The sequence below is a fragment of the Nocardia sp. IBHARD005 genome (genome assembly GCF_052814245.1).
The window spans coordinates 5,262,923-5,320,104 of sequence record NZ_CP199935.1 but is presented as its reverse complement, the minus strand read 5'-3'; the positions used below and the strand labels follow the sequence as shown (position 1 = coordinate 5,320,104).

General features: G+C 68.3%; 56 protein-coding genes and 1 pseudogene (2 of these 57 running past the window's edge). 39 read left to right on the top strand and 18 right to left on the bottom strand.

Annotation, left to right across the window (positions count from 1 at the left end; all coding sequences use genetic code 11):
* Together ACTWPB_RS25055 and ACTWPB_RS25050 are read right to left on the bottom strand one after the other, a co-directional pair.
* Nucleotides 1-270, bottom strand: partial view of a YciI family protein gene (locus ACTWPB_RS25055; protein WP_446222977.1) — the 5' portion only. Its footprint begins 84 nt before the window's first position; 270 of the gene's 354 nt are visible here — the first part of the coding sequence; it begins with the start codon at nt 268-270; its stop codon lies beyond the left edge, outside the window.
* Between the two features lie 133 nt (nt 271-403).
* Entirely contained in the window at nt 404-2,068 is a 1,665-nt protein-coding gene (locus ACTWPB_RS25050) for an alkaline phosphatase D family protein (RefSeq protein ID WP_446222976.1), read from the bottom strand.
* 164 nt (nt 2,069-2,232) lie between these two features.
* Between ACTWPB_RS25050 and ACTWPB_RS25045 the strand changes: the two genes are divergently transcribed.
* The 6 genes from ACTWPB_RS25045 (at nt 2,233) to ACTWPB_RS25020 (ending at nt 9,719) form a co-directional block, all read left to right on the top strand.
* Nucleotides 2,233-3,579: a replication-associated recombination protein A gene (locus ACTWPB_RS25045; RefSeq protein ID WP_446222975.1), complete on the top strand. Its 1,347-nt coding sequence runs from the start codon at nt 2,233-2,235 to the stop codon at nt 3,577-3,579.
* A 74-nt stretch (nt 3,580-3,653) separates the two neighbouring features.
* A complete protein-coding gene (gene alaS / locus ACTWPB_RS25040) occupies nt 3,654-6,317 on the top strand; it encodes an alanine--tRNA ligase (RefSeq protein WP_446222974.1) in 2,664 nt (887 codons plus the stop codon).
* The gene (gene ruvX / locus ACTWPB_RS25035; protein WP_446222973.1) at nt 6,317-6,868 is read left to right on the top strand and encodes a Holliday junction resolvase RuvX; all 552 of its coding nucleotides are present in this window, start codon (nt 6,317-6,319) and stop codon (nt 6,866-6,868) included. The genes alaS and ruvX overlap by 1 nt, the downstream gene beginning before the upstream one ends.
* Nucleotides 6,865-8,394: an endolytic transglycosylase MltG gene (mltG, locus tag ACTWPB_RS25030; RefSeq protein ID WP_446222972.1), complete on the top strand. Its 1,530-nt coding sequence runs from the start codon at nt 6,865-6,867 to the stop codon at nt 8,392-8,394. The genes ruvX and mltG overlap by 4 nt, the downstream gene beginning before the upstream one ends.
* Nucleotides 8,387-9,199 carry a shikimate dehydrogenase gene (locus ACTWPB_RS25025; RefSeq protein ID WP_446222971.1) on the top strand — a complete coding sequence of 271 codons (813 nt, stop codon included), beginning with the start codon at nt 8,387-8,389 and terminating at the stop codon, nt 9,197-9,199. The genes mltG and ACTWPB_RS25025 overlap by 8 nt, the downstream gene beginning before the upstream one ends.
* 76 nt (nt 9,200-9,275) lie before the next feature.
* Nucleotides 9,276-9,719, top strand: a complete 444-nt coding sequence (locus ACTWPB_RS25020; RefSeq protein ID WP_446222970.1) for a B-4DMT family transporter — start codon at nt 9,276-9,278, stop codon at nt 9,717-9,719.
* A gap of 66 nt (nt 9,720-9,785) precedes the next feature.
* Here the strand turns inward: ACTWPB_RS25020 and aroB are convergent, their stop codons facing one another.
* The 4 genes and pseudogenes from aroB to ACTWPB_RS25000 all read right to left on the bottom strand — a co-directional run bounded on the left by aroB (nt 9,786) and on the right by ACTWPB_RS25000 (nt 14,222).
* Nucleotides 9,786-10,904 carry a 3-dehydroquinate synthase gene (gene aroB, locus ACTWPB_RS25015; RefSeq protein WP_446222969.1) on the bottom strand — a complete coding sequence of 373 codons (1,119 nt, stop codon included), beginning with the start codon at nt 10,902-10,904 and terminating at the stop codon, nt 9,786-9,788.
* A gap of 851 nt (nt 10,905-11,755) precedes the next feature.
* Nucleotides 11,756-12,259: pseudogene (locus ACTWPB_RS25010) on the bottom strand (shikimate kinase); the annotation flags it as partial.
* 98 nt (nt 12,260-12,357) lie between these two features.
* A complete protein-coding gene (gene aroC, locus ACTWPB_RS25005; protein ID WP_446222968.1) occupies nt 12,358-13,566 on the bottom strand; it encodes a chorismate synthase in 1,209 nt (402 codons plus the stop codon).
* A 182-nt stretch (nt 13,567-13,748) separates the two neighbouring features.
* On the bottom strand, nt 13,749-14,222 hold the full coding sequence (locus ACTWPB_RS25000) for a prepilin peptidase (protein ID WP_446222967.1): 474 nt from the start codon (nt 14,220-14,222) through the stop codon (nt 13,749-13,751).
* Nucleotides 14,223-14,382: 160 nt separating this feature from the next.
* Here ACTWPB_RS25000 and ACTWPB_RS24995 point away from each other — a divergent pair, with 160 nt between their 5' ends.
* From ACTWPB_RS24995 to ACTWPB_RS24980, 4 genes are all read left to right on the top strand, one after another.
* On the top strand, nt 14,383-15,504 hold the full coding sequence (locus ACTWPB_RS24995) for a M24 family metallopeptidase (protein ID WP_446222966.1): 1,122 nt from the start codon (nt 14,383-14,385) through the stop codon (nt 15,502-15,504).
* Nucleotides 15,505-15,568: 64 nt separating this feature from the next.
* Nucleotides 15,569-16,132, top strand: a complete 564-nt coding sequence (gene efp / locus ACTWPB_RS24990) for an elongation factor P (protein ID WP_446222965.1) — start codon at nt 15,569-15,571, stop codon at nt 16,130-16,132.
* 2 nt (nt 16,133-16,134) lie between these two features.
* Complete coding sequence (nusB, locus tag ACTWPB_RS24985; RefSeq protein WP_378626982.1) at nt 16,135-16,653, top strand: transcription antitermination factor NusB; 519 nt, start codon at nt 16,135-16,137, stop codon at nt 16,651-16,653.
* Nucleotides 16,654-16,655: 2 nt separating this feature from the next.
* The gene (locus ACTWPB_RS24980; protein ID WP_446222964.1) at nt 16,656-16,922 is read left to right on the top strand and encodes a YciI family protein; all 267 of its coding nucleotides are present in this window, start codon (nt 16,656-16,658) and stop codon (nt 16,920-16,922) included.
* A gap of 295 nt (nt 16,923-17,217) precedes the next feature.
* Here the strand turns inward: ACTWPB_RS24980 and ACTWPB_RS24975 are convergent, their stop codons facing one another.
* From ACTWPB_RS24975 to ACTWPB_RS24960, 4 genes are all read right to left on the bottom strand, one after another.
* Nucleotides 17,218-19,374 carry an NERD domain-containing protein gene (locus ACTWPB_RS24975; protein ID WP_446222963.1) on the bottom strand — a complete coding sequence of 719 codons (2,157 nt, stop codon included), beginning with the start codon at nt 19,372-19,374 and terminating at the stop codon, nt 17,218-17,220.
* Nucleotides 19,375-19,485: 111 nt separating this feature from the next.
* Nucleotides 19,486-20,676 carry a serpin family protein gene (locus ACTWPB_RS24970; protein ID WP_446222962.1) on the bottom strand — a complete coding sequence of 397 codons (1,191 nt, stop codon included), beginning with the start codon at nt 20,674-20,676 and terminating at the stop codon, nt 19,486-19,488.
* Nucleotides 20,677-20,754: 78 nt separating this feature from the next.
* The gene (locus ACTWPB_RS24965) at nt 20,755-21,378 is read right to left on the bottom strand and encodes an alpha-ketoglutarate-dependent dioxygenase AlkB (protein WP_446222961.1); all 624 of its coding nucleotides are present in this window, start codon (nt 21,376-21,378) and stop codon (nt 20,755-20,757) included.
* 432 nt (nt 21,379-21,810) lie between these two features.
* Nucleotides 21,811-22,776: a quinone oxidoreductase family protein gene (locus ACTWPB_RS24960; protein WP_446222960.1), complete on the bottom strand. Its 966-nt coding sequence runs from the start codon at nt 22,774-22,776 to the stop codon at nt 21,811-21,813.
* Between the two features lie 99 nt (nt 22,777-22,875).
* Between ACTWPB_RS24960 and ACTWPB_RS24955 the strand changes: the two genes are divergently transcribed.
* From ACTWPB_RS24955 to ACTWPB_RS24940, 4 genes are all read left to right on the top strand, one after another.
* Nucleotides 22,876-23,451 (top strand): TetR/AcrR family transcriptional regulator, encoded by a 576-nt coding sequence (locus tag ACTWPB_RS24955; RefSeq protein WP_446222959.1) that lies wholly within the window; start codon nt 22,876-22,878, stop codon nt 23,449-23,451.
* A gap of 59 nt (nt 23,452-23,510) precedes the next feature.
* Entirely contained in the window at nt 23,511-24,146 is a 636-nt protein-coding gene (locus tag ACTWPB_RS24950) for a LysE family translocator (RefSeq protein WP_446222958.1), read from the top strand.
* Between the two features lie 91 nt (nt 24,147-24,237).
* Nucleotides 24,238-25,803: an FAD-dependent monooxygenase gene (locus ACTWPB_RS24945; protein WP_446222957.1), complete on the top strand. Its 1,566-nt coding sequence runs from the start codon at nt 24,238-24,240 to the stop codon at nt 25,801-25,803.
* 384 nt (nt 25,804-26,187) lie between these two features.
* Nucleotides 26,188-26,577, top strand: coding sequence for a hypothetical protein (locus ACTWPB_RS24940; RefSeq protein WP_446222956.1), 390 nt, complete (start codon nt 26,188-26,190; stop codon nt 26,575-26,577).
* 46 nt (nt 26,578-26,623) lie between these two features.
* Here the strand turns inward: ACTWPB_RS24940 and ACTWPB_RS24935 are convergent, their stop codons facing one another.
* The 3 genes from ACTWPB_RS24935 to ACTWPB_RS24925 all read right to left on the bottom strand — a co-directional run bounded on the left by ACTWPB_RS24935 (nt 26,624) and on the right by ACTWPB_RS24925 (nt 28,185).
* Nucleotides 26,624-26,788 (bottom strand): hypothetical protein, encoded by a 165-nt coding sequence (locus ACTWPB_RS24935; RefSeq protein WP_446222955.1) that lies wholly within the window; start codon nt 26,786-26,788, stop codon nt 26,624-26,626.
* A gap of 313 nt (nt 26,789-27,101) precedes the next feature.
* Nucleotides 27,102-27,392, bottom strand: coding sequence for a hypothetical protein (locus ACTWPB_RS24930; RefSeq protein WP_446222954.1), 291 nt, complete (start codon nt 27,390-27,392; stop codon nt 27,102-27,104).
* Between the two features lie 196 nt (nt 27,393-27,588).
* Nucleotides 27,589-28,185 (bottom strand): GNAT family N-acetyltransferase, encoded by a 597-nt coding sequence (locus tag ACTWPB_RS24925; RefSeq protein WP_446222953.1) that lies wholly within the window; start codon nt 28,183-28,185, stop codon nt 27,589-27,591.
* Nucleotides 28,186-28,596: 411 nt separating this feature from the next.
* On the opposite strand from ACTWPB_RS24925, the gene pyrR reads away from it, so the two are divergent.
* The 7 genes from pyrR (at nt 28,597) to pyrF (ending at nt 37,367) form a co-directional block, all read left to right on the top strand.
* Nucleotides 28,597-29,232 (top strand): bifunctional pyr operon transcriptional regulator/uracil phosphoribosyltransferase PyrR, encoded by a 636-nt coding sequence (gene pyrR, locus ACTWPB_RS24920; RefSeq protein WP_378627016.1) that lies wholly within the window; start codon nt 28,597-28,599, stop codon nt 29,230-29,232.
* Nucleotides 29,233-29,296: 64 nt separating this feature from the next.
* The gene (locus ACTWPB_RS24915) at nt 29,297-30,250 is read left to right on the top strand and encodes an aspartate carbamoyltransferase catalytic subunit (RefSeq protein WP_446222952.1); all 954 of its coding nucleotides are present in this window, start codon (nt 29,297-29,299) and stop codon (nt 30,248-30,250) included.
* The gene (locus ACTWPB_RS24910; protein ID WP_446222951.1) at nt 30,247-31,545 is read left to right on the top strand and encodes a dihydroorotase; all 1,299 of its coding nucleotides are present in this window, start codon (nt 30,247-30,249) and stop codon (nt 31,543-31,545) included. Before ACTWPB_RS24915 ends, ACTWPB_RS24910 begins: the two co-directional genes overlap by 4 nt.
* 12 nt (nt 31,546-31,557) lie before the next feature.
* Nucleotides 31,558-32,073 carry a PH-like domain-containing protein gene (locus ACTWPB_RS24905; RefSeq protein WP_446222950.1) on the top strand — a complete coding sequence of 172 codons (516 nt, stop codon included), beginning with the start codon at nt 31,558-31,560 and terminating at the stop codon, nt 32,071-32,073.
* A complete protein-coding gene (gene carA, locus ACTWPB_RS24900) occupies nt 32,070-33,182 on the top strand; it encodes a glutamine-hydrolyzing carbamoyl-phosphate synthase small subunit (RefSeq protein ID WP_446222949.1) in 1,113 nt (370 codons plus the stop codon). The genes ACTWPB_RS24905 and carA overlap by 4 nt, the downstream gene beginning before the upstream one ends.
* Complete coding sequence (carB, locus tag ACTWPB_RS24895; RefSeq protein WP_446222948.1) at nt 33,182-36,544, top strand: carbamoyl-phosphate synthase large subunit; 3,363 nt, start codon at nt 33,182-33,184, stop codon at nt 36,542-36,544. The genes carA and carB overlap by 1 nt, the downstream gene beginning before the upstream one ends.
* 1 nt (nt 36,545) lies before the next feature.
* Nucleotides 36,546-37,367 carry an orotidine-5'-phosphate decarboxylase gene (pyrF, locus tag ACTWPB_RS24890; RefSeq protein ID WP_446226472.1) on the top strand — a complete coding sequence of 274 codons (822 nt, stop codon included), beginning with the start codon at nt 36,546-36,548 and terminating at the stop codon, nt 37,365-37,367.
* Between the two features lie 250 nt (nt 37,368-37,617).
* Here the strand turns inward: pyrF and ACTWPB_RS24885 are convergent, their stop codons facing one another.
* Complete coding sequence (locus ACTWPB_RS24885; protein ID WP_446222947.1) at nt 37,618-37,965, bottom strand: DUF6463 family protein; 348 nt, start codon at nt 37,963-37,965, stop codon at nt 37,618-37,620.
* 30 nt (nt 37,966-37,995) lie between these two features.
* Between ACTWPB_RS24885 and ACTWPB_RS24880 the strand changes: the two genes are divergently transcribed.
* From ACTWPB_RS24880 to ACTWPB_RS24850, 7 genes are all read left to right on the top strand, one after another.
* Nucleotides 37,996-38,586, top strand: coding sequence for a TetR/AcrR family transcriptional regulator (locus tag ACTWPB_RS24880; RefSeq protein WP_446222946.1), 591 nt, complete (start codon nt 37,996-37,998; stop codon nt 38,584-38,586).
* A 348-nt stretch (nt 38,587-38,934) separates the two neighbouring features.
* The gene (gene mihF, locus ACTWPB_RS24875; RefSeq protein ID WP_056815410.1) at nt 38,935-39,255 is read left to right on the top strand and encodes an integration host factor, actinobacterial type; all 321 of its coding nucleotides are present in this window, start codon (nt 38,935-38,937) and stop codon (nt 39,253-39,255) included.
* A gap of 6 nt (nt 39,256-39,261) precedes the next feature.
* Nucleotides 39,262-39,846 (top strand): guanylate kinase, encoded by a 585-nt coding sequence (gene gmk / locus ACTWPB_RS24870; protein WP_056810544.1) that lies wholly within the window; start codon nt 39,262-39,264, stop codon nt 39,844-39,846.
* 27 nt (nt 39,847-39,873) lie between these two features.
* Nucleotides 39,874-40,152, top strand: a complete 279-nt coding sequence (gene rpoZ, locus ACTWPB_RS24865; RefSeq protein WP_056810542.1) for a DNA-directed RNA polymerase subunit omega — start codon at nt 39,874-39,876, stop codon at nt 40,150-40,152.
* 29 nt (nt 40,153-40,181) lie between these two features.
* The gene (coaBC, locus tag ACTWPB_RS24860) at nt 40,182-41,399 is read left to right on the top strand and encodes a bifunctional phosphopantothenoylcysteine decarboxylase/phosphopantothenate--cysteine ligase CoaBC (protein WP_446222945.1); all 1,218 of its coding nucleotides are present in this window, start codon (nt 40,182-40,184) and stop codon (nt 41,397-41,399) included.
* Between the two features lie 215 nt (nt 41,400-41,614).
* Complete coding sequence (gene metK, locus ACTWPB_RS24855; protein WP_446222944.1) at nt 41,615-42,826, top strand: methionine adenosyltransferase; 1,212 nt, start codon at nt 41,615-41,617, stop codon at nt 42,824-42,826.
* A gap of 14 nt (nt 42,827-42,840) precedes the next feature.
* Nucleotides 42,841-45,123 carry a primosomal protein N' gene (locus tag ACTWPB_RS24850; protein ID WP_446222943.1) on the top strand — a complete coding sequence of 761 codons (2,283 nt, stop codon included), beginning with the start codon at nt 42,841-42,843 and terminating at the stop codon, nt 45,121-45,123.
* 21 nt (nt 45,124-45,144) lie between these two features.
* Here the strand turns inward: ACTWPB_RS24850 and ACTWPB_RS24845 are convergent, their stop codons facing one another.
* Nucleotides 45,145-45,297: a hypothetical protein gene (locus ACTWPB_RS24845; RefSeq protein ID WP_446222942.1), complete on the bottom strand. Its 153-nt coding sequence runs from the start codon at nt 45,295-45,297 to the stop codon at nt 45,145-45,147.
* Here ACTWPB_RS24845 and ACTWPB_RS24840 point away from each other — a divergent pair.
* The 7 genes from ACTWPB_RS24840 to ACTWPB_RS24810 all read left to right on the top strand — a co-directional run bounded on the left by ACTWPB_RS24840 (nt 45,274) and on the right by ACTWPB_RS24810 (nt 51,506).
* Nucleotides 45,274-45,492, top strand: a complete 219-nt coding sequence (locus ACTWPB_RS24840; protein ID WP_446222941.1) for a hypothetical protein — start codon at nt 45,274-45,276, stop codon at nt 45,490-45,492. The two genes, ACTWPB_RS24845 and ACTWPB_RS24840, sit on opposite strands and share 24 nt — an antisense overlap.
* Nucleotides 45,493-45,527: 35 nt before the next feature.
* Complete coding sequence (locus ACTWPB_RS24835; RefSeq protein ID WP_446222940.1) at nt 45,528-46,226, top strand: PadR family transcriptional regulator; 699 nt, start codon at nt 45,528-45,530, stop codon at nt 46,224-46,226.
* A 62-nt stretch (nt 46,227-46,288) separates the two neighbouring features.
* Nucleotides 46,289-47,308, top strand: coding sequence for an esterase/lipase family protein (locus ACTWPB_RS24830; RefSeq protein ID WP_446222939.1), 1,020 nt, complete (start codon nt 46,289-46,291; stop codon nt 47,306-47,308).
* A 76-nt stretch (nt 47,309-47,384) separates the two neighbouring features.
* Nucleotides 47,385-47,924, top strand: a complete 540-nt coding sequence (gene def, locus ACTWPB_RS24825; RefSeq protein ID WP_446222938.1) for a peptide deformylase — start codon at nt 47,385-47,387, stop codon at nt 47,922-47,924.
* Nucleotides 47,924-48,847, top strand: coding sequence for a methionyl-tRNA formyltransferase (fmt, locus tag ACTWPB_RS24820; protein WP_446222937.1), 924 nt, complete (start codon nt 47,924-47,926; stop codon nt 48,845-48,847). Before def ends, fmt begins: the two co-directional genes overlap by 1 nt.
* Nucleotides 48,848-49,740: 893 nt before the next feature.
* Complete coding sequence (locus ACTWPB_RS24815; protein WP_446226471.1) at nt 49,741-51,066, top strand: RsmB/NOP family class I SAM-dependent RNA methyltransferase; 1,326 nt, start codon at nt 49,741-49,743, stop codon at nt 51,064-51,066.
* Nucleotides 51,067-51,161: 95 nt separating this feature from the next.
* The gene (locus ACTWPB_RS24810; RefSeq protein ID WP_446222936.1) at nt 51,162-51,506 is read left to right on the top strand and encodes an MmcQ/YjbR family DNA-binding protein; all 345 of its coding nucleotides are present in this window, start codon (nt 51,162-51,164) and stop codon (nt 51,504-51,506) included.
* A 23-nt stretch (nt 51,507-51,529) separates the two neighbouring features.
* Here the strand turns inward: ACTWPB_RS24810 and ACTWPB_RS24805 are convergent, their stop codons facing one another.
* Nucleotides 51,530-52,438, bottom strand: a complete 909-nt coding sequence (locus ACTWPB_RS24805; RefSeq protein WP_446222935.1) for an RNA polymerase sigma factor SigF — start codon at nt 52,436-52,438, stop codon at nt 51,530-51,532.
* Nucleotides 52,438-52,860 (bottom strand): ATP-binding protein, encoded by a 423-nt coding sequence (locus tag ACTWPB_RS24800; protein ID WP_446222934.1) that lies wholly within the window; start codon nt 52,858-52,860, stop codon nt 52,438-52,440. Before ACTWPB_RS24800 ends, ACTWPB_RS24805 begins: the two co-directional genes overlap by 1 nt.
* 99 nt (nt 52,861-52,959) lie before the next feature.
* Between ACTWPB_RS24800 and rpe the strand changes: the two genes are divergently transcribed.
* A complete protein-coding gene (gene rpe, locus ACTWPB_RS24795; RefSeq protein WP_446226470.1) occupies nt 52,960-53,616 on the top strand; it encodes a ribulose-phosphate 3-epimerase in 657 nt (218 codons plus the stop codon).
* Here rpe and ACTWPB_RS24790 read toward each other — a convergent pair whose 3' ends face one another.
* Nucleotides 53,617-54,087: a hypothetical protein gene (locus tag ACTWPB_RS24790; RefSeq protein WP_446222933.1), complete on the bottom strand. Its 471-nt coding sequence runs from the start codon at nt 54,085-54,087 to the stop codon at nt 53,617-53,619.
* A 597-nt stretch (nt 54,088-54,684) separates the two neighbouring features.
* Here ACTWPB_RS24790 and ACTWPB_RS24785 point away from each other — a divergent pair.
* From ACTWPB_RS24785 to ACTWPB_RS24775, 3 genes are all read left to right on the top strand, one after another.
* Entirely contained in the window at nt 54,685-55,902 is a 1,218-nt protein-coding gene (locus ACTWPB_RS24785) for an RNA-guided endonuclease InsQ/TnpB family protein (RefSeq protein WP_446222932.1), read from the top strand.
* A 113-nt stretch (nt 55,903-56,015) separates the two neighbouring features.
* Nucleotides 56,016-56,639: a riboflavin synthase gene (locus ACTWPB_RS24780; protein WP_446222931.1), complete on the top strand. Its 624-nt coding sequence runs from the start codon at nt 56,016-56,018 to the stop codon at nt 56,637-56,639.
* Between the two features lie 204 nt (nt 56,640-56,843).
* A protein-coding gene (locus tag ACTWPB_RS24775; RefSeq protein ID WP_446222930.1) for a bifunctional 3,4-dihydroxy-2-butanone-4-phosphate synthase/GTP cyclohydrolase II crosses the window boundary here: on the top strand, nt 56,844-57,182 show its start. It continues 906 nt past the right edge of the window; 339 of the gene's 1,245 nt are visible here — the first part of the coding sequence; it begins with the start codon at nt 56,844-56,846; its stop codon lies beyond the right edge, outside the window.

Below are 57,182 nucleotides of genomic sequence, written 5' to 3'. Positions count from 1 at the left end.
GTCCAGGTCCGGCGCTTCGAGCAGGTAGTAGCCGCCGAGCGCTTCCTTCGCCTCGGCGAACGGGCCGTCGGTGATGACGACCTCGCCGCGCGCATCGTGGCGGACCGTGGTGGCGGTCGCGGTGGGCTGCAACGCTTGCCCGCCGAGGTTGGCGTCACCGGCGATCTGCTGGAAAGCGCGATGTGCGGCGAGCATGTCGTCGAGCTCGGCGGGGGAGTACGCGGCGTAGGTGGATTCGTCGCCGTAGATCAGGACCAGGTACTGGCTCATGATGTGCTCCTTCGGTGTGGGGCTGCCCGCTCGTCGGGTGGCCGTACTCACCCGACGAGCGACCGTGGGCGCGATCGACAACCCTGTCCGAAGAATTCTGCGCCGATTTCCGCGGCACCGCGGCGAACCCCGGTCAGAGCACCGGAGTGGGCCGCGGTTCGACCCGTCCGCCCGCCGCGACGGCGAACGACGCGCCGTGCCGAACGCCGGTGGCGGGATCGGTGACATCGGCGACGTAGAACCAGTCCATCTGCGTCTGGGTCTGGGTTACCTCGAGCACGCCGAAGCCGTGTGAGTCGAGCTCGGTGTAGCGCAGGTGGTGGTTGGCTGCCTTGATTGCCTCCTCCGCCGGTACCGAGGCGGTACGGGCGGGCACCTTCAGCAGGTCGCCGACGCTGGAAGAGGTGACCGACGGGATGACGAACTCCGCGCCGACCGTCGGCCCGCCCGGGTAGTTCGCGGCGTTCAACGGCAGGTCGGCGGCCCAGGAGGTGTGGACGTCACCGGTGAGGAACACGACCTCGCCCACCTCGTTGTCGGCGATCGTCCGGAACAGGGTGTCGCGGTCGGCGGTGTAGCCGTCCCACTGGTCGCCGTTGACGGTGATGCCGCCCTGCGGGATGCCGAGCGCCTCGGTGATCGCCTGGGTCGTGGCCGCTTCCAGCGGCGGGAACACCAGCGGTGTGATCATCACCGAGTTGCCGATCAGCTTCCAGCGGGTGGCGGAGGAGGTGAGTCCGGCGGTGAGCCATTCCATCTGGGCGCGGCCGGTGATCGTGCGGGACGGGTCGTCGGCGTGACGCCAGCCCTCGCCCGGCCCTGCCTCCTCGTCGCGGTAGCTGCGCAGATCCATCATCGACAGTTCCGCGAGCGTGCCGAAACGCAAGCGGCGGTAGATCCGCACCTCACCGTCGGCACGGATCGCGCGCACCGGCATCCACTCCAGGTAGGCGCGGGCCGAGGCAGCCTTGCGGTCGATCCAGGGGCCTTCGGTGGCCCGGTCGTGGTTCTGCGCGCCCTCGCGCCAGGAGTTGTCGGCCGACTCGTGGTCGTCCCAGGTGCAGAAGAACGGGACCGCGGCGTGCAGGGCCATCAGGTCGGGATCGGTCTTGTACTTGCCGTGTCGGGTGCGGTAGTCGGTGAGGGTGAGGATCTCGTTCGCCGGGTCGTGTGCGCGGACCGCGCCGTTGCGGCCGGTGTACTTGCCGCGGGCGTACTCGTACATGTAGTCGCCGAGGTGCACGATCGCGTCGAGATCGGTGCGCGCGGCCAGGTGCCGGTAGGCGCCGAACCAGCCCGCTTCCCAGTTGGCGCAGGAGACCAGGCCCAGCCGCAGGCGGTCGACCTCGCTGTCCGGTGCGGGCGCGGTCCTGGTACGGCCGACGGGGGAGGTCTCGCCGCGCGCGGTGAAGCGGTAGAAGTAGTCCTGACCGGGGGTGAGGCCGGTCGCGTCGACCTTGACGGTGTGGTCGGTATCGGCCGAGGTCGTGACGGTGCCGGACGCGGCGAGCGCGCCGAAACCGGCGTCTGTCGCGATTTCCCAGCGCACTGCCGTCGCGTCGCCGATGCCCGAACCGGGGGTGGCGTCCTCGGCGACGGTGACCCTGGTCCACACGATGACCGCGCCGGGCAGCGGATCACCGGAGGCCACACCGTGCCGGAAGACGGCGCCCGACGCGTGGGCGGGTGCGGCGGTGCCCAGCACCGCGACCGCCGCCACCGCCGTGGAACCGGCGAACAGGGTGCGGCGGGCGAACCCGACCGGCTGGGCGGCTACGGCGCTGCTGTTTTCGGCCACGATCAGCGATCACAGCCCACGAATCGCTCCCGCGCAAGTCCGCGCGAGAAATGTTGGTCAACTGTCCATTTGCTGGGCGGGTTCTGGTCGAAATCAGGGACGGGGGCGAGGGCGGTTGGTGCGCTTCGCAGAACATGTCCGAGCGCCTCGGTACCCTGCACAACGTGAGCGACAGCCTTTTCGACGTGCCCGGCGAACACGCGTCCGCCGAACCCGGCGCCGATGCGGTGTTCCGTCGCGACTCGGGCGCTCCGCTCGCCGTGCGCATGCGCCCCGCGAACGTGGACGAGGTGATCGGTCAGGCGCATCTGCTCGGTCCCGGCTCCCCGCTGCGCCGGCTCGTCGAAGGCTCAGGTGCGGCATCGGTGCTGCTCTACGGCCCGCCCGGTACCGGCAAGACCACGCTGGCCTCGCTGCTCTCGCAGGCCACCGGCCGGCGGTTCGAAGCGTTGTCGGCACTCTCGGCCGGCGTCAAGGAGGTGCGGGCGGTCATCGACCTCGCCCGGCGCCGACTCACCGCGGGCGAGCAGACCGTGCTGTTCATCGACGAGATCCACCGATTCTCCAAGACCCAGCAGGACGCGCTGCTGGCCGCCGTCGAGAACCGGGTCGTGCTGCTGGTCGGCGCGACCACCGAGAACCCCTCGTTCTCGGTCGTCTCCCCGCTGCTGTCGCGCTCGCTGGTCCTGCAACTGCAACCGCTCACCCCCAGCGACATCCGCGCCGTCCTCGCCCGCGCGATCAGCGACCCGCGCGGGTTGGCCGAGGCCTACACCGTCAGCGACGAGGCGATCGAACACATCGTCCGGATCGCGGGCGGCGACGCTCGCCGCGCGCTCACCGCGTTGGAGGCCTCGGCCGAGTCCGCGACCGACGGCGCCGTCGAGCTGGCAACGGTCGAGGCGACCGTCGACAAGGCCGCCGTCCGCTACGACCGGGCGGGCGACCAGCACTACGACGTGATCAGTGCCTTCATCAAGTCCATTCGCGGCTCCGATGTCGACGCGGCCGTGCATTACCTGGCGCGCATGCTCGCCGCGGGCGAAGATCCCCGCTTCATCGCGCGCCGCCTGATGATCCACGCCAGCGAAGACATCGGGATGGCCGACCCGATGGCGCTACAGACCGCCACCGCCGCCGCGCAGGTCGTTCAACAGGTCGGCCTGCCCGAGTGCAAACTCGCCCTGGCGCAGGCCACCATCCACCTCGCCACCGCCCCCAAATCCGGCGCGGTGACCACCGCCATCGGCACGGCCATGGCCGATGTCTCCCGCGGTAAGGCCGGTGCGGTTCCGCCCTACCTGCGCGACGGCCACTACGCGGGCGCCGCCCTGCTCGGCAATGCCAAGGGCTACAAGTTCCCGCACAAGTACCGCGAGGGCGTCGTGACCCAGCAATATCCGCCCGACGAATTGGTGGGCACCGACTACTACCTGCCCACCGATCACGGCAACGAACGCACGATCGCCCCGCGCTTGGAGAAGCTGCGCCGCATCATCCGCGGAAAGTAGCCGGTCAGGGGCGTGGCGCGAACCACCCCGGTCGATGAAAAACTCGGTGCACCGGCCCGGTAGGCTGGGTATTTGTGCAGACCCACGAGATTCGACGACGGTTCCTGGACCATTTCGTCCGTGCCGGACACACCGAGGTCGGAAGTGCTTCGCTGATCCTGGCCGACCCCAACCTGTTGTTCGTCAATGCGGGCATGGTCCAGTTCGTTCCGTATTTCCTTGGTCAGCAGACCCCGCCGTGGCCTACCGCGACCAGCGTGCAGAAGTGCGTGCGCACCCTCGACATCGAGAACGTCGGCATCACCACTCGCCACAACACGTTCTTCCAGATGGCAGGCAATTTCAGCTTCGGCGACTATTTCAAGCGCGAGGCCATCACCCTGGCCTGGACGCTGCTCACCGACAGTGTCGAAGACGGCGGCTACGGCTTCGATCCCGAGCGCCTGTGGGTCACCGTCTACCTCGACGACGACGAGGCCGAGCGGATGTGGCTCGAGATGGGCGTGCCCGCCGACCGCATCCAGCGCCGCGGCATGGCCGACAACTACTGGTCGATGGGCATCCCCGGTCCGTGTGGCCCGTGTTCGGAGATCTATTACGACCGCGGCCCCGAATACGGCGTCGAGGGCGGCCCCGAGGCCGACGAGGACCGCTACATCGAGATCTGGAATCTCGTGTTCATGCAGAACGAGCGTGGCGCGGGCATCTCCAAGGACAACTTCGAGATCCTCGGCCCGCTGCCCAAACAGAACATCGACACCGGCATGGGCGTCGAGCGTGTCGCGTTCCTGCTTCAGGGCGTGGACAACGTCTACGAGACCGACCTGATGCGCCCGATCATCGACAAGGCCGAGGAACTCACCGGCCGCTCCTACGGCGTCGTCCACACCGACGACGTGCGCTTCCGCGTCATCGCCGACCATGCCCGCACCGCCGCGATGCTCATCGCCGACGGCGTGAACCCCGGCAACGACGGCCGCGGTTACGTGCTGCGCCGCCTGCTGCGCCGCATCGTGCGTTCGGCGCGCCTGCTCGGCGCCGAGAAGCCGGTGATGGCCGAGCTGATCAAGGTCGTCACCGAGCTGATGTCGCCGTCCTACCCCGAACTCGGCACCGATTTCTCGCGCATCGAGACCGTGTCGGTCGGCGAGGAGATGGCGTTCCTCAAGACCCTCAACACCGGTGAGACCCTGTTCGACAACGCCGCCACCGCGGTGAAGTCCAAGGGCGGCAAGCAGATCACCGGTTCCGACGCGTTCGCCCTGCACGACACCTACGGCTTCCCGATCGATCTCACCCTCGAAATGGCCGCCGAGGCAGGACTTTCCGTCGACGAGGACGGTTTCCGCTCGCTCATGGCCGAGCAGCGCAAACGCGCCAAGGACGACGCCCAGGCCCGCAAGCACGCCCACGCCGACCTCACCGTCTACAAGGAACTGGTCGACCGCGGCGCCACCGAGTTCACCGGTTTCGACGAGCTGACCTCCGAGGCCACCGTGCTGGCCCTGATCGTCGACGGTGTGCGGGTCCCGGTGGCAACGGTCGGCCAGAACATCGAGGTCATCCTCGATCGCAGCCCGATGTACGCCGAGTCCGGCGGGCAGATCGCCGACCGTGGCACCATCACCGCCTCGGGTCTGAAACTGCAGGTCAACGACGTGCAGAAGATCGCCAAGAAGGTCTGGGTGCACAAGGCCACCGTCGAGTCGGGTCAGATCACCGAGCGCGATGTGGTTCTCGCGCAAGCGGATCCGGCCTGGCGTCGCGGCGCCACCCAGGGACACTCCGGCACGCACATGGTGCACGCCGCGCTGCGGCAGATCCTCGGCCCCAACGCCGTGCAGGCCGGTTCGCTGAACAAGCCGGGCTACCTGCGGTTCGACTTCAACTGGCAGGGCGCGCTGTCGGAGCAGCAGAAGGCCGATATCGAGGCCGTCTCCAATGATGCTGTCGGCGCGGACTTCCCGGTGAACACCTTCGTCACCGATCTGCCCAAGGCCAAGGAAATGGGCGCGATGGCGCTGTTCGGCGAGAACTACGGCGACGAGGTGCGTGTCGTGGAGATCGGCGGCCCGTTCTCGATGGAGCTGTGCGGCGGCACCCACGTGGAGCACTCCTCGCAGATCGGTCCGATCACCCTGCTGGGTGAGGCCTCGGTCGGTTCCGGTGTGCGTCGGGTCGAGGCCTTCGTCGGCCTCGACTCCTACAAGTACCTGGCCAAGGAGCGTGCGCTGCTGGCCGGTGTCGCGTCCTCGCTGAAGGTGCCCTCCGACGAGGTGCCCGGTCGGGTGGAGCAGCTCGTGGAGCGGCTCAAGGTGGCCGAGAAGGAACTCGAGCGCACCAAGATCGCCGCGGTGCTGTCCTCGGCGGGCACGTTCGCCGAGCAGGCCGAGCGGGTCGGTGCGGTGCGTCTGGTGGCCGCCGCGGCGCCCGAGGGCGTGTCGGCAGGCGACCTGCGGACTCTGGCCACCGATATCCGTGGCCGACTCGGTAGCGAGGCCGCTGTCGTCGTGCTGCTCGGCAATGTCGAGGGCAAGGCGCCGTTCGTGGTGACCGTGAACAAGGCGGCCCAGGATCTCGGCTTCAAGTCCGGCGATCTGGTCGCGGCCTTCGGACCGAGTATCGCCGGACGTGGCGGCGGCAAGCCGGAGATGGCGCAGGGCGCGGGCTCGGATCCGTCGGGTATCCCGGCCGGTTTGACCGCGGTCCGGGCCCGGGTGGCTGAACTCGCCGGCTGATGACCACCCCTGGTTCGTCCAGCGAGGAATCCGCCGATCGCCCGGACCCGGCCACCGACCCGGGTCGGGGCCGCCGGATCGCCATCGACGTGGGTAGCGTGCGCATCGGGGTCGCTTCGAGCGACCCCGATGGCATCCTGGCGACCCCCGTCGAGACCGTCGCGCGCGCGAAGTCCGGTGGGCGCGCGGGTGGTCCACCCGCCGACATCGCAAGAATTGCCGACATTGTGCGGGAATACGAAGCGGTTGAGGTTATTATCGGCCTGCCACGCACCCTGCGCGGCGAAAATGGCACGGCGGCCGCCATCGCGCGCAAGTTTGCCAAGCGGTTGCGCCGGGTGATCGACCCGATTCCGATACGCCTTTCCGACGAACGTTTGACTACGGTGTCTGCTGCACGTGCGCTGCGCGACAGTGGAGTTCGCGCACGTGGCCAGCGGCAGATGATCGACCAGGCGGCAGCCGTGTCGATTCTGCAAGGATGGTTGGACGAGCGGAGTTCGGTGTTGAAGGACGCAGCAGATACGGCGAGGGTCGGAGACGATGCATGACCGACCGATGGACCAGGGCCGAGGAACGCTACCGGGCACGGGAAGCTGATCGGCGCTACCCCCGCCGCGATGATTGGGGCCTGGACGCGCGCGAGGTGCGCGAGGACGAGCCGCGCCAGGCCGGTCCCGCCGGGTGGGACGACGACGACGGCACCGACGTCATCCCGCGCTACGAGGACGAGATCTACGACGACCCCGACCCCGAGCCCGAACCAGAACCGGCGCCCCCGCCGCGCCGGGTCGGGCAGCGCGCGGCGCAGTCCGGCCGCGGTTCAGCGTCCGAACGTGGCCGTGCGGCAGGGTCCGACCGTGGCCGCGCTCGCCCGTCGGGACGCGGCAAGCGATCGCGGATCGCCTCACGCAAGGCGGCCGAGCGTAAACGGCGCCGTCGCAATCTGTGGGCCGTCGGCGTGGTGTTCGTCGTGCTGTTCGTCTCGGCCGCGGGTTTCGCCGGATACAAACTGATGGGCAGCCTCACCCCGGCCGAAGATTTCGCGGGCCCGCCCGGTGCCCCCGTGGTGGTTCAGGTGCACTCCGGTGACACCGCGACGCAGATCGCCGAGGCGATGCACGAGAAGGGTGTGGTCGCCAGCTCCGAAGCCTTCTACGAAGCGGCCGTGCGGAATTCGGGCATGAACAGCGTCCAGCCCGGTTACTACGCGGTCGGTGCGAAGAGTCCGGCCGTCGACGCTGTCACCGCGTTGGTGGGCGGGAAGTCCCGGGTCGGCAATGTGATCATCTCCGAGGGCCGGCTGCTGCACGACAAGCACGACGCGACCACCGGTGGTCGATACGACGGCATCTACCGCAAGATCGCCGAGGCCAGCTGCGTCGGCCCCGAGCGCAAATGCGTGACCTACGAACAGCTCGACGCCGCGGGCGCGAGTATGGATTTGACCGCACTCGGCGTGCCCGCATGGGCGACGCAGGCGGTCAAGGACTGCCCCGACCGAACACGGCAGCTGGAAGGCCTCATCGCCGCCGGGACTTGGGATTTCGATCCGATCGCGACGCCGGAACAGATCCTGCGGCAGCTGGTGACCGCGAGCGTGCAGGCCTACGAAGGCACCGGCCTGCTCCAGTCGGGCGCCGACACGAAGCTGTCGCCGTACGAGACGCTCGTCGCCGCCTCACTGGTCGAACGTGAGGCGAAACCCCAGGACATGGGCAAGGTGGCTCGGGTGATCGTGAACCGGCTGCGGGTCGGTCAGATGCTGCAGTTCGACTCCACGGTGAACTACGCGCTCGACACCACCGAAGTGGCGACCACCGATGCCGACCGGGCCACGGAAACTCCCTGGAACACCTATGCGATGGAGGGCCTGCCCAAGACTCCGATCGCCGCTCCGTCCGTGGGCGCGCTACGCGCCATGGAGAACCCGGAGCCGGGGGCGTGGTTGTACTTCGTCACCGTCGACAAGCAGGGCACGACGAAATTCACCGACTCCTACTCGGAGCATCTGCGGCTGGTCACACAGGCGCAGCGCAGCGGCATCCTCGACAGCTCGCGGCCCTACGGTGGCTGAGGCGCGCAAGGCGGCGGTGCTCGGCAAGCCGATCGAGCACTCGCGTTCGCCACAACTGCACCTGGCGGCCTATCGGGCGCTCGGATTGCCCTGGAGCTATGAGCGCATCGAGTGCTCGGCCGAGCAGTTGCCCGGCCTCGTCGACGGGCTCGGGCCGGAGTGGGTCGGGCTTTCGGTGACCATGCCGGGCAAGGAAGCGGCGCTGGCGGTGGCCGTCGAGCGCACCGAGCGCGCGGTGCTGGTCGGTTCGGCCAACACCCTCGTGCGCACCGATGGCGGGTGGCGGGCGGACTGCACCGATGTCGACGGCGTGCTCGGTGCGCTGCGCGGTGGTGGGGTCTGCTCGCTCGACGAGGCCGTCGTGCTGGGGGCCGGTGGCACGGCAAGGCCCGCTTTGCTGGCGCTGTCGGAACTCGGGGCGAAGACGGTCACCGTGATCGCGCGCGATGCCGGGCGGGCGCGTAGCGCGCTGGAATTGGCCGATCGACTCGGTATGCGCGCCACGGTCGTGCCGCTCGATACGGAGCGGGTGCGCGCGGCGTGTGCGTCGGCCGGTGCGGTGGTCAGTACGGTGCCCGCGGAGGCGGCCGCGGCGATCGCCCCGGCGGTAGCCGCGGCACCGGTAGTGCTCGACGCCATCTACAACCCGTGGCCGACCCCGCTGGCAACGGCGGTCGAGGCCGCCGGGCACACGGTGGTCAGCGGGCTGCAGATGTTGCTGAACCAGGCATATGGGCAGGTCGAGCTGTTCACCGGGCAGCAGGCGCCGCGCGCCGCGATGGTGGCCGCGCTGGCGGGACCGTGATCGGCGGTTGCGTCGACGATCGCCCGATCCGCAGAATTGATACCAGTTCTAGTTTTCTCCCGCTAAGGTGTTGCCCATGACCGCTTGGGTGTTACGCGCCACCGTCCTCGCCGCGCTGGTCGTTGCCCTCCGCGTGTTGCTGGGCTTCGCCATGGCCTTCTGGCCCACCTACGGCACCTTCTGGCGTGCGGCCTGCCTCCTCGCGATCCTCGCGGTGGCTATCGCCTGGGGCGTACGCGACGCCCGCGCGGGCGCCGACAGCCTGACCGTCCGCTGGCTGGCCGCCGGTTTCGGCGCGGGCCTGGCCAGCTCGGCGGTGTGCTGGGTCCTCGATCAGGTGCCCGGAATCGAGCTCGGCGACGCTGGGATCCTCTACGAACTGACCTCCGCGGCGTCGTTCATCGTGCTGCTGGTCTTCCTGCCCTCGATGGCTGGTGTTGCCTACGGCCATACCCGGTCTCAGCGCTCGAGCGAATCCGCTACCCCCGCAACGGAACCAGGATTCGCCGCCGCGAGCTGAGCGGGCCGTACCCGGACCGGCACTCCCCGGCGTGCGCTGGAGAGTGACCGTCCGGCGGTGTGCGATTCAGAGCATGATCGGCGACGTGCCAGGGGTGGTTTCGCGGGCGATGGCCGAGTAGGCGGCGGCCAGCAGGGACGGGTCGGGGCCTTCGAGGCGGCCGGGTTTGGCCAGACCGTCCAGGATCACGAAACGCAGGACACCGGAACGGGTCTTCTTGTCGGTTTGCATGGCGTCCATCAGCTGGGGGAGGGCATCGCCGTCGTAGGTGACGGGCAGGCCGACGCTTTCCAGGATGGTGCGGTGCCGATCGGCCGTTGCGTCGTCGAGACGCCCGGCCAGGCGGCCGAGTTCGGCGGCGAAGACCAGGCCGACGGACACCGCGGCGCCGTGACGCCAGCGGTAGCGCTCGCGGCGCTCCACGGCATGGCCGAGGGTGTGGCCGTAGTTCAGGATCTCGCGCAGGCTCGATTCCTTGAGGTCGGCGGCGACCACATCGGCCTTGACCTGGATGGCGCGGCGGATCAGCTCGGGCAGCACGTCGCCGGTGGGGTCGAGGGCGGCCTCCGGATCGGCTTCGATGAGGTCGAGGATCACCGGGTCGGCGATGAAACCGGCCTTGATGATCTCGGCCATGCCCGCCACGATCTCGTTGCGCGGCACCGTTTCCAGAGTCACGAGGTCGACCAGCACGGCGCTGGGTTCGTGGAAGCTGCCGACGAGGTTCTTGCCTGCCTCGGTATTGATGCCGGTCTTGCCGCCGACCGCCGCGTCCACCATCGCCAGCAGCGTGGTCGGCACGTGCACGATGCGCACGCCACGCATCCAGGTGGCGGCGACGAAGCCCGCCAGGTCGGTGGCGGCGCCACCGCCGAGGCTCACGATGGCGTCGTTGCGGGTCAGCCCGATCCGGCCGAGCACCTCCCAGCAGAACCCGGCCACGGCCAGTTCCTTGCCGTCCTCGGCGTCGGGGATCTCGATGCGATGCGCGTCGATCCCGGTGTCGGCCAGTGCTTTACGCACCGCTTCGGCGGTTTCGGCGAGCGGCGGCTGATGGAAGATCGCCACGGTCCGCACGGCATTGCCTGCGTTGACCGCCTCGACGAGATCGCCGAGCAGCCCGCGGCCGATGATCACCGGGTACGGGTCGGCGGTGCGAACCTCAATGATGGACGGTTCTGTCACGTGCGCTGCTCCGATTCTTTCTGGTCATTGTTATTACGTCGCCCGCTACGTCGCCGCGGCTGCCCGCGTCGCCTGCGTTCGTTGGTACTCGTTCCGCGTTCCGCGTCACCGGGTGGCCCGGTCCGCTGAACCTGTTGCGAGGCTCCGGTCCGGGGCTCCTTCGTAGGGTCCGACGTCGCCGAGCCCGAGGGTTCCGCGGGCTCGCCACCACGGTGACCTACCCGCCCCGGGGCACCGGCATCGCGGCTGGCTGCCCGTCTGCCTCGGCCGACGCCGCGACTGCTCGCCTTGGCACCCGAGACCGTGTTGCGCCCGCCTACCCGACTACCAGCGGCATTGCGCGTGCCCGCCCGACCCCCGGCGGCGTCGCGGTTGCCCGACTGGTTCTCGGCGTTGCCCGCACGGCCTTCCTGGTTCGCGGACCCGGCACCTGACGAGCTGTCCGGATCGCGGGTGGCAGGACTGGTCGCCGGCCGGATGCGTGCGCCTCCCCGGCGCGACCTGGTACGCCGGGACCGCCGACTGCCTGCCGTGCGCGACTCGCTCTGCGCCGCACCAGTGGTGCGAGCGGTACCGGTGGTTTCCTCGACTGTGGCACCGCCGGCCGCGGATTGTGTTGCCGCCGAACGGTTCCGGTCGTCGACGCTGCCGCGACGTTCGGATGCCATTACGCCCACCTGCTCGGTGCTGCCTCGGCGCGCGGCGGCGGCTCGTGCTCTGGCCCGTCGCCGGTTCTTGGACCGGTTGCTGCTCCCGGTGTCGGGCCTGCTGGTGACCGAACCCGAAGCCGCGGTGACATTTCCGGTGTTCGAGCGCGTGGCGTCGAGGTCGGTGCGCACCGATTCCAGGCCGAGCTTGGCCAGGATCATCCGCACCACCCGACCCGGACTTCGTCCGTCGGTGCGCACGCGCACGGTGGCGATCTCCCGGTAGAGCGGGCGACGCTCGCGCATCAGATCCCGGTACTTGGCGGCGGGATCGACACCGTTGAGCAGCGGGCGCGTATTGCTCGCGCCGGTGCGCCGAACCCCTTCGGACACACTGATTTCCAGATAGACGACCGTCGCGTCACGCAGCAGATCCCTGGTCCGCTCGGACAGCACCGATCCACCACCGAGGGAGACCACACCGTCGTGGGAGAGCACGGCGTGGCGCACCACCTCTTCTTCGATCCGGCGGAACTCCACTTCGCCGTCGGTGGCGAAGATATCGGGAATGGTGCGCCCGGTATCGTCCTCGATCCCCGTGTCGGTGTCGTAGAGCGCCACCCCGAGTTCCCTGGCCAGCTTGCGCCCGATCGTCGACTTCCCCGAGCCGGGCAGCCCGACCAGCACCACCCGCGCCAGCGGTGCGATCCGGTCGTCGGCGCCGGTCTCAGGAGCATCGGGCTCGACGGTCGCCGGTGAGGGGTCCGCGTCGCTCTCCGGCGCGGACCCCTGCTGCCCCTGCTCGGTCACGGGATACGGCTGTCCGCGGGCACGTGTGGGCGGCTGCCGATCCGCTTGACGTAACTGGTGATGTTGTCGACGGTCTCGGCGAGGGAGTCACCGCCGAACTTCTCCAGCGCGGCTTGCGCCAGCACCAGTGCCACCATCGATTCCGCGACAACGGCCGCCGCGGGTACCGCGCACACGTCGGAGCGCTGGTGGATGGCGACGGCCTCTTCGCCGCTGGACATGTCGACCGTCGCCAGTGCGCGCGGCACGGTCGAGATCGGCTTCATCGCGGCACGCACCCGCAGTGCTTCGCCGTTGGTCATGCCGCCTTCGAGGCCACCGGCGCGGTTGGTCGAGCGCAGCACGCCGTCGGGGCCGGGACGCATCTCGTCGTGTGCCAGGCTGCCACGTCGGCGCGCGGTCTCGAACCCGTCGCCCACCTCGACACCCTTGATCGCCTGGATGCCCATGAGAGCGGCGGCCAGGCGCGAATCGAGGCGCTGCTCGCCGCTGACGAACGAGCCGAGCCCGACGGGCAGCCCGTCCACGATCACCTCGACGACACCGCCGAGGGTGTCGCCGTCCTTCTTCGCCGCTTCGATCTCGGCGATCATGGCCGCCTCGGCCTCGGCGTCGAACGCGCGCACGGGGCTGGCGTCGATCGCGTCGAGATCGGCGGGACCGGGCGTGACACCGGTGGTGTTGGCCGCGGTACCGATCGACACCACATGCGAGATGACCTCGACGCCGAAGGCCTGACGCAGGAAGTTGCGCGCGAAGGTTCCGGCGGCGACGCGGGCCGCGGTCTCACGGGCGCTTGCCCGCTCGAGCACCGGGCGGGCGTCGTCGAAGCCGTACTTGAGCATCCCGGAGAAATCGGCGTGCCCGGGGCGTGGGCGGGTCAGCGGCGCGTTGCGCGCCATTCCCGCGAGCTCGGTCTCGTCGATCGGATCGGCGGACATCACTTCGGTCCACTTGGGCCACTCGGAGTTGGCGATCTCGATCGCGACCGGACCACCCATGGTGCGGCCGTGGCGCACGCCACCGACCAGGGTGACCTTGTCGGCCTCGAATTTCATCCGGGCGCCGCGCCCGTAACCGAGCCGGCGGCGGGCGAGCTGTGCGGAGACATCGTCCGATGTCACCTCGACTCCGGCGACCATCCCTTCCAGGAGGGCGACGAGAGCGGGACCATGGGATTCTCCGGCAGTTATCCAGCGCAACACGCCGACCATCTTCCCATGTCGACACGTGTAGCAGGGAATGCGGTCCGACGTGACGAGCGGCACGTGGCCGCCGCGCCGGACCGCGCGGTGGCGACCACCGCCCTGATCCGGCCGAACCGGCCTGCTCCGGGCCGCCCACAAAACCTCGTCACCGGGATCGTCTCGGCGCGTCGCACCGCCGGTCATGCCAACGCCATCGCGGTCACGGTGGCCAGGCACATGGCCGGACCATGCGGAACCAACCGTCCAGATGGTGCGGCACGCACCTGGCGTGCACCACGTCCCAGCACCAGCCGCAGTCGATCCCCGCCGAGCAGCACCGCCGCGGTCGCGGCGGTGAGCAGCGGTGCTGCCACCGCGGCCCACACCCAGGCCGGTGGCCCGGCGATCGCCGCAGCGGCCCCGAGCGCCACCGCGAGCTTCACATCCCCGGCCCCGAGTGCGGCAGGGGAGAGCAGATGGGTAACCAGATACGGCATCGTCAACAGTGCGGCACCGATCACCGCGGTCCCCAATTCCCCTGTCGACAGGGCGAACAGGAACACCGCGGCCGCACCGGCGCCGGTCAGCGCGTTGGGAAGACGACGGAGATGAATATCGATGACGCCGAGCAGTAGGCACCAGGCGATGAGGCAACAGAACGCGGCAGTGGTCATGGGTTCGATCGTGCTGCGCCGCGACGGCCGACAGCGGGCCGTACCCGAGAATGTGGACAACTTCCGCGTATGTGAACAACGCCGTATCCAATTGCCCACCGACACGAAATCCGGAGCATCGCGTGCCGACGTGTCGTCCGTTGAGCGGTAGCGTTGACCCATGTGTGCTGACTACTCGGCTCCCGATTACGCGGCCCGGCGCGGTGCCCTGCGGAGCCTGCTGGTGGAAAACGGTGTCGACGCGTTGCTGGTGACCGATTTGGTCAACATCCGCTACCTGACCGGCTTCACCGGATCCAATGCCGTTGTGCTGGTGCATTCGTGGGATATGCGCGGCGCCGAGGACCGCACCATCATCGGCACCGACGGCCGGTACTCCGCCCAGGTGGCCGAACAGGTCCCCGACCTGCAGGCCGAGATCTGCCGGGCCACCGCGCGCCGCATACTCGAGCTGACCGGGGAATGGCAGCTGGGCCGAATCGGCTTCGAAAGCCATGTGGTGACCGTCGATCAGCACTCCGCGTTCCGGGAACTGCGCACCGGACTGCAGCTCGTCCCTACCTCGGGCCTGGTCGAACAGTTGCGCATGGTCAAAGACCCCTACGAGGTCGACCAGTTGAGCGCGGCCTGCGCGGCCGCCGACGCGGGCCTTGCCGCCCTGCTCGAGCGCGGCCTGCTGCGGCCGGGCCGCACCGAACGACAGGTTGCCCGCGACCTCGAATGGGCGATGTTCGAGCACGGTGCCGAGGCGATCTCCTTCGAGACGATCGTCGCAGCGGGAGCCAATTCGGCGATCCCGCATCACCGCCCGACCGGCGCCGTCCTTGCCACCGGCGACTTCGTGAAGTTCGATTTCGGCGCGGTGGTCAACGGATACCACTCCGATATGACCCGCACCCTGATGCTGGGAACCCCCGCCGACTGGCAGCGGGAGATCTACGAACTGGTCGCCCGCTCACAACGCGCGGGCACCGAGGCGCTCAAACCCGGCGCGCAGACCAGCGAGGTCGACGCCACGGCCCGGATGATCATCGAAGCGGCGGGGTACGGCCCGCAGTTCGTGCACGGTCTCGGTCACGGGGTCGGGCTGCAGATCCATGAAGCACCCGGAGTGGCGAAAACGAGTACCGGTACACTTCTGGCTGGTGTGGCGGTGACCGTCGAACCTGGTGTATACCTTCCCGGCCGCGGCGGGGTCCGGATCGAGGACACGCTCGTAGTACGCGAAGCGGGCCCGGAACTGCTCACCCGCACCAGCAAGGACTTGATCGTCGTCGACTGACGTCGGCGCGCAGAACGCAGTAACCCCCAGTACGCAGTAATACGAACGAGGAGATCCGAGGACAGTGGCGGACACCAGCGACTTCAAGAACGGCCTTGTGCTGAAGATCGACGGTCAGCTTCAGCAGATCGTCGAATTCCAGCACGTGAAGCCGGGCAAAGGCCCCGCGTTCGTGCGGACCAAGCTGAAGAACGTCGTGTCCGGCAAGGTTGTCGACAAGACCTTCAACGCGGGTGTCAAGGTCGAGACCGCGACTGTCGACCGTCGCGACATGACCTACCTGTACCACGACGGCAGCGACTACATCTTCATGGATGGCGACACCTACGACCAGATCTCCATCCCGGAGGCCACCATCGGCGACGGTGCCCGCTTCCTGCTGGAGAACATGGGTGTGCAGGTCGCGGTGCACGAGGACGCGCCGCTGTTCGTGGAGCTCCCCGTCACCATCGAGCTGGTCGTGCAGCACACCGACATCGGCCTGCAGGGCGACCGCTCCACCGGCGGCACCAAGCCCGCCACCCTGGAAACCGGCGCCGAGGTGGCCGTCCCGTTGTTCATCAACACCGGTGACAAGCTGAAAATCGACTCGCGCGACGGCAGCTACCTCGGCCGCGTCAACGGCTGATCGTGACCGACTCCCCGGCAGACAAGAAGGGCTCGTTCAAGAAGCTCGGCGCGCGTCACAAGGCGCGCCGCCGGGCCGTGGACCTGCTGTTCGAGGCGGAGGCGCGCGATGTCGACGTCTCCGTGCTGCTCTCGGATCGCGCTGAGCTCGCGACCCGCGACCAGAGCGTGGCCCCCGTGCACGCCTACACCACCACCCTCGTCGAGGGCGTCGCCGACGACCTCGACCGGGTCGACGGCACCATCGAGGGCTACCTCCAGGACTGGACCCTGCAGCGGCTGCCCGCCGTCGACCGGGCCATCTTGCGGATCGCGGTGTGGGAACTGTTCCACGCCACCGACGTGCCCCCGGTCGTCGCGGTCGACGAGGCGGTCGAGCTGGCCAAGGAACTGTCCACCGACGACTCGCCGTCGTTCGTGAACGGCGTGCTCGGCCAGGTCGTGCAGGTGGCACCCCAGGTTCGCGCCGCCGCGGCCGCCACGGCCGCCACGAAGGCCGCGCGCGGCGAGTCGGAGTCCTGACCGTGGCGCGCAAGTACCTCGTGATGGCGATGCGCACCCCCGAGTTCGACGCCTCGGTGATCGCACCGCACCGCACCTTCCTGCAGGAGCGGCTCGCCGAGGGGCAACTCCAGGAAAGTGGCGGCTTCACCGACGGCACGGGTGGCGCCTACGTCATCCTGGCCGAAAGTCTCACTGCCGCAACAACAATCGCCCACTCCGACCCGTTGCACACCACCGGAGCCTCGGAACTGACGATCCACGAATGGGAAATCACCGTCTCGGCGTGAATCCCGTTGTCACAGCCGCACGTTCCTTGCGAACGTGCGGCTGCTGTCGTCTGTGGGGTCAGATCTCGCCTGCCAGGTCTGGTGCCCCTGCGAGACGTTCGGCTGTTCCACCCTGCCAGCTTGCCACTGCCGCAATCGATCACGGCGGTGGAGTGAGGATGTGATCCCGACGGCCTCCGCCGATGGGTGTACGAGGAAACCGGCGGAGGCGCGACCGGCGCTGGGTGGGCGCGGTGTCGGGTGTGCCTGGGCACGAGGTGATCTTGCTACCTCGAGTGCGCTCGAGGTCAAGGGTTCAGCGGGGAGCGTGGACCAACGGGGCGAAGAAGCCGGTGAGCTGGGCTGTCGAGGGTTGGCCGAGGCGGCGGCCGAGGTAGTCGGGGGCGTCGGCGGCGGCTCGGCAACGATCCTGATCGGTATTCGACGGGTTGGCGGAGAAGCGTTCGCCGAGCATCGTCGCCTTGGCGACCTCGCGTCCGGTGTGGAGTTCGTAGACGGCGACCTCGTAGGTTGCGCGGAAGAGGTTGACGGTGCGCCCTATCGGTGCGCCGGAGGAGGGACCGTACTGGCAGGTCTGGACGAGCTCGCGCAGTTCCAGCTGCTTCACGCAGGCGATGAGCTGCACGGTCGACGGGTCGTCCGGGTTCCACGCGGTCGGATCGTCCGGGTGGACCATGGTCGTGAGTTCACCGGACAGATAGATAGGCCGTGCTCCGTCGCGCTGATAGGGCGCGGCATTCGGGAACGGCTTCTTGTCCTCGCCGCACATCCGGTCGAAGTCCGACATCTCGAAGCGGCTCGCCTGCACCGCCGTGATCGCGAAGAACCCGGCCCCGAACAGTGCGATGAACAGCAGCAACGCGACACCGGGCCCAACGCGCAGGCCCCGCCGCCGTGCGCTGCGCTCCCGAACGGGGCGATTGTGCCACCGCTCGATCAGCGACGGACCGTTCCCCCGACGCCACGACCGCCACCTTTCCGGCAGCGTCGGTCGCCGCGCAGTCCGGTCGCGTTCGACCCAATCGGACCAGTGCTCCGGGTTCTTCTGGGGTGCTTCGGGTTCCGCGGAATGGTACGAGGGCGCGACGGCGGGGGTGCCGCTCGCTGTCGAGGGTGTACTCCAAGGCCCGGTCCTGCCGGTCGATCCTGCGGAACCGACGGCGGCAGCGGTACCGACGGCGGGACCCGAGCCGACCGTCGGACCTGTGTCGGCGCCGACCTGAGTGGCGGCAACCTCGTCGTCCGGTGTGGGGTCGTGCCGGTACTCCGCACTCTCACCCGCAGTGTGTTCGGTGCCATCGACCACCGGATCATCGATCGCGCCTGATTCGGTTCCAGCGACGGACTTACTCAGCGAGAGAGCCCTTTCGCTGTGCGAGATCGCGTCCTCTCCGGTCGGCTCGCGCGCAGGGCGCTCGTCCGGTGACGGGTCTTCCTCGGTAACGTCGGCAGCGGGAGACTCGTTCGTCACCGGTTCAGCGGATTCGGGCGTCGGCTGTTCGGCCGCTGGGGCCGACGCCGCCACCTCGGTCGACTCCTCGGCCTGGGTGCCGGTCAATTCCTCGCTCGGAGAAGGGGATTGCGCCGCGTCTTCGGAATGGGTCGATGTCGCCGACTTCTCGGGGTGAGCCGAGGTCGGGTTTCGATGGGCGAGCCTGTCGATCGCAGCGAGAAAGGCGGGCGTTGCCGCTTGGGTGACCCGTGCCGAACTGGTCGGAGCCGCAGCCGAATTCGCTGTGGTGGTGGAATCGTCTGTCTCCGGCAGAGTGCCGAGCTCCACGGCGGTCGGAGCAGCGGGCCGGGACGTGGTCGCCGGGTCGAGAGTGGCCGGAAAACCCTGTGCCAGCAGCGCATCGGGGGCGGGCAACAGATGGCCCAGGTTCAGTGCGGCGAACACCCGGGTGACGTCATCGATACTGAGCCGGACAGTGCGCCCGCTCTCGGCCTGGAAATAGTCGTGCAGCGCGCCGACGTCATCACGATCGATCAGCACCGCACGGTACCCGTCGGCGATTCTGCTTTCCTCGATGGTGATCTCGGCACCGGGCTGGGAGACCAGCGCGATCACCGCGTTCACCCAGCCGAAGATCCCGGACTGCTGCAGCAAGCTCTTGGCGGCGAACACCTGCCGGCGCACCTGGACGAACGGGTTCGGTACCCGGACGGCGTGATAGAGCGCGGCCGGTTCGCCGTCAATGGTCCACGGCCCGTTCGGTGGGGTGGCAAGGGTGCCTTCCTGGCGGGCGGTGAACCCCTTCACCTCCACGATGGTCACGCTCTGCGGTGTGCACACCAGCGCGTCGACCTCGACCGACCCGCCCCGGTTCTCCGGCACATGGCAGCGGAACACGGCGACGCCGCCCGCCTGAAACGCCTGGTCACGGACGGCAGCGCCGACGATCTGTTCTGCGCCTTCGAGTTCGCTCTCGTCCGCGACAACGACGATCACCACGACCCCCTGTGCACCCGACTGCGGACTTCTACCAGGATACGGCCTCCATCAGCCGTATCGAAACCGAATCCTGTTGCTGAGCAACATCTTCGGCAATGTCGATTACCGATCTCACCACGGCGGCCCCGGGTTTCGACCCCGCGCAGGCGCCTCGCCGACCGGCCGGACCCACGCCACCGGCGGCTTCGTGACCTGGCCTGCCACCAAGACCAGTCCGGTCGGCCGATCCACCGCGAGAAATCCGAAGGGCCGGTCGATATTCACCGACGTGATCGTCGACCATGTCTTCTGCGGAACGCCGCCAAGGCGCATAGCCACGGCCGTGACGGCGGCCGCTTCGAAGCCCTCGGCGTCGAAGCGCGCGATGACATCCTGGCCCGCGGCGTCCAGCGCCAGCGGATCGGACGTGAGTCCGGGGAAATGGGAACCGTGACTCATCGCGGTGGACAGTCCGAACAGCGCCGCGTGGCGAGCGAGGTTGTGCTTGTTCTCGACGTCGAACGGTGGCATTTTCAGCACCACGGAATCGTGACCGCCATAGGTCTCCCGTCGGCTCACCGACAGGCAGGGCGCTGTCGTGCCGACCGGTAGTTCTGTCCGCACGCCGACGGCTCCGTCCAGTGCCGCGAGGCCGGCGGCGACGCCGTGGCGCGGATCCGCGCCGATCAGCAGATGCACATCGAGTTCGCCGTTGCCCGTGACGATCACGCGGGTGACGTCGTCGCCGAGTACCGACACACTGCCGTCGGGATGGCTCGTCCGGTACAGGCCGGGACCCCGATGTCCCTGCCACGGACCGGTTTCCGGTGTGTAGAGGATCTCGTCGAACGGACTCACCCAGCGAGTGCGTGCCAGCAAGGCGGTGGCCAGCGCGAGGACGGTATCCGGGGTGATCGGCACCGGAAACTTCTCGATCAACCCCCGGGTCTGCTCCTGTGCCCAGACATCCAGTGCCGCCGGATCGCCCAGCTCACCGACCGTCCCCGCGGGCATGCTGCGAACCCATTCCTCGCGCAAGGTCAGCCCCGGCCGAACCCACGCCCCGATCGCCGTCGACACCTCCCGCGAAGTATCCAGCGATTTCAGCATATCCAGCCCCGCCGCATGCGCCTGCTCGGCCGCGACCCCCACCACGGCAGCGAGTTCGTCCCGCGCCCGCCCGGACGCCGCCCCGGCCAGCACGGCCAGCAACGGCCAGAGCCCCGCCCCCGACACCACCGCGTCCTCGCCTCCGAACGTCGCGCACCACCGCCCCGTCAACGCATTCGACGCCCGCACATGCGGCACAAGTGAACTCCCCATCCCCGGATCCTACGACCAGCCACCGACAATCCGCCATGTCGGCGAAATCCGTCAGTATTGCTCAGTGCGGCAGACGGCTCACCGGACGCCGCGTGGGCGGAACTGGATGCTGATGCGGGGGCCGACGGGGCGTGCGGTCTTGGGAACCGCGTGCTCCCAGGTGCGTTGACAGGCCCCACCCATCACCAGCAGATCCCCGTGCCCCGCCGTGAACCGCACGCTGGCGCCCCCACCGCGCGGCCGCAGCAGCAGCGAACGCGGCGCCCCGACCGACACGATCGCGACCATCGTGTCGTGGGTGGCGCCGCGGCCGATCGTGTCCCCGTGCCAGGCGACGCTGTCGCGGCCGTCGCGATAGAAACACAACCCGGCCGTCCGGAACGGTTCGCCGAGCTCGGCCGCGTAATGCGCGGTCAGCGCCGCCCGTGCGTCGACCAGAATGTGATCCGGCAGCGGATCGTTCTCCCCGAAGAACGACACCAGCCGCGGCACATCGACGACCCGGTCGTACATCGGCCTGCGTTCGGCATGCCAGGGAACGCGCTCGGCCAGCCGGTCGAACAGCTGACTCGCGCCGCTCAGCCAGCCGGGAAGCGCATCGACCCAGCTGGTCGCGTCGAGTTGGGTGCGCCGGATCGCCTCGATCGAACCCAGGGCAATCGCCTCACCGTCGAACAGTGAACCTTGCAGGGGCAGCGACATGAGCGCCAGTCTACAACGTGTTCGAATGTATGTTCGATAAGCGGTGCGATCCCGCGTCGGCTCAGTCCTTCCAGCCGCTCGTGTCGAGAATCATGTTCGTCGAGGCTGATGCCGGTGACCGCGATCCAGATGGCGGCGGGTCGCCGTCGGCGATACACGGGCGAGTCGCTGAGACCGGTCGTGTGTGCGGCGATGGCGTCCCAGATGATGTCGACGCACTCATCGCGGACGCCCTGCGCTTCGAGGAACTCGGCCGCGAAATCCGCGCCGTCCACCTCGAATCGCTGTTGGCACGTTCGGACAGACCGATATCGTGCAGCGCGCAGATGAGGAACATGAGCTCCTCGTCATAGTCCGTGCCGGGCCGCAAGCCCTTGGCGGCGGCGTGCGCGCGCCCGAACAGGAACCCGCGAATGCTGGCCGCCGGGTTCGTCATGGCCGCAACAGAACGGTGCCGAACGCGACCCGGTCTTCGAGCATTCGGTGCGCGGCCGCGGCGCCGGCAAGGGGGAGAACCGAGTGGACCACGGGTGTCAGCAGGCCCTGCGCTGAAGCCGTCAGTGCCGCCGACCGCTGCCGCGCGACTTCGCCGAGCCAGGCGGTGCCCGCGCAGCCGGTGAGCGTGAGCCCACGCAGGATCAGATCGGTGACGCCCAGCTGTGCGGGTGCGCCGTCGAGCCAGCCGTAGCTGAGGATCCGGCCGCGCAGTGGCGTGATCAAGTCGAGCAGTGGTGTCAGTGAATCGCCCCCGATCGAATCGAATACGACATCGATCGTGCCGCCTGCGAGCAGGTCGGCCAGCTGGCCGACCCAGTCGGGCGCGGTGTGGTCGAGTACCTCGTGCGCACCGTTGGCCCGGGCGAGGCCGGCTTTCTGTTCCCCGCCCGCGGTACCGATGACGCGCACGCCCGCGGCGGCGCACAGCTGGGTGAGACAGCTGCCGACGCCGGTGGCTGCCGCTTCGACCAGGACGGTCCGGCCCGCGGCGACGGCCGCGGTCTGCATCAGCGCCAGTGCCACCGACCCCGGCATCAGGATCGCGGCGGCGTGCTCGGTGGTCAGCTCGTCCGGGATCACTGTCACCGAATCGGCTTCGGCGACAACGAGTTCGGCGTAGGAACCGAAGCCGTTGGTGGACGCGACCACCCGTGCGCCGAGCAATCCCCGATCAACGCCGGCGCCGATATCGACAACGGTGCCCGCCGCCTGGAACCCGAAGACCTCGGGCAGCGGCGCGGGGAAGGGAAACGCGCCGGCCCGGATCTTGGTCTCCGGGTACAGCACCGGCACCACCTCCGCTCGGACGGCGACCTGCCCCTCGCCCGGGCGAGGTTCGCCGACCTCCCGTGCCACCAGGACCTCGGGTGCGCCGGTCTCTGTCATTACGATTGCCTGCATCAGAACTCCATAAGTTGACTGTCGGTCCAGATATCTCGAACGATATGGACCGTCGGTCAACTTGTCAACGGATCGGCGGGTGCCGAGAAAGCGGGTGCGATGACCGACCGACGTCCCACCGAACGCGCCGATGCAGCGCGCAACCGTCGAGCGATCCTCGATGCCACCGCCACGCTGCTGGCCGAACACGGCGCGGCCGGGGTGACGATGGATCGGGTGGCGGCAGCGGCAGGCGTCGGGAAGGGCACCATCTTCCACCGGTTCGGCAGCCGCGCGGGCCTGCTCTACGAGCTCGTAGCCGAGGGCGCAGCCGGGCTGATGACGGCGGTCACGAGCGGCCCGCCGCCCCTGGGGCCCGGCGCACCGGCGACCGACCGGCTACTGGCCTTCTTCGACGCCATGACGAGCCTGGTCACCGACGACGTGGAACTGATCGCGGCTTATCAGGCGATGCCGCCACATCCCCGCAGCGCCGAATTCCACACGTTCTGGGCACAGCACATCGGCACCCTCTTGCGCGAGGCCCGCCCCGACATCGACGCCGACACCGTTGGCGCACTGTTGCTTTCGACGGTCGGCGGGGAACTCGCTCAGCAACTGGCCAGGGCGGGGGAGGTCGACCGTTTACGCTCGGCGATAGCGGAATTGGTTCGTTCGGTTCTGCGCGCTCCCTGAGCCGCAGCGTCGCCGGATTCCGGCGCGGAGCGCGGTCGAGCGGAGCTACGCTCCGACAGATGGTTCCGCTGTCGAATGCCGCGGCCTTCGCCGTTGCCTCTCTGATCATCATTGTGATTCCAGGCCCGAACGTGCTGTTCGCGATCGGTCGAGCACTGACGCTGGGGCGCCGGTCCGCTGTCCTGTCGGTCGCAGGTGCCGTCGCCGGATCGTTCGTCCCGTTGGTCGCGGTGTCGGTGGGCCTCGGTGCGGTCTTGATGGCCTCGGCGACGTTGTTGCTGCTCGTGAAGATTGCCGGAGCCGGATATCTGATCTATCTGGGTGTCGCGACGATCCGGCAGCGCAAGGAGCTGGCGGCGGCCATGCAATCGAATGCCCCGAGCATCGGTGGAAGTCGGGTGCTCGGACAGGGATTCATCGTCGGCGCCACCAACCCCAAGACGATCGTGTTCTTCGGCGCGGTCCTTCCGCAGTTCGCGGTTCCGGCCGAAGGTGGGCTGCCCGCGCAGTTGCTGATCCTCGGTGCGATCTTCCTGACGATCCAAGCGCTGTCGGATGGTTGCTGGGCGTTGCTCGCGGCGACGGCGCGGTCGTGGTTCGTGCGTTCGCCCCGTCGCCTCGAAACTGTCGGCAGCACCGGTGGGCTGATGATCATCGGAGTCGGTGCGGGGATGGCGCTGTCCGGGACCCACTGACGCGGCCGTCTCAACTCGTTGCCCCTTCTAACTTATAGCTCACCCGGGGGCTTGCGGCAAGGCCCAGGTGGTGCTGCACAATCGCTGGGCAATGCAGGGACCAGCCACATTCGGGAGTGACAAGATCATGCAAGAGATGACCACCGACGTGATCGTTGTCGGCGCTGGGCCTGCCGGATTGATGCTCGCGGGGGAGCTGGGTCGGACCGGGGTGCGGCTGTTGGTGCTCGAACGCCGTGTACAGCCGGGTACCGCGCAGAAGGCCAGCGGTCTCGGTGGGCGGATTCTGGATGTGTTGCGCTTTCGCGGACTGCTCGACCGGATGACGGCGGTCAGCGGTGACCCGAGTCCGAAGCCGATCTTCCCCTTCGGGGGCGTGCACCTGGACTTCACCGGTCTCGACGAAACTCCGATGCACGCTATGGCGATTCCGCAGGCGCGGGTCGAGGAGTTCCTCGCCGAGGACGCGGTAAACCTCGGCGCCGAGATCCGGCGCGGACACGAGGTGGTCGCGGTGACCCAGGACGACGACGCGGTGATCGCGGAGGTGAACGGGCCGGACGGGCCGTACCGGGTGCGCGCCCGCTACCTGGTCGGCTGCGACGGTGGCTGCAGCCGGATTCGCGAACTGGCGGGAATCGAATTCCCCGGCCGCACCTATCCGGAGGTCAACCGGTTGGCGGTGGTCGCGGTGCACGAGTCGGTGACCGTGCTCGCCGACGGTGGGATCGAGGTACCCGGTGTCGGCCGGATCGATCCGGGATTCACCCGCACCGACAACGGGGTGTTCGCGCTCGGACGGGTCAGTTCCGAGGACCGGGTGATGTTCTTCCAGACCACCGAGAACGACGACGCCGAATACGACAACTACGAACCGCTGACCATGGCCGAACTCGGCGACAGCGTCCGGCGCGTGCTCGGCGCGGAGGTTCCACTCGGCGCACCGACTCGCTTGTCGCGCTACCAGTTCCAGGACCGGCAGGCTGAAAACTACCGTGTGGGCCGGGTTTTCCTGGCCGGTGACGCGGCCCACCTGCTGCCCGCCACCGGTGCCGCGATGAACCTCGGCATGACCGATTCGGTGAACCTTGCCTGGAAGCTGGCCGCCGACATCGGAGGGTGGGCACCGGCGGACCTGCTCGACACCTACCACTCCGAACGCCACTTCGCCGGCGGCCGCGCACTGCTGCAGACCCGCGCCCAGGCGGCACTGCGCCAGGGTCAGGACCCCGCCGCCGAGGCCTTGCGCGCGGTGTTCCAGGAACTCCTCGCCGACGAACCCGCGCTGCGCCGGATGGGAGCGCTCGTCGCGGGCACCGATCTGCGCTACCCGGCACCCGGAACCCATTCGCTCACCGGCACTTTCGCGCCCGATCTGATCCTGCACACCGACCAGGGCACCACCACCGTCGCCGAACTCATGCACGCCGCGCGACCGGTCTTGCTCGACCTGGCCGACCGCGCCGACCTGCGCGAGATCGTCGGGGAATGGGCGCCGCGCGTCGAGATCCACTCGGCAAAGACTGTCGATCGCCCGGCCGATGCTCTCCTGATCCGCCCCGATGGTCACATCGCCTGGGCGGCGACGATCGACGAGCCGTCCGACACTGCCGCGGCCGATCTGCGCGTGGCTCTGACCAGGTGGTTCGGCGTCTAGGAATCGCGCGAGAGCGGTTTCCTACGCTTGCGGCGCCGACTTTCCGGCAGTACGGCCCGGCCGGCGCGCACCTGACCGCCACGGCGACGCGATGCCACCTGAATCACGAACCGGCCCAGGGTCATTCGATCCTGGGCCGGATCGCGTGGAAATCCGTGCCCGTCTGTGGATTACTCCTGGGATGAATTCGATCTCGACAACCGATCGGTCGGCGACGCGCGCGCTGCCCGGCTGGTCGGTGCCGATGGTGTTCATCGTCGCGGCGACCTCGCAATATGTGGGTGCCGCACTCGGGGTATTCCTGTTCGACACCACCGAACCGGCCACCGTCGCCTGGCTGCGCGCCGCCGCGGCGGGGGTGGCGTTGCTGGCCTGGCGGCGTCCGTGGCGGTCGGGGTGGTGTTGCTGGCCGGTGTGCAACTCGACGTCGAGCCGGTCGGTGTGGGTTTCGCCTCGGCCGTCCTGTGGGCGGCCTACATCCTGGTCGGCAAACGCGTCGCCGACACCGGTGACGGCCAGGATTCCCTCGCTGTCGGCATGGCGGCCGCCGCGGTGCTGCTGGCACCGTTCGTGGTGATCCCGCAGCTGGCGATCGACGCCGCGGTGTTTGCCGACCCACGGACCTGTCTGCTCGAACGGCTCGAAGTAGCCGATGACCTACGCGGACAACGCAATTGGTGGCTACTCGCCACGGTGAACAACTGGCCCGAACAACCCGACCTGGCCCCGATCTTCACCCGGTTCGCCCAAGCCCTCCGCGCACGCACGGCCTGATCCGCAGTTCACCGCTGCGACCGCAGGAACCCGCCCTCGGAGTCGATCACCTGCCCGACCCCCACCGCCCGTCATCGGAAACGAGCCAGGCGATCAACCGAGCCGGATCATCCGGCGCCCCGACGTGGCAGCGCGGAAACGCGGCCCGCACTTCCTCGATGACCGTCAGATCCCGATCCGCCGTCGCCGCAGTCAGGTACCCCGTGTCCACGGGACCCGGATTGACTGTATTGAGCAAGATCCCGCGCTCGATCAGCTCGGCGGGCCCAATGCGTGGGGAACAACGCGGCCCCCTGCTGCGCCAACCGCCGCGCCACCGCGAACCCGATCCCGCCCCGCCGACTCAACCCGGTCACCACCGCGACCCGCCCGCTCAACGCCGTCGATTCCATAGAAGCGATGGCACCCGGCGTCGCGCCCTCCTCGCAACCGAATCCTCTCTGGCAATCGTCGCGCGGGCGCGCGGGCGTCGTTGTGCTCGCGGATGTCGAGGTGGTTCGGCGAGCTATCGGCGGTGTCGCGGTTCAGTTGCTCTGGGCGAGGTAGTTGTAGATTTCGTGGATTTCGATGATGGGCTGGTTGGGCATGCCTACTTCCATGCCGATGGGGCCGAGGGTGGATTCGGCGAAGCTGTGGAATTGCTCGGGGGTTTCCCAGACGTCGGTGACGTGGAATCCGGTGTCGGTCTTTCTGACCAGGTGAAACAGGAGGCCGGGGCCGCCGGAGCCGCCGTGCACGAAGCCCATCTTCGCCAGGGCCTGGTCGTACTGTTCGAGGGTCGAGCCGGGGAATTCGAGTTCGACGGCAACTGTCATGACGGTCATCTCCTTGCGCGGTCGAGCGGGGGGTGGAGTGACTGGGGCCCGGCCCGATGAGCCCGGGGTGGCGATCGAACACCGTGACCCGGCGCTCCGATCGGATCACGATCGCTCTGGGCGGCGGTACGAACTCGCCGTCGCGATGTGGTGCGCGTCACAGTCTAGTCTGTGGGTCATCGGCCGACAAGCAACCTCATCGGCCCGCCCGAGGTGGCTCCGGACGGCAGCTCGTTGTCGCCCAGACCATTCCGATACCGGAGTCGGCGGGTGCTGTGCGCGGGCGGGAGGCAGTGCTGATCAGCTCGTATCCGAGCCGCCGTGGCACCGCCGCGCTGCGGACATTGGCCGCGTCGCAATGGATTTCGAGGCGACTGATGTGGCGGAGGGTCAGTGCGGTGGTGGTCAGGGCGTGGGCGGCGCGGGCGATGATTCCCCGGCCGGTGTGGGCGACGTGGCACCAGTAACCGATCTCCAGGGCGGTGGGGTCGACTCTGTCGTGGAGTCCGATCCCACCCACCACCTCGCCACTCGCGGTGAAGATCCCGTACCGATAGCAGCCGTCGGGCGTCGGCCAGTGCGCGGCCGAGTTCTGGAGGGTGCGGCGTTGTCCGGCGAGCGTCGGTGGCTGCTCGGCCCACGCCATCCACGGGCGAAGGTGGGCGTGTGAGGCGGTCAGCGCGGCGAACTGGCGCGTCAGGTCACTGGTTCGCCAGCGGCGCAGCAGGAGATCGCCCAGATCGATCCGCTCCGGAGGAGTCGGCCTGGAATGGGTGCTGAAGCCGATGGTCATGACCGATGATGGTGGACCCCGCGGCTACCTGGCAACGTGTTTTCCGGGCGCCCGACGGTGTCCGACTAGTGGATCCTGGCGAGGATCTGCTGGTGTGAGGCTGGTTGACGACCGGGTGAGTCACCGACGCGGCGCCAGCCTTCTAGGGCGTTCCGGCGACGTGAAGGCGATCACGGCGCGGTTCGGGTCGAGACCGCCGCCGCGGCGCTGCATCGTGGCGAAACATGCGCGCTCACTGGGCTTTCGGACCGACAGTGATCACGGACACGGCAGTGGTCATCGACTGGTGGTCCGTGGTCGTGCTCACAGGTGGGCCTACCTGGTCAAAGGCGTCCCGCGGCGCTGATAGGCTGACGGGCGAGTGAGGCATCCTTTAACGGACCGTCCGGTGAGGCGGGGAAGGAGGTCGGCATGGCTGTGCCCGAACGGGCGGCCAAAACCGGCGCGGGCGAAACATCGCAGCGGCACACCCCGGAGTGGGTGGCAGCCGGTCGCGAGTTGTTGTCGCCATCGGACGTGACCAGGACCGTAGCGCGGATCGCGCATCAGATCATCGAGAAGACCGCTTTGGATTCCGGCGACGCCGACGCACCGCGGGTGGTTCTCATGGGAATCCCCACCCGCGGCACCACTCTGGCGAACCGGCTGGCGGACAAGATCGAGGAATTCTCCGGTGTGCGCCCCGCGCTCGGCTCCCTCGACATCACGCTGTATCGCGACGACCTGCGCAGTCGCCCGCACCGCCCGCTCGAGCGCACCTCGGTGCCCGACGGCGGCATCGAGAACTCCCTGGTCGTCCTCGTCGACGACGTGCTGTTCTCGGGTCGCACAGTCCGCTCCGCCCTCGACGGCCTGCGCGACCTCGGCCGCCCCCGCGCTGTGCAGCTGGCGGTCCTCATCGACCGCGGGCACCGTGAACTGCCGATCCGCGCCGACTACGTGGGCAAGAACGTGCCGACTTCGCGCGCCGAGGACATCTCGGTGCTGATGGTCGAGCACGACGGTCGTGACGGTGTGTATCTGCATCAGGAAGGTCAAGAGCAGTGAGGGACCGCATGAACACGGCCACCCAGTGGTTCACGCCGGACCTGACCGCCGGCGAGGTGGCGGCGTGAAGCATTTGCTGACGGTCGCCGACCTGGATCGCGGCACCGCCACCGAACTCCTCGATGAAGCCGAACGTTTCGAGCAGGCCCTGCTCGGCCGCGAGGTGAAGAAGCTGCCGACCCTGCGCGGGCGCACCGTGATGACGGTGTTCTACGAGAACTCCACCCGCACCCGCGTGTCCTTCGAGGTCGCGGGCAAGTGGATGAGCGCCGACGTGATCAACGTGAGCGCGTCGAGTTCCTCTGTCTCCAAAGGTGAATCGCTGCGCGACACCGCGCTCACCCTGCACGCGGCGGGCGCCGACGCGCTGATCGTGCGCCACCCGGCTTCGGGTGCCGCGCACCAGATCGCGCGCTGGATGGAGCAGTGGGCCCGCGAGGAGAACCGCGCCGCCCCGTCGATCATCAACGCGGGCGACGGCACCCACCAGCACCCCACCCAGGCCCTGCTCGACGCACTCACCCTGCGCCAGCGCCTCGGCGACGTCGAGGGCAAGCGGATCGTGCTGGTCGGCGACATCCTGCACAGCCGGGTCGCCCGCTCCAATATCTCCCTGCTCAACACGCTCGGTGCCGAAGTGGTGCTGGTCGCGCCGCGCACGCTGCTGCCGGTCGGCGTGGACGCCTGGCCCTGCCGGATCTCGTCCTCGCTGGACGCCGAGCTGCCCGGTGCCGACGCGGTGATGATGCTGCGCGTGCAGGCGGAGCGGATGAACGGCGGGTTCTTCCCGTCGGCCCGCGAATATTCGATCAACTACGGACTGTCCGAGCGCAGGCTCGCGCTGCTCGGCGACGACGCGGTGGTCCTGCACCCCGGCCCGATGCTGCGCGGCATGGAAATCGCCTCTGCGGTCGCGGATTCGCCGAAATCGGCTGTGCTGCAGCAGGTTTCGAACGGAGTGCACATGCGGATGGCCGTGTTGTTCCGGCTGCTCGTCGGTCAGGAGGAAACGGTATGAGTGAGCTGCTGATCAAGAACGTCAAGCCCTACGGCGAAGGCGACCCCGTCGACGTCCTGGTGCGCGGCACCCTCATCGCCGAAATCGGCACCGGTCTGACGGCGTCCGACGATGCCGAGGTGATCGAGGGCAACGGCCAGATCCTGCTGCCGGGCTTCGTCGACCTGCACACACACCTGCGTGAACCCGGCCGCGAAGACACCGAGACCATCGAAACCGGTTCCGCCGCAGCGGCATTGGGCGGTTACACCGCGGTGTTCGCGATGGCCAACACCAGTCCGGTCGCCGACTCGGTGGTGATCACCGACCACGTGTGGCGGCGCGGCCAGGAAGTCGGCCTCGTCGACGTGTTCCCGGTCGGTGCCGTCACGGTCGGCCTGCAGGGCAAGCAACTCGCCGAGATGGGCACCATGGCCGCCGGTATCGGCCAGGTCAGGATGTTCTCCGACGACGGCCACTGCGTCGACGACCCGCTGATCATGCGCCGCGCCCTCGAATACGCGAACTCGCTCGGCGTGCTCATCGCCCAGCACGCCGAGGAACCGCGCCTGACCAAGAACGCCATCGCGCACGAAGGCCCCAACGCCGCGCGCCTGGGACTGCACGGCTGGCCGCGCGCCGCCGAGGAGTCGATCGTCGCGCGTGACGCACTGCTGGCCCGCGACGCGAACGCCCGCGTGCACATCTGCCACGCCTCCACCGCGGGCACCGTCGAACTGGTGAAATGGGCCAAGTCCCAGGGCATCTCGATCACCGCCGAGGTCACCCCGCACCACCTGCTGCTCGACGACTCGCGCCTGGAAACTTACGACGCCGTCAACAAGGTGAACCCGCCGCTGCGCGAATCCACCGACGTGGCAGCCCTGCGCCAGGCACTGGCCGACGGCATCATCGACTGTGTCGCCACCGACCACGCTCCGCACGCCGAACAGGACAAGTGCTGCGAGTTCGCGGCCGCCCGCCCCGGCATGCTCGGCCTCGAGACGGCGCTGTCGATCATCGTGCAGACGATGGTGCAGTCCGGCCTGCTGGACTGGCGCGGCGTCGCGAAGGTGATGAGCGAGAAGCCCGCCGCGATCGTCGGCCTCGACGACCACGGCCGCCCGATCGCGGTCGGCGAGCCCGCCAACCTCACGCTGATCGACCCCGACGCCGAGTGGACGGTGCGCGGCGCCGAACTGGCGAGCATCTCGAACAACACACCGTTCGAGGACATGACGTTCCCGGCCGAGGTCACAGCCACCGTGCTGCGCGGCCGGGTAACTGCCCGCGAGGGCAAGGCGGTCGGGATCTAGGGAGGCCAGGACGTGGAAAGAACGCTGTGGGTTGTCGGGCTGCTGGCATTTTTCTTCATATGCCTGTGGCTGATGTACCGGGCTTGGCAGAAGAAGGCCACGCGGCAGCAGGCACGCATCGGTGAACTGCCGACGGTGCCGGCCGAACTGGGCGCACAACTACTGGAACCGACCACCGGCATGTACCTGGGCAGCACCATCGCGCCCAGCTGGCAGGACCGGATCGCGGTCGGTGACCTGGGATTCCGGGCGACCGCCGAACTGACGCGGTTCGAACGCGGAATTCTGCTCGAACGCGACGGCGCCACGGTGATCTGGATTCCGCAGGAATCGGTGTCAGCCGTGCGTACCGAGCGCGGACACGCGGGCAAAGTGATGACAGACAATGGTGTGCTGGTAATTCGCTGGACACTGCCGACGGGAACCGAGATCGATACCGGTTTCCGCGGTGACGACAAGACGGTGTACCCGGCATGGACGGCCGGGACAGCGGATTCCACCAGGGTGACGACGGGAGACGACGAATGACAGTGAAAGCAGCCTTGGTGCTCGAGGACGGCCGCGTATTCCGCGGTACCGCCTTCGGCGCCGAGGGCCAGACGCTCGGTGAGGCCGTGTTCTGCACGGCGATGACCGGGTACCAGGAAACCCTGACCGACCCCAGCTACGCCCGCCAGATCGTGGTGGCCACGGCCCCGCAGATCGGCAACACCGGCTGGAACGACGAGGACGACGAGTCCGCCAAGATCTGGGTCGCCGGTTACGCCGTGCGCGACCCCTCGCGAGTCTCCTCCAACTGGCGCGCCACCGGCACGCTGACCGACGAACTCGACCGCCAGGACGTGGTCGGCATCGCCGGCATCGACACCCGCGCGGTGGTCCGCCACCTGCGCAGCCGCGGCTCGATGAAGGCAGGCATCTTCTCCGGCGCCGCGCTGGCCGCCGACGAGGAGCTCCTCGCGCGGGTCAACGGCCAGGCCTCGATGCTGGGCGCCGACCTCGCCGAAGAGGTCAGCACCGACGCGATGTACACGATCGAACCGGTCGGCGACCACAAGTTCACCGTCGTCGCGGTCGACCTGGGCATCAAGACCAACACCCCGCGCATGTTCGCCGAGCGCGGCGTGCGCACCCACGTGGTGCCGTCGAACACCTCCCTCGACGACATCCTCGCGCTGAACCCCAACGGCGTGTTCCTGTCGAACGGCCCCGGCGACCCGGCCACCCAGGTCGGCGCGATCGCGCTCACCCAGGGTGTGCTCGAGCGCGGCATCCCGCTGTTCGGCATCTGCTTCGGCAACCAGATCCTGGGCCGGGCGCTGGGCCGCTCGACCTACAAGATGAAGTTCGGCCACCGCGGCATCAACATCCCGGTGATCGAAGAGGGCACGGGCCGCGTCTCCATCACGGCCCAGAACCACGGCTTCGCCCTGGAAGGCGAGCGCGGCGAGGTGTTCGACACCCCGTTCGGCAAGGCCGAGGTCTCCCATATCTGCGCCAACGACGGCACCGTCGAGGGTGTGCGGCTGGTCGACGGCCGCGCCTTCTCGGTGCAGTACCACCCCGAGGCCGCCGCAGGCCCGCACGACGCCGCATACCTGTTCGACCGTTTCGCCGGTCTCATGGAAGGAGCCTGATGCCTCGCCGCGAGGATCTGAAGCACATCCTGGTGATCGGCTCTGGCCCGATCGTGATCGGCCAGGCGTGCGAATTCGACTACTCCGGTACCCAGGCGTGCCGGGTGCTGCGGTCCGAAGGACTGCGCGTGTCGCTGGTGAACTCCAACCCGGCGACCATCATGACCGACCCCGAGTTCGCCGACGCCACCTATGTCGAGCCGATCACCCCGGAGTTCGTCGAGAAGGTCATCGAGAAGGAGCGCCCCGACGCCATCCTGGCCACCCTCGGCGGGCAGACCGCGCTCAACACCGCGGTCGCGCTGCACGAGAACGGTGTGCTGCAGAAGTACAACGTCGAGCTGATCGGCGCCGACTTCGACGCCATCCAGCGCGGTGAGGACCGGCAGAAGTTCAAGGACATCGTCGCCAAGGTCGGCGGTGAGAGTGCCCGCAGCGCTGTCTGTTACACCATGGACGAGGTCCGCGCGACCGTCGCCGACCTCGGTTACCCGGTGGTCGTTCGCCCCTCGTTCACCATGGGCGGCCTGGGCTCGGGCATGGCCTACAACGAGGAAGACCTCGACCGCATCGCCGGTGGCGGCCTGTCCGCCTCGCCGACCGCGAACGTCCTGATCGAGGAGTCCATCCTCGGCTGGAAGGAGTTCGAACTCGAGCTCATGCGCGACCGCAACGACAATGTGGTCATCGTCTGCTCGATCGAGAACGTCGACCCGATGGGTGTGCACACCGGTGACTCGGTCACCGTCGCCCCCGCGATGACCCTCACCGACCGCGAATACCAGAAGATGCGCGATCTCGGCATCGCGATCCTGCGCGAGGTCGGCGTCGACACCGGCGGCTGCAACATCCAGTTCGCGGTGGACCCGGCCGACGGCCGCCTGATCGTCATCGAGATGAACCCGCGCGTCTCGCGTTCCTCGGCGCTGGCGTCGAAGGCCACCGGTTTCCCGATCGCCAAGATCGCCGCCAAGCTGGCCATCGGCTACACCCTCGACGAGATCGTCAACGACATCACCGGCGAGACCCCCGCGAGCTTCGAGCCGACGCTGGACTACGTCGTCGTGAAGGCGCCGCGGTTCGCGTTCGAGAAGTTCCCCGGCGCCGACGCCACGCTGACCACCACCATGAAGTCGGTGGGTGAGGCGATGTCGATGGGCCGCAACTTCTCCGAGGCCCTCGGCAAGGTGCTGCGTTCGCTCGAGACAAAGGCCGCCAGCTTCTGGACCACCGACGACGGGCCGTGGGCCCCGGTGGACTCGACCGACCCGGCGTCGGTGCGCGAGGCGATCGAGGCCATCCTCGCCGACCTGCGTGTGCCGACCGAAGGGCGCATCTACCAGGTCGAGCGGGCGCTGCGCTTCGGCGCGAGCGTCGCCGAGGTCGCGCTGGCCTCCGGCGTGGACCCGTGGTTCGTCGCCGAGGTGCTCGGCCTGGTCGAGCTGCGTCAGGAAGTTCTCGACGCGCCCGTTCTCGACGAGGACCTGCTGCGTCGCGCCAAGCACTACGGCCTGTCCGACCGTCAGCTCGCCGCCCTGCGGCCCGAGCTCGCCGGTGAGTCGGGTGTGCGGTCGCTGCGCCACCGCCTCGCGGTGCGCCCGGTCTACAAGACCGTCGACACCTGTGCCGCGGAGTTCGAGGCCAAGACCCCGTACCACTACAGCACCTACGAGCTGGACCCCGGTGCGGAGTCCGAGGTCGCGCCGCAGCGTGAGCGCGAGAAGGTCATCATCCTGGGTTCGGGCCCCAACCGCATCGGACAGGGCATCGAGTTCGACTACTCGTGTGTGCATGCGGCACAGACGCTTTCGGCTGCCGGGTACGAGACCGTGATGGTCAACTGCAACCCCGAGACCGTGTCCACCGACTACGACACCGCCGATCGTCTCTACTTCGAGCCGCTCACCTTCGAAGATGTCCTCGAGGTGTACAACGCCGAGGCCGAGTCGGGCACAGTCGCTGGTGTGATCGTCCAGCTCGGTGGCCAGACTCCGCTGGGTCTGGCGCAGCGGCTCACCGACGCGGGCGTGCCGGTGGTCGGTACCTCCGCGGCCGCGATCGACCTGGCCGAGGACCGTGGCGAATTCGGTGACGTGCTCGTCGCCGCCGGACTGCCCGCGCCCAAGTACGGCACCGCCACCACGGTGGCGCAGGCCAAGAAGATCGCCAACGAGATCGGCTACCCCGTCCTGGTCCGCCCGTCCTACGTGCTGGGCGGGCGCGGCATGGAGATCGTCTACGACGAGCAGTCCCTCGAGGGCTACATCTCTCGCGCCACCGAACTGAACCCGGATCACCCGGTGCTGGTCGACCGGTTCCTCGAAGACGCCATCGAGATCGACGTCGACGCGCTGTGCGACGGCGAAGAGGTCTACCTCGGCGGCGTGATGGAACACATCGAGGAGGCCGGTATCCACTCCGGTGACTCCGCCTGCGCACTGCCCCCGATCACGTTGGGCCGCAGCGACATCGAGGCCGTGCGCCGCTCCACCATCGCACTGGCCAAGGGTATCGGCGTCAAGGGCCTGCTCAATGTGCAGTACGCCCTCAAGGACGACGTGCTCTACGTCCTGGAAGCCAACCCCCGGGCGAGCCGGACGGTTCCGTTCGTCTCCAAGGCCACCGCCGTGCCGCTGGCCAAGGCCTGCGCGCGCGTCATGCTCGGCGCCACCATCGCCGACCTGCGCAAGGAAGGCATGCTGCCGCCCGAGGGCGACGGCGGCCACGTGCCCCTGGACGCGCCGGTCGCGGTGAAGGAAGCCGTGCTGCCCTTCCACCGGTTCCGTCGCGCCGACGGCTCCGGCGTGGACTCGCTGCTCTCCCCGGAGATGAAGTCCACCGGCGAAGTCATGGGCATCGACGCCGACTTCGGCACCGCGTTCGCCAAGAGCCAGGCAGCGGCCTACGGCTCGCTGCCGACCGAGGGCACCGTGTTCGTCTCGATCGCCAACCGCGACAAGCGCGCCATGGTGTTCCCGATCAAGCGCCTGCACGACCTGGGCTTCCGCATCCTCGCCACCGAGGGCACCGCGGAAACCCTGCGCCGCAACGGTATTCCGTGCGAACAGGTGCGCAAGCACTCCGACCCGGACGCCACCGATCCGGCCACCGGCATGCCGGAAGCCTCGATCGTGGAGCAGATCCGCGACGGCGAGATCGACATCGTGTTCAACACCCCCTACGGCAACTCGGGCCCCCGCGTGGACGGCTACGAGATCCGCACCGCCGCGGTGGGCGCGAACATCCCGTGCATCACCACCGTGCAGGGCGCTGCCGCGGCGGTGCAGGGCATCGAGGCCAGCATCAACGGCGGCATCGGGGTGCGCTCGCTGCAGGAACTGCACTCGAAACTGCGTGGCTGACATGACATTCGGTCACCGGCTGCAGAAGGCAATGCGACAGTTCGGACCCGTGTGCGTCGGCATCGACCCCCACCCCGCCTTGCTGCGGGCGTGGGGGCTCACCGAAGACGTCGACGGGCTCGAGGCTTTCGCCGAGATCTGTGTCGAGGCCTTCGACGGCCGGGTCGCGCTGGTGAAGCCGCAGGTCGCGTTCTTCGAGACCTACGGTTCCGGCGGCATCGCGGTGCTCGAGCGCACCATTTCGGTACTGCGGGCCTCGGGCACCCTGGTGCTGGCCGATGCCAAGCGTGGCGACATCGGTTCCACCATGGACGCCTACGCCCATGCCTGGCTGGGCGACGGGCCACTCGGCTCGGACGCCGTGACGGTCTCGCCCTACCTCGGTTTCGGATCCCTCGAACCGGCGCTGAGCCTGGCGAAGGACAATCACCGCGGGGCGTTCGTGCTCGCGGCGACCTCGAATCCCGAAGGGGCGCAACTACAACGGATCACCGCCCCGGACGGGCGCACGATCGCGCAGACGATGGTCGACGAGGCCGCCGCCCGCAATGCCGGGTCCGGTTTCGGCTCCGTCGGTGTGGTCGTCGGCGCGACGCTCACCGAGGCGCCGGATCTGTCGGCCCTCAACGGCCCGATCCTGATGCCCGGTGTCGGCGCGCAAGGCGGGGGACCGGACTCCATCCGCACCCTGGTCACCGAGGCGAACTTCGCCGCCGCCGTACCCGCGGTGTCGCGCGAATTGCTCAACGCGGGCCCGTCGGTGACGGCGCTGTGCGACAAGATGGCTCAGCTGCAAGAGGAGTTCGCTTTCCTGCAGCGCTGATGAACACCATGACGGGCCGGGGTAGCGACACGCTGCCCCGGCCTCGTCGTTGTCGCTCCAGCGCGCCGCGGCCCCGACCATCTCCCCGACGACTCGTCATCGTGCCGTCACGAGGACCAGAGCGGCCAACAGCGTGGCTGTCAGCACGGTGGCACCTTCGATCCGGAGGTGGTTGGCCAGCTCCTGCTGCACAATCGCGCCGATTCGCCAGTGCACCGGCGCACCGAGCCCGAGCGCGAGGTGCTCGAAGTCACGGCGCCGCGACCCGCTCGTTCCTGGCTCGCCACCAACCGAACGCGCCGATGCCGAGGGGCGCCAGCACCGTCAGGAACCCCGACAGCGGCATGAACGCCAAGCCGGACACCGTGACCGCGCCGAGCACGAGCAGCACCGCGCCGGGCACATACCTCAGTGCGCGCTCCAGCGCCATCATCGCGATGCCGAAACCGATGCCGACCACGCCGAACTCGGTGAACCAGAAGGTGAGCTCGACATCTTGATCAGCGGCGAAGAACAGCGCGACGCCGAGGGCGGTATGGGCGACGCCGATGAAGGTGAGCAGCGCACCGGCGAGCGGGAATCTTGTTCTTGAATCCATATTCATAAACTGTGCCACTAGGCTGATCCGGTGGCAAGACCCCGCCTTTTCACCGACGATCAGGTGCTCGACGCGGCTCGCGACCTGCTCGCCGACCCGGCGATCACCCGCCCCGCCATCACCGCGATCGGCACGGCCGCCGGCGTGCACTCGGGGTCGATCTATGTGCGTTTCGCCTCACGTGACGAACTGCTCGCCCGTCTGTGGCTGCGGTCGATCCGCCGGTTCCACGAGGGCTTCATCACGGCACTGACCGGCCCCGCGCCGCTGCTGTCCGCCGCCACGTACCTGCCGCGCTATTGCCGCGCGCACCCCACCGAGGCGCGGGCGATGAAGATGTTCCATCGCGACGAACTCCTCGAGGTCGGCGCCGAGGATCTGCGGGCCGCGATCGCCGGTGTCAACGACGGGATGAACGCCGCCCTGCTGACTGCCGTCGTGACCGAATTCGGGATCGCCGACGACCGATCGCTGGCCATCGCGGGTGCCGCCGTGAAGGCGATTCCGTACGGTCTGGTCCGCGATTACATCGCCCGCGCCGCCCCGATTCCGGACTGGATCGACGAGGTTGTGATCACCGCGTCGGGTGCGGTTCTCGACGAGTTTCGTGCCCGATCTTGACGACACGCTGTGCGAAATCGTGCGACACGCGGACTTTTTCAGGAAACCCGCTGGTCGCGCGCCACGGGGTTTGCCAGGGCGGCACCTGGCCTTCGCGCTACCTGGTGGCTATCATCGCCCATATCGGTATAACCGCAGGTGGGGATGCATTTCGGTAATTCGGCTGTACGATCGAGACGGTGGAATCAGCCGTCACCGCATCGGGTCCGCGCGCGCCATACGGCATCCGTAATCCTGCCCTGACCTGGGGGTCGGGTTCGCAATCGGCGCGCACCGTGGGTACGGTCGCACAGACCGTCCGGGTAACCGGCGGTAGATCTGGCAATGAACGATGAGACGGAGGAACCCGTGGCCCTTCCCCAGCTGACTGATGAGCAGCGCGCCGCTGCTCTGGAGAAGGCGGCTGCCGCTCGCCGCGCTCGGGCAGAGCTCAAGGAGCGCCTGAAGCGCGGTGGAACGAACCTGAAGCAGGTCCTCACCGATGCCGAGTCCGATGAGATTCTCGGCAAGATGAAGGTTTCTGCGCTGCTCGAGGCTCTGCCGAAGGTGGGCAAGGTCAAGGCGGCGGAGATCATGACCGAGCTGGAGATCGCGCCTACGCGTCGTCTCCGTGGTCTCGGTGCCCGGCAGCGCGCCGCGCTGCTCACCCGCTTCGACTTCGACGCCTAAAGTCTGGTGGACAAAAACACGCGGAAGGGCCGGCTGGTAGTACTGGTCGGCCCCTCGGCCGTGGGTAAATCCACGGTCGTGCGGTGCGTGCGGGAACGCCTGCCCGAATTGGTCTTCAGTGTGTCGGCCACGACACGGGACCCACGTCCCGGCGAGGTCGACGGTCTCGATTACCGCTTCGTTTCCCGCGTCGAGTTCGACGCCATGATCGCGGCGGACGAATTGCTCGAATGGGCAGACATCCATGGGGGGTTGCAGCGATCGGGCACCCCCGCCGCCCCGGTGCGCGAAGCGCTGGCGAGCGGACTTTCAGTACTGATCGAAGTCGACCTGGCCGGTGCACGGTCGGTCCGGCAGGCGATGCCGGAAGCACTGCTGGTGTTTCTCGCGCCGCCGAGCTGGGAAGAACTGGTCTCGCGGCTGCGTTCGCGCGGCACCGAGACGCCCGAGGTGATCGAGCGCAGGCTCGAGACGGCCCGGGTCGAATTGGCGGCCTGTGACGAGTTCGACACGGTCATCGTGAACAGCGAGGTAACGACCGCTTGTGAGCAGTTGGTATCGTTGTTCGTTAGCACAAATTCGAGTTCTTGACCCACTAACCCGCAGGAGTCACCCCTAGTGAGCACGGACATCACCGCAGTACCCGCGTACGACACTCCGATCGGCCTCACCAACCCCCCGATCGATGAGCTGCTCGAGCGCACGTCCTCCAAGTACGCCCTGGTGATCTACGCGGCCAAGCGCGCCCGTCAGATCAACGATTACTACAACCAGCTCGGTGACGGCATCCTCGAGTACGTCGGCCCGCTCGTCGAGCCGGGTCTGCAGGAGAAGCCGCTGTCGGTCGCCATGCGCGAAATTCACTCCGACCTGCTCGAACACACCGAGGGCGAGTGACAATCTCTAGTCCGGAGGCGTAGAAGACCATGCGGATCGTCGTCGGGGTCGGCGGGGGCATCGCCGCCTACAAGGCGTGTGCCCTCGTTCGCCGTTTCACCGAGACCGGACACCAGGTGCGGGTGATTCCCACCGAGTCGGCTCTGCAATTCGTCGGTAAGGCGACCTTCGAGGCGCTGTCCGGGCAGCCGGTGCACACCACGGTGTTCGCCGACGTGCCCGAGGTGCCGCATGTCCGGATCGGCCAGGAAGCCGATCTCGTCGTCATCGCCCCCGCCACCGCGGATCTGATGGCGCGCGCCGCACAGGGGCGCGCCGACGATCTGCTCACCGCCACCTTGCTGACGGCCCGATGTCCGGTGCTGTTCGCGCCCGCGATGCACACCGAGATGTGGGAGCATCCGGCGACGGTGGCCAATGTCGCGACCTTGCGCGCGCACGGCGCCACCGTGATGGAACCCGCCTCGGGTCGGCTCACCGGCACCGATACGGGACCGGGACGGCTGCCCGAACCGGAGGAGATCTTCGGTCTGGCCTCGCTGCTGCTCGAACGTGCCGACGCGCTGCCTCGCGACCTGACCGGTCGCCGCGTGGTGATCACCGCCGGTGGTACGAGGGAACCCCTCGATCCGGTGCGTTTCCTCGGCAACCGCAGCTCCGGTAAGCAGGGCTATGCCCTGGCCAGGGTCGCCGCCCAGCGTGGCGCCCAGGTGACGCTGATCGCGGGCAACACGATCGAGCTCGCGCCGCCCGCCGCGGTCGAACTGGTCCACATCACCACCGCCGACCAGCTCAAGACAGCGGTCGACAAGCACGCGCTCGGCGCCGATGCGGTGATCATGGCGGCCGCGGTCGCCGATTTCCGTCCGACCCACGTGGCCGCCGCGAAGATCAAGAAGGGCGCCGACGAACCCGACGTGATCCCGCTGACCAAGAACGAGGACATCCTCGCCGGCTTGGTCGACGCCCGCACCGAGGGACGGCTCGCCGATACCGCGATCGTCGGTTTCGCCGCCGAGACCGGTGACGACAACGGTGACGTGCTCACCCACGCGCGCGCGAAACTGGCGCGCAAGGGCTGCGATCTGCTCGTCGTCAACGCGGTGGGTGAGGGCAAGGCGTTCGAGGTCGACACCAACGACGGCTGGTTGCTCGGCGCCGACGGCACCGAACAGGCCCTCGATCACGGATCGAAGGCGCTGCTGGCCAGCCGGGTGCTCGACGCGCTGATCCCGTTGCTGCGCTGACCGGGGAGTTCGCGCAGATCGCGCGCGAAAACAGTTGCGCGGCAACGAGGGTCGCGCAGTCTACCGTCCGCGTGGGTGTTCGCGGTCTGGCTTGATACGTACTCGCCACCATGTCGGTGGTTTGGAATAGTCTTGATGAGAAGGGTTGGGCGGTAACACCGAGAAGTTACCGTCACAAGCCGAATGAGTAACCCGTTGAGGGAGAGGGAAGAACTGTGCGTACGACAGGTAGTCGGCTATTCACCAGTGAGTCCGTGACCGAGGGTCATCCGGACAAGATCTGTGACGCGATCAGCGATTCCATCCTCGACGCATTGCTCGCGGAGGACCCGAGCAGCCGGGTCGCGGTGGAAACCATGGTCACCACGGGGCAGGTCCATGTCGCGGGCGAGGTCACCACCTCCGCCTACGCCGACATCCCGCGGATCGTCCGTGAGAAGGTCCTCGAGATCGGGTACGACTCCTCCGCAAAGGGATTCGACGGCAACTCCTGCGGTGTCAACATCGCGATCGGGGCCCAGTCGCCCGATATCGCCCAGGGTGTCGACACCTCGCACGAGGCGCGCGTCGGCGGTTCCGACGACGCGATCGAGCGCCAGGGCGCCGGTGACCAGGGCCTGATGTTCGGCTACGCCACCATCGACACGCCCGAGCTGATGCCGCTGCCGATCGCGCTCGCGCACCGGCTCTCGCGCAAGCTTACCGAGGTCCGCAAGTCGGGCGTGCTGCCCTACCTGCGCCCCGACGGCAAGACCCAGGTCACCATCGAATACGACGGTGACCGCCCGGTCCGCCTCGATACGGTCGTCATCTCCACCCAGCACGCCGCCGATATCGACCTGGACAACCTGCTTGCCCCCGATATCCGCGAGAAGGTCGTCGATGCCGTCATCGGCGATCTGAACCTGCCCAGCCTGGATACCTCCGATATCCGCCTGCTGGTCAACCCCACCGGCAAGTTCGTCCTCGGTGGTCCGATGGGCGATGCGGGCCTGACCGGCCGCAAGATCATCGTCGACACCTACGGCGGCATGGCCCGCCACGGTGGCGGCGCGTTCTCCGGCAAGGATCCGTCGAAGGTCGACCGCTCGGCCGCCTACGCGATGCGCTGGGTCGCCAAGAACGTCGTGGCCGCGGGTCTGGCGGATCGGGTCGAGGTGCAGGTCGCGTACGCGATCGGCAAGTCGGCTCCCGTCGGCCTGTTCGTCGAGACCTTCGGCACCGAGAAGATCGACCCGGTGCGTATCTCCACCGCCATCTCCGAGGTCTTCGACCTGCGCCCGGGCGCGATCATCCGCGATCTCGACCTGCTGCGCCCGATCTACGCACCGACCGCGGCCTACGGGCACTTCGGCCGCACCGATGTCGACCTGCCCTGGGAGCACACGGACCGCGCCGACAAGCTGCGCGCGGCCGTCGGCCTGTAATAACCACGGACCGCGTGGCAGCGGACGAAACATCGACAGCAGCGGGACACCCCATCGCGAGGGTGCTCCCGCTGCTTTCGCCTGCCCACCTCGACCGCGACTTCGACTACCTCGTCCCCCCTGAACTGGACGAGATCGCCCAACCGGGCGTGCGCGTGCGCGTCCGGTTCGCGGGTCGCCTGGTCGACGGATACCTGCTGGAACGTCTCCCGCACAGCGACCACAACGGCAAGATGATGCCGCTCGAACGGGTCGTTTCGCCGGAACGCGTCCTCGCCCCGGAAATCCTGCGACTGGCCACCGCTGTCGCGGCCCGCTACGCGGGCACCCGCGCCGATGTCCTTCGTCTGGCGATTCCCCCGCGCCATGCCCGCACCGAAACCGGCAGCACGAAGAAGGCCGGTTCTGCGACAAAAGTGGCGAGCTCTGCGACGGACGTTGTTGATACCGCTGATGATTCGATGTCCGGCCTGGCTGAGGCAGGCCCGGTCGGTGGGCAAGGTGCGGGCGCGGGGAGCGTATCGGAACCAGAAGCTGTTGATGGTGAGCATGTTTCGTGCTCGAACGGCTCGGCCGCGGAAGGTTCGGGCGAAGTAGGCGATTCGGCCGCGGACTTCGGCGCGGGGGCCGAGGGCAAGGCGGACATGACGGTCGCAGAGGTCCTGATCGAGCGAACGTCCGGTGCCGAATCGCGCATCGAGGTCGACGCGTCGGCGTGGGGCCGGTATGCGCACGGCATGGGGTTCGTCGGCGCGCTGGCACAGGGTAAGGGAGTGCGGGCGGCGTGGCAGGCATTGCCGGGGGAGGACTGGGCGGCGCGGCTGGCGGAGTTGGCGGCGACGGTGGCGGCGAGTGGGCGCAGCGCCGTGTTGATGGTGCCCGATCAGCGGGATCTCGACCGGTTGCTCGCCGAATGTATTGCACTGGTGGGTGATTCGGCTGTCGGTTTGTCGGCGGGATTGGGGCCGGCGGCACGGTATCGGCGGTGGCTGGCGGTGCTGCGTGGGCAGGCGCGGATCGTGGTGGGGACGCGGGCGGCGGTGTTCGCCCCAGCCCATGACCTGGGGCTGATCGCGATCTGGGACGACGGTGACGACACCTATGCCGAACCGCGGTCCCCCTATCCGCACGCTCGCGAAGTGGCGATGCTGCGGGCGCACGAGACCGGGGCCGCCTTTGTCGCCGCCGGTTTCGCGCGGACCGCCGAGATCCAAGCGGTGGTGGAATCCGGTTGGGCGCGTGACCTTCTCGCCGAACGTCAGGTGTTGCGTGCGGTGACGCCGCGGATCAGCGCGCCCGGTGACAGTGATTACGCGCTGGAACGCGACGCGCTGGCCCGCTCGGTGCGGATGCCCGGTGTCGCGTTCGCGGCCGCCCGCTCCGCGATCAAGGAGAACGCGGCGGTGCTGGTTCAGGTGCCGCGTCGTGGGTATGTTCCGTCGCTGGCCTGCGCGAAATGTCGCACACCTGCCCGCTGTCGGCACTGCAACGGCCCGTTGGCACTGCCCCAGTCGGCCAATGGTGAAGCGGCTAGCCCGCAGTGCAAGTGGTGCGGGCTCACCGAAGCGGCGTTCCGCTGCCAGGCGTGCGGTGCGCGCGCTCTGCGGGCGACGGTGATCGGCGCCGCCCGGACTGCCGAAGAACTCGGTCGCGCCTTCGCCGGCGTTGCGATCCGCGCCTCGGGGGGTGGGGAAGTGCTCGATACCGTCGAACCAGGTGCTCAGGTGGTCGTGGCTACCGTCGGCGCCGAACCGCTCGTGCGCGGCGGTTACGGTGTCGCGCTGCTGCTCGACGGATGGGCGCTGCTCGGCCGCGCTGACCTGCGCGCGAGTGAGGACACCCTGCGCCGCTGGATGGGCGCCGCTGCCCTGGTACGGCCTCGCGGGCAGGTCATCGTGATGGCCGAGCCCGCCCTGCCCACGGTCCAGGCACTGGTTCGTTGGGACCCGGTCAACCATGCCGCCGCCGAACTCGACGCCCGCGCCGAGGTCGGTTTCCCCCCCGCGGTCCGTCTCGCCGCCGTCGACGGCACCACCGCGTCGATCGCCGAATTGCTCGACGCCACAACCCTTCCCGACGGCACCGAGATCCTCGGCCCCGTCCCCCTGCCGCCGACGGCCCGTAAACCCTTCTCCGGCACCGACGCTCCAGCCGAAGTCGAACGCATGCTCCTGCGCGTACCCCGCTCGGGCGGCGCGCCCCTGGCCCGCGCCCTCACCGCCGCCCAAGCGATCCGCAGCTCCCACCGCTCCGACGCCCCCCTGCGCGTCCAGATCGACCCTGTCGACATCGGCTGACCGGGGCGCGGGGCACCTCGGTCAGGCGTACATCGCCCGGTGGCGCCTTGCCCACTGCGCGTAGGCGGTGGCCGGTCGACCGAGAATCTCCTCGATATCGGTGCTGACCTGCTGCTCTTGCGCTGTGGGCATGCCGAGGATGGTCAGGGTGTGGTCGGCGACCGGTTCGGGCATGAAGCGGAGCATGTTCTGTTCGGCTTGTTCGGCGGTGAGTTCGATGAAGGGGCGCGCACGCAGTGTGCCGAGCTGGGGCGCGCCGACGCCGCCGAGCTCGCGATCGCCTTCGTCGCGGCGGCGCCGGGACGGGTCTGTGATGGCGAATTCGGATCACTCCTTGCATTCGATGCATTGTCGATATATCGTCGATAGTGTCAAGAACAACGAGAGAGCCGCAGGAGGCTGCCATGCAGAACCAAGAACAACGAGAATTCGGACACTTCCGGCGCGGTCGTGGACCGGGCCCCATGGAATTCGGTCCCGACCGGCGGCAGTTCCGTCAGGGCGGGCGACACGGGCACGGCCCCGAGTTCGGACCGGGCTTCGGCCCAGGTTTCGGACCGGGTTTCGGACCCGGATTCGGCCGTGGACGCGGCCGCGGCGGTCGTGGCAGGCGCGGTGACGTGCGGGCCGCGGTGCTGCTGCTGCTGGTCGAGCGGCCCATGCACGGCTACGAACTGATCCAGCAGATCCGCGATCGCAGCGACGATGTCTGGCGCCCCAGCCCGGGGTCCATCTACCCGGCATTGGCCCAGCTCGAGGACGAGGGCCTGGTGCTCATCGAGAAGGTGGCCGGTCGCAAGACCGCGCAGCTCACCGACGAGGGCACGGCCTATGTCGAGACTCATCGCGAGGATCTCGGCGACCCGTGGGCCGAGGTCAAGCAGGATGTCGGCGCCCAGGCGCTCGACCTGCGCGGCCTGGTCGGACAGGTGATGGGCGCGGTCGGCCAGGTGGCCCAGGTCGGCACGGCGCAGCAGGCGGCGAAGGCGGCCGAGGTGCTCGCCGAAACCCGTCGGGCGCTGTATCGAATCCTCGCCGAGGACGATGTCGCCCGCCCTGAGGACGATGTCACCGTCGAGGGCGACGCAACCCCCGAGAAGTGAGGGCGTCGTGAACCCCCTGCCAGGCGTGCGGTTGTCGGACCGATGGAGTAAATGTTTGGGACATGGAACAACCGGGAACGTTGTGGGGTTGGGGAACATCACGATTGCGCGGCGCGGTGTCGTTCACGGCACTCGCCTGCGCGGCGGTGATCGGTGTGTCTTTTGCGCCGATCGCCGCCGCTGAACCGGCGGGCTATCGGCCCGCTGTCATTCCGATGCAGGAGGGTCCGGCACAGTCCGACCATCTGGATGCCGCCTATTACATCAAATCCCATCCGAACTCGGTTCCGGTGGGCGTCAACAACTTCGGGTGTACCCCGAGCGCCGAGTACCCGCGGCCGATCGTGTTGGTGCACGGCACCGACTCGAGTGCGTACGCCGACTGGGCGGGGATCGGACCGCAACTGGTGTCGGCCGGTTACTGCGTCTTCGCGCTGAACTATGGCGGGGCGCCGGGTGCCGACACCTACGGCACCGAGGACATGCGGATCAGTTTCGCTCAGCTCGCCCAGTTCGTCGACGATGTTCTCGTCGCGACCAAGGCGACCAAGGTCGATCTGGTCGGGTTCTCGCAGGGGGCCACGGTCAGCCGGTTCTACGTCAACAAGCTCGGGGGAGCGCCGAAGGTCGGGACCTGGGTCGGCCTGGCCTCACCGAGTTACGGTGGGGTCATGTACGGGCTGGTTCCGATAGGACAGGCCATTCCCGGAATGATGGACGTGTTCGCGAAGGTCACCTCGACGGCCGCGGTCCAGCAGGCCCAGGGCGAACCACTCATGGTCGAGCTCAACGCGGGGGGCGACACCGTGCCCGGTGTCCGTTACGTCACCGTCGGCAGCCGGGTAGACGAGATGATCCAGCCCTTCTCCAACATCGCGCTGCGCGGTGCGGGCGCGGAGAACCTCGTCCTGCAGGATCTGTGCGCCGAGGACCTGACCGGCCACTTCCACCTGGTCTACGACCCCTTCGTGCAGCAGTTGCTCCAGCGCATCCTCGACCCGGTCCGGGCACCCGCCCCGGTCTGCAAGCCGGTTCCGCTCGGCACCGGCATCCCCGAGGTGATCATCGCAGGCAACTTCTGACGGCCGGGCTGGACGGAAGCACCTCCCGGGGTCACTAGACTGGGACGACCGCAATTCGTCCTCCCCGGGAGCCGCCGTGACCATTCAGCCCGTTCGCCTGTTCGGCGACCCGATCCTGCGTTCGCGTGCCGATGCGGTCACCGAGTTCGGTCCCGACCTCGCCATGTTGGTCGCCGATCTCACCGAGACCATGCACGACGACGGTGGGGTCGGGATGGCCGCGCCGCAGATCGGGGTCGGGCTGCGGGTGTTCGTCTATGACACCGGCGACGCCGCGGGTCATGTGGTGAATCCGGAATGGTCGGCCATCGGGGCCGACGAACAGGTCGGTCCTGAGGGCTGCCTGTCGATTCCCGGCGTGCGCTACGACGTGCGCCGGGCATCGCGCGTTCGGGTCACCGGGGTCGACATCACCGGTGCGCCGGTGGAATTCGAGGCCGACGGTCTGCTCGCGCGCTGCGTACAGCACGAACACGATCACCTCGACGGCGTGCTGTTCATCAGCAGGCTCGAACCGGCCGACCGCAAAGCCGCGATGCGCACCATCCGCGAATCCGGCTGGTTCCGCGGCGGAGTCACCGTGCGCGAATCCAGTGGCGTCGGCGGTGGTCGCTGATGCGGCTCGTTTTCGCGGGCACGCCCGAACCCGCGGTGCCGTCGCTGCGCCGGTTGATCGAGAGCCAGGGCCACGAGGTCGTCGCGGTGCTCACCCGGCCCGACGCGATCGCGGGCCGTGGCCGCAAGATCATGCGCTCGCCCGTGGGGCAGCTCGCCGATGAACACGGCATCCCGGTGTTCACCCCGCGCAAGCCATCCGACCCCGAATTCGTCGCCGCGCTCACCGAACTCGCGCCGGACTGCTGCCCGGTCGTCGCCTATGGCGCGTTGCTGCCGCAGCGGGTGCTCGATATCCCCGCGCACGGCTGGATCAATCTGCACTTCTCGCTGCTGCCCGCCTGGCGTGGCGCGGCTCCCGTGCAGGCGGCCATCGACGCGGGTGAAGACATGACCGGCGCGTCGACCTTCCTGATCGAAGCTGGCCTCGACACCGGCCCGGTGTTCGGGGTGATGACCGAGAAGATCGGGCTCACCGATACCGCGGGTGAGCTACTTGCCCGGCTGGCCGAGGCGGGCGCGGTGTTGCTCGAAAAGACCCTGGACGGCGTGGAAGACGGGTCGCTGCAAGCGATTGCGCAACCCCATGACGGCGTGTCCTACGCGCCGAAGGTGAGCGTGGAGGCGGGGCGGATCGGTTTCGGCGAACCCGCACTGGCCATCCACCGACGCATCCGCGCCGTCACTCCGGCGCCCGGCGCGTGGACCGAGGTGAACGGGCTGCGCCTCAAACTCGGCCCGGTGGAAATGGTGGAGGAAACCTTGCCCGAACGCGAGATCGAGGTGCGCAAGTCCGGCGTCTTCGTCGGAACATCGACCACAGCGGTCCGCCTGGGGCAGGTCCAACCGCCCGGCAAGAAAATGATGAACGCCCTCGACTGGGCCCGCGGCGCCCGCCTCACCCCTGGCACGGTGATCGGATGAGCGCCTCGGACCGTCGACGTCGCCGCGAAGCCGATGCCGCGAAAGGCATCACGTCTCGCGAGGACCGCAAGCCGACCGGAAAAACGGGCGAGTCGCGCGGCGGCAGCCCCCGCGACGACCGCAAGATCACCGGCAAGAACGTCGACGGCGGCTGGGCCGCCCGCGCCGCGAAGGGCACCACCACCCCGCGCGCGGACGGTGACCGCTGGACGGGCCGCGACGAGCGCGGCGGCTCCGATCGACCACGCCGCGACGACCGCGACGGCGGCAACCGATCCGGCGCACCCCGCCGTGCGGACGACCGTCCCGGTTTCGCTCGCGGCGCTCAGAGTCGTGACGCGAGCACTCAACGCGGCGACGCTCCGCGATCCGGCGCGCCCCGCCGCGAGGACGACCGCCCCGGCTTCGGCCGCAGCGCGAACGACCGCGCGCAGGGTCGTGACGCGGGCAATCGACGTGACGACGCTCCGCGCACCGGTGCACCTCGCCGTGCGGACGACCGCCCCGGCTTCGGCCGCGGCGCGAACGACCGCGCGCAGGGTCGTGACGCGGGCAATCGACGTGACGACGCTCCGCGCACCGGTGCACCTCGCCGTGCGGACGACCGCCCTGGTTTCGGCGGCGCGAGCGACCGCGCACCGGGTCGTGACGCGACTGACCAGCGCGGTGATCGTGGTGCGGCAGGACGCTCGGGGTCGGCACGGTCCGGCGAGGGGCGATCCGGCCGTGGCACCTCCCGTCCCGATCGTGGTGCGCGCGAAGGAGATTCGCGTGGTCGTGGCGCGGGCGGCCGAGATGCGGGTGCGGGACCGGCGGGCAAGGCCGCCACTGCGCGTCGCCCCGAGCGGCCCGATCCCACCGTCCCGAGTCCGCGCAAGCGGCGCGGCGAGCCCGTGGATCCGGCGCGCGAGGTCGCCCTTGATGTGTTGCGTGCGGTGCGTGAGCGCGATGCCTACGCCAACCTCGCGCTGCCGAAGCTGTTGCGCGAGCGCAAGATCAGTGGGCGCGACGCCGCGTTCGCGACCGAGCTCACCTATGGCGCGAGCCGTTCGCAGGGACAGCTCGACGCGGTGATCTCGGCGTGCGCGGGCCGCCCGGTCGACGAGATCGACGGACCCATCCTCGATATCCTGCGCCTCGGCGTCTACCAGCTGCTGCGCACCCGCACCGGCGCGCACGCCGCCGTCGACACCTCCGTCGACCTGGCCAGCGCCGAATTCGGCCAGGGCCGTGCCGGTTTCGTCAATGCCGTGCTGCGCCGGGCAGGGGAGAAGACCGCCGAGGAGTGGATCACCGAGCTGGCCCCGGCCGACCCGGTCGGCAAGCTCGCGTTCGAACACGCGCACCCGAAGTGGATCGCCCAATCCTTCGCCGACGCGCTCGGCGCACAGGCGGGCGAGCTGGACGCGCTGCTGGCAGCCGACGACGAGCGCCCGGTCGTGCACCTGGTCGCGCGGCCGGGCGAGATCACCTCCGAAGAGCTGGCGCTGGTCACCGGCGGTGAGGAAGGCCGCTGGTCGCCCTACGCTGTGTACCTCGACGGTGGCGACCCCGGCCTGCTCGAACCGGTCCGTGACGGCATCGCCGCTGTGCAGGACGAGGGCAGCCAGCTGGTGGCGCTCGTCCTCACCCGCGCGCCGCTGCAAGGCCAGGACAACGGTCGCTGGCTCGACCTCTGCGCGGGTCCCGGCGGTAAGGCCGCCCTGCTCGGCGCGCTCGCGGCGATCGACCTGTTCACCGTCGACGCCGTCGAACCGGCCGAGCACCGCGCCGAACTGGTCCGCAAGTCCACCCGGAACCTGCCCGTCACCGTGCACGTCGCCGATGGTCGCGACAGTGGTCTGACCCCCGGCTACGACCGCGTTCTGGTCGACGCGCCGTGCACCGGCCTCGGTGCCCTGCGCAGGCGCCCCGAGGCACGCTGGCGTCGCACCCCGGCCGACGTGGCCGAACTGGTCACCTTGCAGCGTGAACTCCTCACCGCCGCATGGGATCTGGTGCGTCCGGGCGGTGTCGTCGTGTATTCGACCTGCTCACCGCACCTCGCGGAAACAGTGTCGGTGGTCGCCGATTTCGTCCGTCGCACCGGCGCCGAGGAACTCGACAGCCGTGAGTTCCTGCCCGGTGTCACCGATCTCGGCGAGGGCCCGTCCGCGCAGCTGTGGCCGCACCGCCACGGCACCGACGCGATGTTCCTGGCGACTTTTCGCAAGAAGTAGAGCGACGATCCGACGGCGCGGTTCCCCCATAAGGGGGGACGGCGGCGTTCCATTTGTCCAAGCGGGAAGCGATCGCCGAGGAGGAGAATCGGCGTATGACGATGACATGGGAGCAGGTGGTCGCGATGGCGACGGCGCTGCCGGAGGTAGCGGAAGGCACCTGGTGGCGCAGTCCCGGCCTGAGTGTCGGCGGAAAGGGCTTCGCCCGATTACGTGACGAAGCCGAAGGCGGCCTTGTGCTGCTCTGCGAGCCCGCCGAAAAGGCGGCACTGCTGGCCTCCGGCGACCCGGCCTTCTACACCACCCCGCACTACGACGGGCACCCGTACATCCTCATCGACCTCGACGCGGTCGACCCGCAACAGCTCGCCGAGCTGCTCGACAGCGCCTGGTGGCTGCGCGCACCCGCGAAGCTGCGGCGGGCCAGGCAGAGCGCGTAGGACACCGTTGTCCTGTCCGCGAGTCAGTCCCGTTCGGACAATTCACGCAGGCGCGCAAGGGTTTTCGCGAGAATTCGCGACACGTGCATCTGCGAGATCCCCAGCTGCGTAGCGATCTGGGTCTGCGTCATCGACTCGAAGAACCGCATGGTCAGAATGCGGCGCTCACGTTCGGGCAGCCCCGCCAGCAGTGGCCGCACCGCGATGTACTCCTCGACCCGGTCGAACTGCGATTCCTCCTCGCCGAGAGTGTCGAGCAGCGACGCATCGCTGTCGCGCCCGATCGAGGCGGCGTCGATCGACGTCGGCTGATAGGCGTTGCCCGCGATGACAGCCTGGGTCACCTCGTCGGGGTCGACATCGAGTTCGGCGGCGATCTCCTTGGCGGTGGGAGAGCGCCCCAACCGCTGCGACAGCTGATCCACGGCCGCACCGATGCGCAGGTGAGTTTCCTTGACGCGCCGCGGAACCCGCATCGCCCAGGTGTTGTCACGGAAATACCGGCGGACCTCACCCATGATCGTGGGCACCGCGAAGGACAGGAAGTTCGAGCCGCGGCTCAGATCGAACCGATCCACCGCGTGCACCAGACCGACCCGCGCCACCTGCGACAGATCGTCGAACGGCTCACCGCGCCCGCTGAACTTGCGTGCGATGTGGTCGGCCAGCGGAATGCAGCGGTTGATCAGCACGTCGCGCGCCACCGCGTGCGCGGCGCTGCCCGGCTCGGTCGCCGCGAGGCGCTCGAACAGGGCGCTGACATCGTCGTATCCGGATACCGGTTCGGGGGTTTCGGTCTCCTCCTCGAGAGTTTCCTGCTCGGGGGTTTCCTTCTCCGGTTCAGCGGTCTTGTCCGAATCCGCGGTGGGGGAGTCGGTTTTGTCTGGTTCGCCGAGATTGTGCTGGTCGGGCTTGTCGTCTTCGCCGTGCACTACGCCTTCCCCCGGACCCGACGGAATCGGACCGTCGTCGGAAACCCGGACACACCGCTGTCGAAATCCTGCTGCTCGGCAGTCACCTCGTCGCACAGCGTGCGCAGCACATGCCACCCGAAGCTGCGCTGGTCCGGCATGCCCTGCGCCGCCGCGACACCGTCGACGCGCACCTGCAATTCGGTGTCACCGACAAGGAATTCGCAGGTGAGCAGCGTATCCGGGGCGGCGATCGCGATGAGCGTCGAGCACACTTCGTCCACGGCCAGGCGCACGTCGGCTACCTCGTCGAGGGTGAAATCGCTGAGTAGTACCAGTGTTTCGGCCAGTCCGCGCACGATTGGCAGCTGCGTCAGCTGTGCTGCCACACGAATCTCCACCGGGGCGCCGAAGGGCCCATGTTCCGCCGAAAAATTGGTCACCCTGAGCAGGCTACCCATATCCAGGCAGCGCAATCACCATTGCCGTCGCTAGACTGGCGCGCTGTGTCCACTCCGACGTTCTCCCGTCCGTCCCAGCCGATGATCGCCCCGTCAATCCTGTCCGCGGACTTCGCGAACCTGGCCGCCGAGGCTGCGGCGGTTGAAGGATGCGACTGGCTCCACGTCGACGTCATGGACGGCCACTTCGTGCCGAACCTCACACTGGGTCTGCCGATCGTGCAGAGCCTGCTCAAGGCCACCGACATCCCGTTCGATTGCCATCTGATGATCGACGATCCGGGCCGCTGGGCCCCGAGCTACGCCGAGGCCGGCGCCTACAACGTCACCATCCACGCCGAGGCGGCCGACGATCCGATCGCGGTGGCGCGCGATATCCGCGCCGCGGGTGGCCGGGCCGGGCTGTCGGTGAAGCCGAACACCCCGATCGAGCCGTACCTGGAAATCCTGCGTGAGTTCGACACCCTGCTGGTGATGAGCGTGGAACCCGGTTTCGGCGGGCAGTCGTTCATTCCGGGCGTGCTGGAGAAGGCGCGGATCGTGCGCAACCTGGTCGACTCGGGTGAGTTGCATCTGATCGTCGAAATCGACGGCGGCATCAACGATGACACCATCGAGCAGGCCGCCGCGGCAGGCATCGATTGTTTCGTGGCCGGGTCGGCTGTCTACAACACCGCCGATCCCGGTGCCGCCGTGCAGAAGTTGCGCAACCTGGCCGCGTCGGTCTGGCTGCCCTAGTTACAGCGAGCGGAGTTTGCGGGTGCCGAGCGCCCGTGCCGCGTCGATGACTGCCTGCACCGGCGGCCGATGGTCGCCGGATTCGGGTTCCTGCACCCAGGTGCGGTAGCCGGTGCGCTCGTCGTCAGGGGAGGGCAGCACGATCTGGCTGCCCGCGCAGGCGACGGTCGCGTAGAGGCGGAACAGTTCGGCCGAGGCGGTCGCGGTGAGGGAGTCGGGCCGGCACGGGCCCGTGAGGAACGTCCAGCGCCGGGCTCGGGGGTGATCGACGACCGGGCCCGCGATAGCGGCCTCGCGCAATCGGGCCTGCACTCGCTCGCCCAGGTCGCCTGGCATGGTCACCGCGCCGTAGTGCGCGCCGATCTGGAGCAGAATGCGGCGGGAATCGAAATCGATCTTGGCCGGCAGATGCAACTCTCGCCGATAACGCACGCAGCGCATTTCCAGCGTCGAATCGATCAATGTGCTCACGCGGCACCCCCACATAGAGCGAACCTGTTGTAACCCACAGTGTTGTCTTCCTGGAGTGGTGGACTATCCCTGGGGCGAACTCCCGGCAGCCGCAGTGCTCCGGGCGATGATGTCGGGAGAACCCGCAGTTCCAGGCCCCGGCATCTGGTTGAACAGCAGGAATCGTTGACGTAACAATATTGCGTCAATGGCGCGGCGGGCGCAAGCATTCCACTCACCGTGTTTCCAGTTCGTAATGGCGGGTAATACCAGGTTAAGGCTGCCGGATGAATGCAGGGGGCCGGTTCGTCGAAAATTGGATTGAACGACAACCGCCGGACTGATTAACGGCGGTGTTCGGTCATGTCGATACACCTTCGCCGCCCGATCGATGCCCTGCCGATCGCTTCCGGCGACCTTGTGTAGTGTTGCTGTCGGGTTTTGGCTCCCCTGCCGCGTCTCCGGATGTGCAGCCAGTGCTGCGCCCGCCACGGGGGAGCTGGGCCGACGTGGGATGCCTGCCAAGGACGGAGAGCGCCCATGAATGAGGCGGTCGGTGTACGACGCACGAACCGGTGAACTGGGTTTGTGTCGTATACCGGTGGCAAGCTGTTGGGTATGCAGCTGCGATACAACTTCCGCCTCTACCCCACAGCGGGGCAGCGGCAGTCGTTGGCGCAAGCATTCGGCTGTGCCCGAGTCGTGTTCAACGACGCCCTTGCCGCCCGACAGCAGGCATACCAGGACGGCCGTCTGGTCACCGACGCGGAACTGTCGAAGCAGTTGACCGAGTCGAAGAAGACCCCCGAGCGAGCGTGGCTGGGTGGGGTGTCGGCGGTGGTGTTGCAGCAGGCCCTCGCCGATCTGAATACCGCGTACCGCAACTTCTTCGGCTCGCTCACCGGCACGCGGAAGGGGCCGAAGATCGCCGCGCCGCGGTTCCGGTCGCGTCGTGACAACCGGCAGGCGATCCGGTTCACCCGAAACGCCCGGTTCGCGGTCACCGCGGGGGAGAAGCTGCGGTTGCCCAAGATTGGGGACGTGACGGTGGCGTGGTCGCGGCGGCTGCCGTCGGATCCGTCATCGGTGACCGTGGTCAAGGACGCAGCTGGGAGGTATTTCGCGTCGTTCGTGGTGGAGGTAGAAACCCCGCCGCTGCCCGATGTCGATGCCGAGGTGGGTATCGACCTGGGGTTGACGTCGTTCGCGGTCCTGTCCGATGGGCGGGTCATCGACAACCCTCGGTTGTTTCGTCGGGCCGAACGCAAGCTTCGTAAAGCCCAGCAAGCACTCTCGCGTAAGCAGAAGGGCTCGAGTAATCGGGGTAAGGCACGGATCAGGGTTGCCCGCGCACACGCTAAAGTTGCTGATCAGCGCCGTGATTTCGCGCATAAACTGTCCACGACGATTGTCCGTGATAACCAAGCGGTCTATGTCGAGGATTTGTGTGTGCGGGGGTTGGCGCGGACTCGGTTGGCGAAGTCGGTACATGACGTGGGGTGGTCGATGTTCACGCGCTTGCTGGAGGAGAAGGCTTCCCGGTTTGGGCGGTATTTCGACAAGATCGACCGGTTCTTCCCGTCCTCACAGCTGTGCTCGGTCTGCGGGGTGATCGATGGGAAGAAACCGTTGTCGGTCCGGTCGTGGACCTGTCGGTGTGGTGTCACCCACGATCGAGATATCAATGCAGCCAGGAATGTCCTCGCCGCTGGTCAGGTGGAGAGGTTAAACGCTTGTGGAGTGCGGGTGAGTCCGGGACTTGTTCCGGCGCCGCGCCGTGAAGCAGGAACCCGCCGAGAGCGCCAGACGGTGCTGGATGGAGTCCCCGTCCAATAGGGCGGGGAGGATGTCAATAGGCTGTGCGACGAGCTGGACGGTCGCGCGGGAATAGCGACCACCCACCTGCTGTTGGGCCCAACGGTACGGATGACGCGACAAGGGAGTCAGGCATGTTCACAGGGATCGTGGAGGAGCTCGGCGAGATCGTGGCCACCGAAGCGCTGACCGACGCCGCCCGGTTGACGATCCGCGGCAAGCTGGTGACTTCCGATGCCGGACACGGCGATTCGATCGCCGTCAACGGCGTCTGTCTCACCGTCGTCGACGTGGTCGACGGCGACAGCTTCACCGTCGATGTCATGGACGAGACGTTGAAGCGTTCGAGCATCGGCGGGCTGGTCGCCGGTTCGCCGGTCAACCTCGAGCGCGCGGCCGCACTGAACAGCCGCCTCGGCGGGCACCTCGTGCAGGGCCACGTCGATGGCACCGGCACGGTCCTGCGCCGCACTCCGTCGGAGAACTGGGAGGTCGTGCGGATCTCGCTGCCGGATTCCATCGCGCGCTATGTAGTGGAGAAGGGCTCGATCACCGTCGACGGCGTCTCGCTCACCGTCTCCGGCCTCGGCATCGAAGCAGCACCGAACGCCGACGGATCGCGGGACTGGTTCGAGGTCTCCCTGATCCCGACCACCTTGTCTCTGACGGTTCTCGGCACCGCCCCCGTCGGTGCCACCGTGAACCTCGAGGTGGACGTCATCGCGAAGTACGTAGAACGCCTCGCCCAACGAGGCTGAAACCGATCGGCGCCGGGCCTCACCGAACACCCCGGGATCACGCCGTAATGTAGGAGTCATTGTCATCCCCAGGGCAGTTTCTCGGCCGCCTCGATCTGGACTGACCAGAGGGTGTGACGAAGGAGTGCCCGCCGGGAGGGAAGATAGGCCCGCCGGGCCGAGGAACACGCGGCGCCAGCCGCCGAAATTACGGAGCATGCAGACGTGACCAGGTTGGACAGCATCGAGCGCGCGGTCGCCGATATCGCGGCCGGCAAGGCTGTTGTCGTCATCGACGACGAGGACCGGGAGAACGAAGGCGATCTCATCTTCGCGGCGGAGAAGGCCACCCCGGAGCTGGTCGCGTTCATGATCCGCTACACCTCCGGCTATATCTGTGTGCCGCTCACCGCCGACGACTGCGACCGCCTCGGCCTGCCGCCCGCGTACGCGATGAACCAGGACAAGCACGGCACCGCCTACACCGTCTCGGTGGACGCGCGCGAGGGCATCACCACCGGCATCTCCGGCGCCGACCGGGCTGTCACCATGCGCTTGCTGGCC

Bases quoted from the DNA above. Each gene is read 5' to 3' on its own strand.
- ACTWPB_RS24960 (WP_446222960.1), bottom strand. From the start codon at position 22,776: ATGCAGGCAATCGTAATGACAGAGACCGGCGCACCCGAGGTCCTGGTG.
- ACTWPB_RS24955 (WP_446222959.1), top strand. From the start codon at position 22,876: ATGACCGACCGACGTCCCACCGAACGCGCCGATGCAGCGCGCAACCGT.
- coaBC (WP_446222945.1), top strand. From the start codon at position 40,182: ATGCGGATCGTCGTCGGGGTCGGCGGGGGCATCGCCGCCTACAAGGCG.
- pyrF (WP_446226472.1), top strand. From the start codon at position 36,546: ATGACATTCGGTCACCGGCTGCAGAAGGCAATGCGACAGTTCGGACCC.
- ACTWPB_RS24930 (WP_446222954.1), bottom strand. From the start codon at position 27,392: ATGACAGTTGCCGTCGAACTCGAATTCCCCGGCTCGACCCTCGAACAG.
- ACTWPB_RS24995 (WP_446222966.1), top strand. From the start codon at position 14,383: ATGTGTGCTGACTACTCGGCTCCCGATTACGCGGCCCGGCGCGGTGCC.
- ACTWPB_RS24785 (WP_446222932.1), top strand. From the start codon at position 54,685: ATGCAGCTGCGATACAACTTCCGCCTCTACCCCACAGCGGGGCAGCGG.
- ACTWPB_RS25020 (WP_446222970.1), top strand. From the start codon at position 9,276: ATGACCGCTTGGGTGTTACGCGCCACCGTCCTCGCCGCGCTGGTCGTT.
- ACTWPB_RS25000 (WP_446222967.1), bottom strand. From the start codon at position 14,222: ATGACCACTGCCGCGTTCTGTTGCCTCATCGCCTGGTGCCTACTGCTC.
- ACTWPB_RS24845 (WP_446222942.1), bottom strand. From the start codon at position 45,297: ATGCCCGAACCGGTCGCCGACCACACCCTGACCATCCTCGGCATGCCC.
- ACTWPB_RS24835 (WP_446222940.1), top strand. From the start codon at position 45,528: ATGCAGAACCAAGAACAACGAGAATTCGGACACTTCCGGCGCGGTCGT.
- rpe (WP_446226470.1), top strand. From the start codon at position 52,960: ATGATCGCCCCGTCAATCCTGTCCGCGGACTTCGCGAACCTGGCCGCC.
- ACTWPB_RS24830 (WP_446222939.1), top strand. From the start codon at position 46,289: ATGGAACAACCGGGAACGTTGTGGGGTTGGGGAACATCACGATTGCGC.
- ACTWPB_RS24945 (WP_446222957.1), top strand. From the start codon at position 24,238: ATGCAGGGACCAGCCACATTCGGGAGTGACAAGATCATGCAAGAGATG.
- ACTWPB_RS24950 (WP_446222958.1), top strand. From the start codon at position 23,511: ATGGTTCCGCTGTCGAATGCCGCGGCCTTCGCCGTTGCCTCTCTGATC.
- carA (WP_446222949.1), top strand. From the start codon at position 32,070: ATGACAGTGAAAGCAGCCTTGGTGCTCGAGGACGGCCGCGTATTCCGC.
- pyrR (WP_378627016.1), top strand. From the start codon at position 28,597: ATGGCTGTGCCCGAACGGGCGGCCAAAACCGGCGCGGGCGAAACATCG.
- ACTWPB_RS24970 (WP_446222962.1), bottom strand. From the start codon at position 20,676: ATGGGGAGTTCACTTGTGCCGCATGTGCGGGCGTCGAATGCGTTGACG.
- ACTWPB_RS24810 (WP_446222936.1), top strand. From the start codon at position 51,162: ATGACGATGACATGGGAGCAGGTGGTCGCGATGGCGACGGCGCTGCCG.
- ACTWPB_RS24910 (WP_446222951.1), top strand. From the start codon at position 30,247: ATGAGTGAGCTGCTGATCAAGAACGTCAAGCCCTACGGCGAAGGCGAC.
- mltG (WP_446222972.1), top strand. From the start codon at position 6,865: ATGACCGACCGATGGACCAGGGCCGAGGAACGCTACCGGGCACGGGAA.
- ACTWPB_RS24780 (WP_446222931.1), top strand. From the start codon at position 56,016: ATGTTCACAGGGATCGTGGAGGAGCTCGGCGAGATCGTGGCCACCGAA.
- ruvX (WP_446222973.1), top strand. From the start codon at position 6,317: ATGACCACCCCTGGTTCGTCCAGCGAGGAATCCGCCGATCGCCCGGAC.
- ACTWPB_RS24925 (WP_446222953.1), bottom strand. From the start codon at position 28,185: ATGACCATCGGCTTCAGCACCCATTCCAGGCCGACTCCTCCGGAGCGG.
- ACTWPB_RS24885 (WP_446222947.1), bottom strand. From the start codon at position 37,965: ATGGATTCAAGAACAAGATTCCCGCTCGCCGGTGCGCTGCTCACCTTC.
- carB (WP_446222948.1), top strand. From the start codon at position 33,182: ATGCCTCGCCGCGAGGATCTGAAGCACATCCTGGTGATCGGCTCTGGC.
- fmt (WP_446222937.1), top strand. From the start codon at position 47,924: ATGCGGCTCGTTTTCGCGGGCACGCCCGAACCCGCGGTGCCGTCGCTG.
- ACTWPB_RS24965 (WP_446222961.1), bottom strand. From the start codon at position 21,378: ATGTCGCTGCCCCTGCAAGGTTCACTGTTCGACGGTGAGGCGATTGCC.